The sequence below is a fragment of the Plesiocystis pacifica SIR-1 genome (assembly GCF_000170895.1).
Taxonomy (GTDB): domain Bacteria; phylum Myxococcota_A; class Polyangia; order Nannocystales; family Nannocystaceae; genus Plesiocystis; species Plesiocystis pacifica.
The window spans coordinates 1-57,671 of the sequence record NZ_ABCS01000056.1 but is presented as its reverse complement, the minus strand read 5'-3'; the positions used below and the strand labels follow the sequence as shown (position 1 = coordinate 57,671).

The following is a 57,671-nucleotide window of genomic DNA, read 5'->3' as shown; positions in this document are numbered from 1 at the left end:
GGTCGTCTTGCTCCACGACGCCCAGCGGCCCGAGTACCACGAGGCCCTGCGCGCGGTGGGCCGGCCGGTGTTCCTGGAGCCCTGGAAGCAGGGCCAGGTCTGCTTCGTGCGCAAGCCCGACGCGGCCTGACGCGCGAGTCGCGGGATTCATGGTTCTGTCAGGGGCCCCAGCGCCCCCGTCTGCGCGCCTGCGCCCGGGCAGCGCTTGGACGATCCGCCGAGTTTGTTAGCATCCCGCGCCGCGATGTCCGAGCCGCTTCGCTCTCTCTCCGCCGACCCGGCGGCCCGCCTGCAGCCCAGCGATGGTCCGCGCTGGGACATGGCCTTCGATGTCGCGAGCGCGGTGGTCGGCAGCGTGATGCTGATGCTGATCGCCCTGACCTTTCAGGACTACGGCATCACCTGGGACGAGACCTGGCACCTGTCCTACGGGCGCCACATCATCCACTGGTTCGCCTCGGGCTTCGTCGACGACAGCGCGCTCTACTACCGGGCCGACTACCTCTACGGCGGGGCCTTCGACGGCCTGGGCTACCTCGCCCGGCAAATCTCGCCCCTGGGGACCTACGAGACGATCCACCTGTTCGGCGCGCTCGTGGGCTGCGTGGGCTTGCTCGGGGCGTGGAAGCTCGGGCGCCTGCTCGGGGGCCCGGCCGCGGGCTTTTTGACCCTGGTCCTGCTGATCCTGACGCCCGTCTGGTACGGGCACATGTTCAACAACCCCAAGGACCTGCCCTTCGCCGTCGGCTACATCTGGGCGCTCTACTACCTGGTCCGGATCCTGATCGTGTTCCCCTCGGTGCCGACGCGGGAGTGGCTCAAGACCTCCGTCGCCCTGGGGATCGCGATGAGCGTGCGCATCGGCGGCATCTTGACGGTCTGCTACCTGATGATGCTGATCGGGCTGTGGATCCTGTGGCGGGTGCGCCAGACCCGGGACTGGAGCCTGCTGCCGCGCTACGTGGCCCAGTTCGCCACGCCCTACTTTGCGACGGTCGCGGGGGCCTGGCTGCTGATGCTGGTGCTGTGGCCGTGGGCCCAGCTCGCGCCCCTGCGCCGGCCCTTCATCGTGCTCGCGCGGATGTCGGCCTTCAACCTGCACGAGCGCAGCATGCCCTTTGGCTGGCGCCGGGTCTCCACCCTGACGCCGCCGCCGGACTACCTGCTGCGCTACTTCGTGTTCAAGCTCCCGGAGATCGTGCTGGTCCTGCTGGTCGGGGCGCTGGTGGCCTTCATCGTGCGCCTGGTTCGGCTGCGTCGGCGAGCCAAGGCGCTCGGGGCCGAGCCGGGCTCGAAGGCGGCCAGGAAGGCGCCGAAGGGCCCCGAGCTCCCGCCGCTGGCGCGCGAGCGCCGGATGTTGGCGGTGTGGGGGCTGATCGCCTTCGCCATCTTGTTCCCGCCGGTCTACGCGATCATCAAGCGCTCGCCGCTCTACGACGGCCTGCGCCACTTCCTGTTCCTGGTCCCGCCGATGACGGTGATCGCCGCGGTGACCTTCGCCCAGCTGACGCGGTGGCTGGCGGCGCGCTCGCGGGCGGGGGCCTGGGCGCTGCAGACCCTGGTTTTGGCCCACGCCGTGCGCGTGATCCTGGCGATGGTGCACCTGCACCCGCACCAGTACCTCTACTTCAACGCCTTCACCGGCGGCCTGCCCGGGGCCTACCTGCGCTACTCCACGGACTACTACGGCAACACCTACAAGGAGGCCTACGACGACCTCCACGAGTACCTGTGGGAGAACGACCGCGAGCGCTACCTGGCCGAGCCCTACATCATCTCGGCCTGCATGCCGCAGTTCGTGGCCAAGGAGTACTTCAACGCCAACTTCGAGTGGCGCCGCCGGGGCGGGACGCCGCCGGACTTTTGGCTCGGCTACACCCGCAACAACTGCTACCTGCAAAAGGAGCAGTACCCCGAGCTGCTCCGGGTCGAGCGCGAGGGGACCTTGCTGGTGCTCGTCCGGGACATGCGCCTGGGCAAGGAGGGCTGGGAGCCGCCGGACCCCAAGCGTCCCCACCACAACGTCACCAAGGGGCGCGACGAGGCCAAGGGGCCGCGCGTGCCCGGTGCCGAGGAGCCGCGCAAGCCGGGGTCCGAGGGGCCAGTGCCGATGAAGGGCATGCTCGAGCCTCCGCCCGAGCCTCCAGCAGAAGAGGGCGCCGACGAGATCGGCCCGCCGGAGGAGCTCGAGCGCGCCTTTGGTGACGACCCCACCGTGCCCCCCGCGGGCGAGGCGGGCGCGAAACGAGGAGCACCGTGATGGCCAAGCAAGCCGACGCATCCACCCGCGGGCAGGCGCTCGCGGACCGACCTGGCTGGACCGAGCTCCAGCGCGCGGCCGAGGAGCTGCACGCCGCCGAGATCCTCCTCCAGGACCCCGTCGCGCCCTTGCGCACCACGCTCCCGCACCTGCGCGCGTTCTGGGCCTCGGTGGCCTCGGCGGCCCAGGCCTTCGAGGCGAGCGGCTCGACCCAGCCCCGAACGCCCCAGGACTGGCTCGCCAGCGACGCGCCCATCGCCGGGGTCGACGCGAAGCTGCGCCAGGCCCTCGCCGGGCACCACGGCAGCCTCGGCGTCGGGGAGGACGAGCTCGAGGAGGAGGCCCTGCTCGTCCACGTCCGCGACGCGCGGCGCTTGCTCGCGGGCCTCGAGCCCGAACTCGGCGGCCGCCCCCTGCGTCGTCGCCGGCTCCGCCTCGCCATCGCCAGCGTGTCCGTCGCGCTGCTGCTCGGCCCGCTTTTGGCCTACACGGCGACGCGCACGGAGGTCCCCGGGACCGGGCCGTGGCGCTCCTCCTACTACCCAGATCGCATGCTCGAGAGCAAGCCGACGGTGGTCCGCGAGGACGACATCGACCACGACTGGGACGACCGCCCGCCCCTCGAGGACATCCCGCCCGACAAGTTCTCGGCCCAGTTCGACACCTGCCTGCTGATCACCGAGCCCGTCGAGGCGGTGTTCCAGGTCAACGCCAACGACGGCGCGCGCGTGCTCGTCGGCGGCGAGCTGATCATCGACGCCTGGGAGCGCGACGGCAAGACCCGCCGGCGGGGCTTTGGCAGCGGCTTCGTCACCCTCGAGCCGGGCGTGCACCACCTGCGCGTCGAGTACTTCGAGAGCCTCGGCAAGCAGTCGATTTACCTGGTCGCCAGCCTCGACGGCGGCGTGCCGCAGAGCCTCTCGCGCGACGTGCTGCGCTACCCGGGGGACCTCATGGACGAGGACGACCCCTGCGCCAGCGTCAGCCTGGACGACTGAGCGAGGCCTGGGTGAGCGAAGCCGACGACGCGACTGCTGCCAGCGAGGACGCCCAGCCGGGCTCGGCCGACGGCGCGGCCGATTCTTCGGTTCCTTGGGCGCGTCGGCTGTGGCGGCACGCGCTCGCCGTGCTCATCGTGTGCGTGTGCGCGCTGATCCAGTGGACCGGGGAGCCCTCGCGCAGCCTCACCGCCGACGAGCCCCTGCACCTCGTGCGCGGCCACGTCTACCTGTGGAAGCACACCGCGCGCCTGAGCTACGCCCACCCGCCCCTGGCCAACGTGATCACCAGCTTGCCCTCGGCGGGCAAGGCCGACGAGCCCTGGGGCGAGCCGCAGCTGGTCATCGGCGGCGAGGACGAGCAGCGCGTCTTGCTGACGCGGATGAAAAAGCGCGGGCTGATGCTGCCCGACGCCGACGAGACCCGAGCCGAGGCCGTGGAGAAGCTGTGGCGCTGGCCCGAGGCCAACCCCCTGCGCATCTCCCAGCACTACTTCACCCACGACTTCGCCCGCGCCCGCGCCGAGCTGAGCGAGGGCCGGCGGATGATGATCGGCGTCACCGCTTTGTTCGCGCTGGGCTTTTACGCGTGGATCTACCGGCGCTGGGGCTGGGTGACGGCGATCATCAGCCTCGCGCTGCTGTGCTTCAACCCGACCTTTTTGGCCCATGGCCGATTGGTGACCTCGGACATGCCGGCGATCGCGACCTTGTTCGCCAGCTTGGCCGCGACGGTCGCGTGGATCGAGCGCCCGGGCTGGGGGAAGGTCGCGCTGTTTTGCCTGGCGACGACGGCCATGGTGCTGACCAAGCACACCGGGCTGGTGTTCGTGGTCACCCTCAGCTGCATGCTGCTGTTCGCGGCGGGGCTGGGGCTGGGCGGCTTCGACCCCGGGAAGATCGGCGAGGGGGCGGAGGCCGAGGGCCGAGGCGGCAAGCGGGCGGGAGGCCTACTACCAGGGGCTCTGCGAGCCCGGCGCGGAGTGGCCTTCGACTCGTGGAAAAAGCGGGTGCTGTTCACCTTCGTGCAGCTGGCGCTCGTCGCCGCCCTGATGATCCTGGCGATCGACGCGGCCTACTTCTTCGACCGCGTCGGCCTGAGCATGGCCGAGATCATCGCCGAGCCCGAGCCCCAAAACTGGCTCAACCGGCGCTACAAGGGCCAGCTGGTCGAGCGCAGCTTCCTCGGGCGCCTGCCCGACCCGCTGCGCCTGCCCTTCCCCTACACCTGGCTGGTCGGCCTGGCGACGGTGTCCAAGCAAAACGCCTCGGGGCACGGGGGCTACTTCTTCGGGCTCAACGACTACTCGGCGCACCCGCTGTACTTCCCGGTCTTGCTGATCCTCAAGACGCCGCTGGGGTTGATCGCGCTGCTGGGCATCAGCCTGCGCCTGGCGGTCCAGCGCGTGCGCGCCGGGATCTGGCCGAGCGTGGCCACGGGGGTCCTGGTCCTGTTCGCCGCCGTGAACCTGAGCAGCCTGGTGCTCTCGCACATCAACATCGGCGTGCGCCACTCCCTGACCCTGCTGCCGATCATGGCCGTGCTCGCGGGGCGGGGCGGGGCGCTGTTGATCGAGCGCTGGGCCGAGGCCTGGGGGCGGTGGCGGCGAGGCGAGCCCGAGCCGAAGCCCGAGCCGGGCACAGCGGTCGTCGAGGGCGGACGCCTGGCTCGCCTGCGCGCGGCCCTGAGCCGCCCACGCGAGGCGCCGCGCTGGATCCCGCCGGGCCTGCGCCGGGCCTGGGCGCTGTCCGCCGCGCCCTTGTTCGTCGCCTGGGCGATCGGCTCGGGGGCGGTCGCCCTCGGCCTCTACGCGCCCCACTACCTCGGCTACTTCAACGGCCTCGTCGGCGGACCGGGAGGCGGCCGGTGGGTCTCCGTGGTCGGCGAGGACTGGGGCCAGGATCTGGGCGACGTCGCGACCTTGGCCCGGGAGCGGGGCTGGCAAAAGCTCGCCTACTACACCCAATTCCCCATGCGTCGCGAGGAGCTCGAGTCCCGAGGCCTCGAGACCGAGAAGGTGCGCTGCCACGTCGAGCCCAGCCCCGGGATTCCCCAGGTCATCCACGTCGCCGACTGGGTGCGCCGGGTGGACTGCTTTAGCTGGCTCGAGGGCCGGGAGCCGAGCGATTTCCTCAATTACAACGTCCTCGTGTTCTCGCCCGAGGACCTCGGCGCCGTGCTCGACGGGGAGCTCGAGGGTGAAGCGGCCGAGCAGGGCAGCGAGGGCGGGACCGACGAGTCGGGCGGTACCGAGGGCTGAGTCGTGGACGTGGGGCAGGGAGGGCGTGGCGTCGTCCACGACGGCTAAAATAGACAGAGGGTCGGCCAGAACTCGTTTTGGCCGACCCGCTGAGTCGTGGACGTGGGGCAGGGAGGGCGTGGCGTCGTCCACGACGGCTAAAATAGTCAGGGGCTGTGGATTCATTCACAGCCCCTGAGTCGTGGACGTGGGGCAGGGAGGGCGTGGCGTCGTCCACGACGGCTAGAATAGACAGAGGGTCGGCCAGAACTCGTTTTGGCCGACCCGCTGAGTCGTGGACGTGGGGCAGGGAGGGCGTGGCGTCGTCCACGACGGCTAAAACAGACAGGGACTGTGAAAATTTCACAGTCCCTGAGCCCGGCCCTCGGGCGATGCGTTCGCGGTGAGCCGGCCCACCCCATCGACGCGGGTCGGCGCCGGGGCCGGGCTTCACGGTATATTGGAGGCCATGGTTGGCGGGCGAGACTCCCAGAGCTCGAATACGAGGGTCGGCTCGAGACCCCTCCTGGCGCTCGCGTTGGTGTGCCTGGGGGCGGGCTGCCAGCAGAACAACCCCGCCTTCGATGCGCCGACCACCGACGAGCTCGGCGAGGACGGGGACAGCGAGGAGCAGACCGAGCGCCCGCCTTGCCCCCTCGAGGCCGGCGACGGGGACCCCCTCGAGATCCACTTCGACTACCCCTGCGGGCACAACATCCCCGGCGACCCGGAGTACTACGAGTACTGGATGACCGTCGGCGAGGTCTCGGACAGCGCGGTCTCGGGGCTGATCTGCTCGCTCCCGGGCTGCGACGACTGCGGCGGCCTCGAGCCGACCCTCGAGATCGATCCCATCCCCCTCGAGGGGCTGGTCGACGTCGGCGAGTGCATCCAGATCCGCGCGCGCCAAGAGCCCGGGAGCAGCGAGTGCGCCTACCAGACCGTGGCGATCTGGCGCGACGGCGAGGGGCCGCCGGTGCTCTACGCTCGCGCGGGCGGCCTGAGCCTGCCGATGATCCCTGGCAACGACGCGTGGGAGAACTTCAGCCCCGGGCGCGTCGAGTCCCAGCGCTGCGAGTGCGAGGACTTCGAGAGCCCGTGCTGCGACGCCGCCGTCGAGCCCGTGGTCTATGCCTATCAGCTCGGCGGCGGCGTGACGGTCGAGGTCGGGATGTCGGCGACGACCTCGATTCAGGGCAACGAGTACGAGTTCATGGCCCTCGATGCGTTCTCGGCGGGGGCGGGGGCCAGCTGCGAGGAGCGCCTGTCCTACAGCTGGGCCCTGGTCGAGTAGCCAGACTCCACCCCAGACTCAACCCAGGGGGTCTTCGCCGAAGTCGAGGACCAGGGGGTTCTTGCGGCCGGACTTGCTCGACGAGTCGGTCTTGGTCGTCGACTTCTTGGTGGTCGACTTCTTGGTCGTCGACTTCTTGGTCGACTTCTTGGTGGTCTTCTTCTCGGGCGCCGGCTCGGGGGCCTCGGGGGCCTCGGGCATGGGGGCGGCCGCGGGGACCAGCACGGTGCCGGCGAAGGGCGCCTCCATGTCGGCGTCGTCGACCTGGACGTGCATGGGCGTGTCGGCCGAGGCCTCGTCCTCGTGGGTCACCACGGCGAAGAGCAGGGCGACCATGGCCGCGGTCGCTAGCGGGGTGCACCACTCGAGCAGCTTGCGGCCCGGGGTCACGACCTCGGGGATGGACTCGAGCTCGACCAGGCGCCGGCGCTTGGCCTCGAGCTCGCGGGCGTGCTCGGTCATGCGGCGCTCGTGGGCGGCGACTTGCTCGGCGGCGGCGTGGGCGGCCGCCTCGCGCTCGACCGCCATCAGCTGCTCGTGTTGGCGATCTTGGCGGGCGCGTCGGCGGGCCCAGGCCTTGGGTCGCTCGCCCTCGAAGCGGGCGCGCAGCTCGGTCAGGCTTCGAGCCTGGCCCTTGCTGGCCTCGAGCAGCTCGCGCTTGCGATCAGAAAAGGCCCGGCGCGAATGCTCGAGTTGGTCGAGCTCCGCGAGGGCCAGCAGGACAGAGGACTCTCGGGTTTCAGCGCGCTTGGCCATCACTTGGAAAGACGCGTCGGGGGCTCGCGAAAGTCTGAGGAAAACGTATGGTTGTCGTTAAGTTGGAGGGAAAGCGGGGTCCCTTGGGCGCGCGCGCCCTCGTCGAATGGGGGAGCTCGCTGGCCACGATGGCAGCTGCCAGGGGGATCCCCGTGGTGGCGACACTCGTCGCCACCGCGCTGGGCTAAAATCGAGGCCGTGACCGTCGGCGATCCACTGTCCGCCTCCGCCTTCGAACTCGCCGCGGCGATCCGCGAGGGGGCGCTCTCGTCCCGGGCGATCGTCGAGGCGCACATCGAGCGGGCCAAGACGATCAACCCGACGATCAACGCCATCGTGGTCCCGCGCTACGAGCAGGCCCTGCGCGAGGCCGACGAGGCCGACGCCGCTCGAGCGGTCTGCGAGGACCTCGACGAGCTGCCCCCGCTCCACGGGGTCCCGTGCACGATCAAGGAGTCCTTCGCGTTCACGGGCCTCCCCAACACCTCGGGGCTCGTCTCGCGCCGGGGGGCCGTGGCCGAGGTCGACGCGACCACCGTCGCGCGGCTGCGCGCCGCGGGGGCGATCTGCATCGGGTTGACCAACGTCTCCGAGCTGTGCATGTGGATGGAGAGCAGCAACCACGTCTACGGCCGCTCGAACAACCCCTACGACCCGCGCTGCATCGTCGGCGGGAGCTCCGGCGGCGAGGGGGCGATCGTCGGGGCCGGGGCCTCGCCCTTTGGCCTGGGCGCGGACATCGGCGGCTCGATCCGCATGCCGGCTTTTTTCTGCGGCGCCTTCGGCCACAAGCCCACGGGCGGCGTGGTCCCGGCCACGGGCCAGTACCCCATCGCCGAGAACGCGGCCCTGGGCTACCTGTCGACGGGACCGATCGCGCGCCGAGCCGCGGACCTGCTGCCCTTGCTGCGCATCCTCGCGGGCCCCGACGGGGAGGACCCGAGCACGCGCCGCGTGGTCCTCGAAGACCGGCCCCCCGAGGACCTGCGCGGCCTCGACGTGGTGGTGGTCGAGAACGACGGCAAGGGCCCCGTCGACCACGAGCTGGTCGAGGCCCTCGAGCGCGCGGCCTCGGCCCTCGCCGATCGCGGCGCGCGGATCGAGCGGGCGCGCATCCCCGAGTTTGGCCGCGCCTTCGAGCTGTGGTCGGCGCTGATGGCCGAGGCGGCGCAGGTGTCCTTCCGCGAGCACTTGGGCCTCCCCGAGCGCGGCGCCCTCGGCCGCGAGCTGGTCCGCTGGACCGTCGGTCGCTCGCCCCACACCCTCCCGGCGCTGGTGCTCGCGGCCATGGAGGACGCCCGCCCCTTCGTGCCGAGCGCCGCGGGCCGGCAGCGAATGCTGCGCGAGGTCGAGGCCCTGCGCCGCCGGGTCGTGCAGCTCATCGGCCCGCGCGGGGTGATGCTCTACCCGCCCCACCCCCGGCCCGCGCCGCGCCACGGCTCGCCTTTGCTGCGGCCCTTCGACTTCGCCTACACGGCCGTGTTCAACATCCTCGAGCTGCCGGTGACCCAGGTGCCCATGGGCCTGAGCCGCCAGGGCCTGCCGCTGGGCGTGCAGGTCGTCGGCGTCCACGACAACGACGCGCTGACCATCGCCGTGGGCGAGGTCCTCGAGGACGCGATCGGCGGCTGGGTGCGCCCGGCTGCCTGAGCGTCCTGGGCCTCGCGCAGCAGCTCGGGCCCGGGATGGTTCACGACAATTTTAAATTTAGCCCTCGAGCAGCGCGCGGGCGGCGAGGGTGGTCGCGGGCAGGGGCCCGCCGCGGTTGGCGAGCAGCACGATCGCGCGCTCGCCCGGGACGAACATCAGCTCGGCGTGGAAGGTGGGCGAGTCGCCGGTGTGGCCGTAGGCCCGAGCGCCGTCGGGCAGCGTCCACGAGCGCAGGCCCAGGCCATAGCGGAGCTCGTCGAGGCCGCTGAACTCGGGCCGAGGGTCCTCGATGGGCACGCCGGGCTCGAGCATGGGGGCGGTGCCGGGGGCGTCCTCGGTGCCCAGCGCGAGGGCGAAGCGGGCGAGCTCCTCGGCCGACGCGAACGCGCCCCCGCTCGGCCACAGCCAGCTCGGATCGCCGGGGATGAACGCGAACTCTTCGGACACGGGGACGGGGTGGCGGTCGGGATCGTGGCCGAGGTGACCGCAGGCGGCTCCGGCCTCCTCGGCCGCCTTGGGGTCGGCCCGCACGGTGTGGAGCCCCAGGGGCCCGAGGCCGAGGCTCTGCACGAGCAGCCGGTCGTAGCTGCGGGCCGTCATGAACTCGAGCATGGCCCCGACGACGATGTAGTTGGTATTGGAGTAGCGAGACGGGCGCGGGTCCTTCGAGGGCGGCGGCTCCGTGATCGTCAGCGCCCGCCACCAGTCGCCCTCGTGCTCGACCACGCGGGCGGGGTCGAGCTCGCCGAGCCGGGTCTGGTGGCGCAGGAGCTCGAACAAGGTCGGGTCTTCGGCGCCCGGGGGCAGCCGGCGATTGCCCAGCTCGCTGACGCGCGTGTCGGGGCGCAGCGCGGGCTCGTCCGCGCCGGTGGCCGCGACGGCGAGGGAGGCCGTGAGCGTCTTGGTCACCGAGCCGAGGCGAAAGGGCGTGTCCTGGAGGACGGGCTCGTCCTCGCCAAAGCAGCGCACGCCGAGCTCGGCGTGGAGCACCAGCTCGTCGCCCTCGACCACGGCCAGGGCCACGCCGGGGACCGCCATGGCCGTCGACTCGGCGCACAGCGCCCGGAGCAGGGGCACGAAGCGTTCTTCGACCTCCGCATCGTCGACGAGGGCCTGGATGCACGCGCGCTTGGCCTGGTCGTCGGGGTCGAGCCCAGGCTCGGCCTCTCGCTCGACCTCGACCTTGGCCTCGGGCGTGGGCGTTCGCCCGCAAGCCGCGACAAAGAGCGCGACGAGGGACAGGGCGAGGGCGCGCGGGGGCACACCCCGAGCTTGACATGATTGAGGTCACTCGGGGATGACGCATGCTCCGGCCGCGCACGCAGGGTCAGCCTGGAAGTAGTCCGTGCAGACCGTGCCCTCGACCGCGCAGCCGTCCGCGCCCTGGAGGTCGCACAGCTGCGCGCAGCATGCCGAGCCTTCGCAGCTCGGGAGCTGCTCGCCAGACACGCAGGCGTTGCCCGGCGCGCAGTCGTTGAAGAAGCCGCAGGGATCGCCAGTGGGCACGTTGGTGGTGGTCTCTCGGCACACAAAGGCGAGGTTCGACCAGTAGCAGGCCGTGCCCTCGGGGCACGCGTCGGCCAGGGGGTCGCAGTGGGGCAGGCACAGGGCCATGTAGCCGTTGCCCATCACGGCGCAGCCGTAGCCCTCGCAGGCCTCCTCGTTCGAGCCCTCGGGGCAGGTCGGGTCGTCGGCGCTGCCCGAGCAAAAGTCGGTGCAGTAGCCGACGAGCTCGCCGTCGACCTCGCGCAGGTTCCAGCACATGCTCTGGGCGTCGCAGTCGTCGGTGCCCTCCGCGAAGCCGTGGTAGACGCAGGGCGCGTCGCGGTCGTTGTCGCCGACCACGGGCACGCAGCGGTTCGTATCCCACGCGCCCTCGGTGACGCTCGCGTAGATCGTGCACTTCTCGCCCTCGGGGCAGTCCTGCGCGAAGATGTCGCAGTTCGAGATCCCCGCGTCGGTGTCGGTCTGGGGCACGAAGTCGTCGGCCTCGTCGGTGCCCGCGCCTTCGCTCGACTCGGAGTCCTCGGCAGCCTCGTCGCCTCCGGCTTCCGATGCGCTCGGATCCGTGCACGCCAGGGCCATGGCAAAGCAGGCGAGCACGCCCAGGGATCTTGGCGCGGTGACAACGACAGCGCTGCGCAGCGTGGCAATCATGGAATCAGTCTAGGCCGGGCATGGGCTGTCGAGCCACACGGAACTCCGCCGCGCGGCGGAGTCTTCGTCGGGTAGAGTCCGGCCATGCGTCGCGCTTCGTTGTTCCTGTCGTCGATGATCCTGCTCGCGTCCGCCTGTACGGTCCAAGAAGTGGGCGAAGAAGCGGGCGGAGCGGAGCAGGGCTTCGAGGCCGACACGGCGAGCGACGAGAACTCGAGCTCCGGTTCGTCGGACAGCGCGGGCACGGGGGAGAGCACGGACTCGGCGGACGGCCCGGGTTCCAGCTCCGGGACGGGGGAGAGCTCGGACTCCGGCGGGCCCTCGGAGAGTTTTTGCGTGCACCAGTGCAGCACCGACGCGGACTGCACCGTGATGGGCATGGACTTCGACTACAGCTGCGTCGACTCGATGTGCACCGCGGAGGCGAGCGGCTGCGCGACGGACCAAGAGTGCGTCGAGTTCCTCAGCGGCTGGACCCAGGGCACGGCCTGCACCGCGGGCGGAGGCGAGTGCGAGGCGGCCATGCAGGTCTGCCTGCCCATCGAGGGCGCGGGCCACTGCGCCGTCGCGCCCAACGAGTTCATCGACTGCGAGGGCATCGGCCTCGACTCGATCCCGATGACGGACATCGAGGGCAACGCGGTGATCGTGTGTGGGCGGGAGAACGCCGCCTGCCACCCGGACGACTACTGCTTCTTGCCCTGCCAGGGCGACACCGACTGTCCGAGCGAGGCCTACCCGAGCTGCAACGTGGGCACGGGGCTGTGCGAGTGCAGCACCGACGCGGGCTGCCAGACCCTCGGCAGCCCCCAGTCCAGCGCGTGCAACGCGGGGATCTGCGGGTGCAGCAGCGACGGGGACTGCGTCGCGGGCGGGGCTGGCGACCTGTGCCAGCCCAGCGGCTCGTGCGGGTGCACGGGCGACGCGGCCTGCGTCGACGTGCAGAGCTCCTTCGACGGCGGCGTGGTCGAGTGCGTCCCCTTTTGAGCCGTAGGCCTGGGGAAGGCTTGCATCAGCAAAACACGCGCGGACTCGATTAAACACGATCGGTTCACATCGCCCGTGGCACTGGTCCTTGGCATGGACCGCGCGCCCCAGCCCCTGCTGGCTAGACTCGGCGACGAGCAGACCCTCGTCGCCGCGACCAAGCTCGTCCTCGCCGTATTTGCGATCGTTGCATTGCGCGCGGCGTGGATGAGCGACGACTCCTACGTGACGATGCGGACCGTGGACAACTTCGTCCAGGGCCACGGTCTGACCTGGAACCCCGGCGAGCGCGTCCAGGCCTACACCCACCCGCTGTGGATGTTCGTGCTCGCGGCGGTCTACGCCCTCACCGACGACGCCTTCGTCGCGCCGCTGGTGGTCTCGGTCGCGCTGTCGGTCGCCGCCGTGTGGGTCCTGGCCCGAAAGGTCGCGCCGACCCCGGCCCACGGACTGGCGATGGCCCTGGCCTGCCTGATGAGCCGCAGCTTCGTCGACTACTCGACCAGCGGCCTCGAGAACCCGCTGACCCACCTGCTCCTGGCGCTGTTCGCCTGGGAGTTCATGCGCCTGCGTCAATTTCGAGAGCAGGGCGAAGACCCGCGCGCGCCCGCGTCTCGACGCGCGCTGTGTCGCCTGGTGCTGTGGGGCTCGCTGGTCGGGACCAACCGCCTGGACCTGCTCGCCCTCGTCGGCCCCGGCGTGCTCGCGGCCGCGTGGCCCCTGCGCTGGGGCCCGGCCTTGCGCGCGGGCTTCATCGGGGCGACGCCGCTGATCGCGTGGGAGGGCTTTAGCCTGATCTACTACGGCAGCTTCGTGCCCAACACGGCCCTGGCCAAGCTCGGGCACGGGGTCGAGGGCGAGCAGATCACCCGCCAGGGCCTGGTCTACCTGTTCAACCAGCTGTCCTTCGACCCGCTGAGCGTCGCGGTGATCACCGCGCTCATCGTGCTCACGGTGGCGCGCGCGCGTCGGCGTCCGTCCGAGGCCTTCGCCGCCGCCGGGGTCGCGCTCTACCTGGTCTACGTCTACCGCGTCGGCGGCGACTTCATGGCCGGGCGCTTCTTCACGGCGCCGATGTTCCTGGCGCTGTGCCTGCTGCCCGGCCTGCACCTCGCCGGTCACGAGGCCGTGTCCGAAGGCTCCGAAGCCCGCAAGAACTCCGGCGCGGCGCAGCGCGAGCTCGCCGTGGCGATGACGGCGATCGTCGGCGTGGGCTTCATGGCCGACACGCCCACGGCGAGCCTGGGCACCCTCGACGCGAGCATGACCAAAAACGGGGTCGTCGACGAGCGCCAGTACTGGGGCTTCGACAACCACCTCATCGGCCTGCGCGCGAAGGAGCCGGGGCCCTACCACTCGCTCATCCGGGCCGGTCGCCGGGCGCGGCGGTCCCCCGACAAGATCAGCACGCGCGTGGCCGTGGGCATGTTTGGCTACGCCGCGGGGCCGGAGGTGTTCGTCATCGACCCCCTCGCCCTCGGCGACGCCTTCCTGGCTCACCTCCCGGCGAACCGCGGCGAGACCTGGCGCCCGGGCCACGCCAAGCGCCACGTGCCCCTGGGCTACCTCGAGACCATCGAGACCGGGGACAACCGGATCCTCGATCCTGGCCTGGCGCAGCTCTACGACGAGCTGCAGGTCATCCACACCGGCCCGCTGTTCACCGCCGAGCGCTGGCGGCTGATCTGGAAGGCCAACACCGGAGGCTTCGACGCGCTCATCGACGAGCGCTTCGCCGGCCGCCCCTACCACGAGGAGGTCCCCCTGCGCATGCTCCAGCGCGAGGTCGACGACGGCGTGGCCTGGAACGCCCCGGGGACCGTGCAGGTCAGCCCGAGCGCCGGCATCCGCGTGGCCCTCGACGCGGTGCACCGAGAGCGGGTCCTGCAGATCACGGCGGACCACAACGACCAGTACCTGCTGCGCTTTTTCGACGGCGAGGAGGAGCTCGGCTTCGTCAAGATCCCCAAGCGCGGCTCGGCGCCGGGCATGTCCAAGCGCAAGGTCCAGGTCCCCGCGGCGGCCTGGCGGCGGGGCTACGACGCCCTGGTGTTCGAGCGCGACGAGGGCGATCGGCGGCTGAGCCTGGGGGCGATCGAGTTCCTGGTCTCGAAGGCGAACCCGGAGGCAAGGTCGACGACGGGCAGCAAGGGATCGAGCTCGGCGAAGGCCAAGCCGAGCGAGGCCATCCCCCTGGTCAGCGATCACGCTGGCTAGGCAGAGAGGGCACCGAGGGTAGAAAAAAAGAACCGAGGGAGGTCGTTCGATCGCAGCATCCCTCCGCCAATCGAGAGGTGGAGATCCATGATGTCTACCGATAGGACTGGCCCCACTTTTTCGTCTCATTCACTCCTCTTGTCGCTGGCGATGCTCGCCGCGCTGAGCGCCTGCGACCCAGGCGAGCCGGCGGCGGAGCTCGACGCCGGGCTCGAGGGCTCGAGCCTGCGCTCCGAGCAGGACTACGCACGCAACCCGCCGTCCGTCGAAACGCTCGAGCTGCACTTTTTGTCGACCAAGGTCCACGCCAACGCGCGCCTCGAGGTCCGCTTTGGCGAGGGCGAGGTTCAAGAGCCCACGCTGCCGCTCGAGCTCGACGACGACCAAGCGGTCCTGCTCCGCGATGACGGCGAGGGCGGAGACGTCGAGGCCGGCGACGGGCTCTACTCGGCGATCATCGACTACGATCTCTTGGCCGAGGTCGAGCGCCGCATGGCCTACCTCGAGCGCGTCGAGCCGGGGGCTTCGGTCACGCGCTTCGAGGGCCGCAACGCCGTCGAGACCGTGCCCTTCGAGGCCCAGGCCCTGGACTTCGCCCTCGACGGCGGGTCGGTGCCGCCGGCCGAGGTCGAGGGGTTGTTCGCGGGGGTGACGGGCTCGACGCTGACCGTCATCGGGGCCCAGCCCGCGCCGCTGGCCGGGACCACCGATCCCGAGAAGACGCTGGCGGTCCGCGATCCCGCGGTCACCCGGGACGCCTCGCGCACGGGGGTGTGGAGCCTCAGCGGCGGCAAGTGCAGCTTCTCCGGGGACGCCTTCGGGGCCCACGGCTTCTCGCACCTCATGGAGGAGATGAGCGCCCCGACGGGCGTGCCCGTGGAGGACTGGATCGCCGACTGGCTGCGGACCTGGTCGACGCTCCAGCAGGTCAACGGCCAGGACCTTCCGGCCCAGGTCGGGGGTCTCGACGAGGTCTGGAACCGCTTCCCCTTCCTCTCGGATGACGGCCAGCCCCAGGTCTTCACCGACACCCTCGACGTGAGCCGGCCGCCCTTCCAGCTGGTCGCGATCGTCAACCGCGTCGACCTCCACGAGGCCGAGGTGTTCGGCGGGGGCGCGGGCGAGCTGCGCTACGTATTCCAGCTCGTCGACCCGGACACCTGCGAGCCCCTCGACATGACCGTGATCTTCGAATACGCGGTCCCGCGCTCGGGCTGCCGGCGGATCCGCGAATACGCGCAGGATTGGTACGCCCTCGACGCCCTGCCCCTGGGCTCGACGGCCTACCTCGACGAGCTCGAGCAGATCACCGCGACGGTCGTCGGCCCCGGGAACCTGGCCCAGCTGCGCACCAACTCGCGGCTCTTGCCCTGGCCGGACTACGCGAACCTGCAATGGCACATGCGCGAGTTCGTCGACGACGGGACGGGCCTGACGCCCGTGGCCTTGGCCAAGACCCCGGCCTACGCCTACGAGTACCCCGACCCGCTCACCTCGGAGCAGGGCATCGACGCCTTCATCACCAGCCAGGCCGGCAACATCCTGGCCAGCAACTACGACGTCGACCTCACCCACCCGGTCACCAACCAGCCCTTCCGCGCGGCCTTCGTGCCCTACGGCTACCTCAAGCATCTGCACTCGTCGCCTTACGCGATGGCGGACGTGGTCTACTTCGACCCCTTCGTGACCGACAGCTTCAGCCTCCCGGGCGGACCGAACCCCGCCATCCCGCCAGGCGCGAGCGGTGGCTGGGCCAACCTCTCGGGGATGCAGCGCGGGCGCTTTTGGGGCAGCCAGAGCGCGCCCGCCCAGGCGCGCCACGAGTTCTCCCTCAACACCTGCAACGGCTGCCACGACCGCGAGGTGTTCGACGACGCCGGGACCCTGTTCGCCAACTACCTGACCTACGGCCTCAGCCGCTCGGTCGCTGGCGCCACCCAAGAGCAGCCCTTCTTGCACATGCGCCTGCAGAGCCCCGTGGACGCCGGGCCGGCGATCTTCTCGCGCTTTTTGACGGGCACCGACGACGGCTGCACCACGGCCAACGGCCTGGTCCCGCCGCTGGGCACCGACACGTGCACGGCGAGCTGCTGCCCCGTCGGCGACCCGGTCCACGGCCCGGAGGTGCTCCAGTACCACTACGACGACCTCGCGCGTCGGAGCCAGGAGCTGGAGGCGATGGTCGCTCACAGCTGCTTGATCGCCTATCCGCACCAGACCGTGCAGCAGGCGCTGAGCTCGGCGCACTGAGCTAGAGCCGCTCGGGGAGCCTCCGCTGAGCGGGCTCTCCCGTCAGCGCGCCCGGCCGCCCGCGAGCACGCCCAACCCGCCGAGCCCCGCGTTGGCGATGCCGTAGGCCTGCAGGTAGTCGAGCAGCAGCTCGATGCTGCGCGAGCCCGTCGCGCCTCGGTGGTGCACGGCCTGGAGCTCGAGGGAGCCGCAGTCGTAGTCGGGCAGCACGGCCTCGAGCTCGCCGCTGGCGAGGCGGGGGCTCAGGTCGTACTCGGGCAAGCGCGCGAGGCCGTGGCCGCGGAGGGTGAAGTAGAGCCGGGACGCGGCGTTGTTGGTGCGCAGCGGGCCGGCGGGGGTGAGGGTGTGGGTCTGGCCGCGGGCGCTGAGGGTCAGGGTCCGCTTGCCGAGGGTGTAGACCACCCACGCGTGGCCGCCGAGCTCCTCGACCTTTTGCGGCCGCCCGCGGGCCTGGAGGTACTCGGGCGAGGCGCAGATCCGGTAGCGGCTTCGGCCCAGGCTCCGCGCCATGAGCTCGGAGTCGGCCAGCTTGCCGCCGCGGATCGCGATGTCGATCCCTTCGGCGACGATGTCGACGATGTCGTCGGTCATGGTCAGGTCGATCTCGACCTTGGGGTAGAGCTCGTGGAAGGCCGAGAGCGCGGGCACGACCGCCTGCAGGCCGAGGTTGACCGAGCAGGTCAAGCGGATGGTCGCGGCGGGCTCGGTGCGGATGTTGTCCATGCGCCGGTTGACCACGTCGAGCTCGGTGGCGATGGCCTCGCAGCTGGCGAGGAACACCTGCCCGGCGTCGGTCAGGCTCTGGCTGCGGGTGGTCCGGTTCAGCAGGCGCACGCCGAGCTCGTCCTCGAGCCGCTTGACCTGGTGGCTGACCGCGGCCCGGGTCAGGCCGAGGTGGCGGGCGGCCGCGGCGAAGTTGCCGAGCCTGGCGACCTCGGCGAACACCAGCATGGCGCGGACGTGGCGGGAGTCGAGGGCGCTTCGAGGGCTGGACGCCGTCATATTGTCAAATATTAGTACGCGCTCCGTCGCCAATGGAGGATCTTGTCAAGTTTGGTGAGCGGCCGTAGGCCTAGAGCGATGAAGATTCTCATGGTTCTCACTTCCCACGCGCAGCTGGGCGACAGCGGCAAGCCGACTGGTTTTTGGGCCGAGGAGATGGCCGCGCCCTACTACCTGTTCACCGCGGCCGGGGCCGAGCTGACCCTGGCTTCGCCCAAGGGCGGGCAGGCGCCGGTCGATCCGGGGAGCCTGGAGCCGGCCTTCCTGACGGCGGCGACGCGGCGCTACCAGGCAGACGCCGAGCTGCAGTCGCGCCTGGCCAACACGGTCCGCCTGGCCGAGGTCGACGGCGCGGACTTCGACGCGGTGTTCTACCCCGGCGGTCACGGGCCGATGTACGACCTGACCCACGACCGCGACTCCATCGCGTTGATCGAGTCCTTCGCTCGCGCCGGCAAGGTGGTCGCGGCGGTCTGCCACGCGCCGGCGGTGCTGCTCGAGGCCAAGACGGCGGACGGTCGGCCGCTCGTCGAGGGCCGGGAGGTCGCCGGCTTCACCAACAGCGAAGAGGCGGCCGTGGGGATGACCGAGCTCGTGCCCTTCCTCCTCGAAGACGCGCTCGTGGCTCGGGGCGGGGTCCACCGATCGGTCGAGGACTGGGCGCCGTTGGTGGTCACGGACGGGGCGCTGATCACCGGACAAAACCCGGCCTCGTCCGAGGCCGTCGCCGAGGCGCTGCTCCAGGCGCTGGCCTGATCGGGAAGGCGGGGGGGGCCGGCTGGCCGGCCTGACGGACTGCGAGCCGCGTAGAGATCGGCCCCCCGCTCGAGCCGGCGCTGTCCTCGACCCCCGTCGAGGGTAGGGAGCGTGCACCCATGGCGCGCATTGGCTGGCGTGGGGTGCCGATACCGTCCCGCCGGTCGAGCTGAGTGCAGAACTATGAATCGGTATAGTCACGAGTTTTGCCGTAACCATTAGGTCTGATGTCATTGACACTGCGCGAGCTGGCGAAGGGTGACAGTCAGTCGCGGCGCACTGAGAAAGAATGTGAGAATCGGGAAGCCAAATGTGACGCGACGCTGAGGTTACAGACCCTCTCTCGACGGGGTTTCGGCGTGAGTCGAGCAGGTATTTCGAGCAATTTGTTTTTTAGGCAATACCTGTAATTCGGGCTCCCACGGCCATGTGGATACGGTGGCCCGACTCGCGAACCAAACGCGAGATGGGCCACCGTCGGCGAAATGTTTGGAAGCGGTGAATGGATTTTCGTTCGGTCGGCACTCTCGACTTGCTACCGTCTGTTCGCCTCGCCGATACCAGCGAGGTTTCGCCGATGATGGCACCTCGCGCCCACGGCCTCGCCGTGGTCGGTTCGCGCATGTGCACGGTTCGCGCCGCGCGGGCGTGGAGGTCCATCGTCCTCCCACTCCGGCAGCGCTGACGCCATGAGCAACCGTCCGACCCTCCCGACCTACCGCGACCTTTTTGGTGCCCTCGACTTCCAGCCCGGCGAGCCCGGCCGCTCGGCCCTCTCGCCGGCGGCCTACCTGGCCGACTTGCTGCAGCTGATCGAGGACCGCTTCGAGACCACGGACCTGTTCGTCCGCCGCCCCGACATTCGGGCGCTGAACCTCGACGCCGACAACAGCTTCACGCTCTTGCCCTACCTGTGCATCGTCAACGAGGTGCTCGAGGCCCGGGTCGTGCGGCTCTCGGAGCAGCCCGACGCCCAGGCCGTGCTCGCGTCCGCCGAGCACCCCTTGCCGCTGCCCTTCGACCGTGACCACGCGCGCCTGCGTGAGCTCCTGGCCCTGCTGCGCGCGGCCCCGGGGGAGCTCTACCGCCTGCTGACGCCGACGCCCCAAGCCGACACCCTGGCCCGCGAGAGCCTGGGCCTGTCCGAGGCTCAGGTCGCTATTTTGGTCGAGGACCGCAGCGCCGATCCGGCCAAGCTGGCCCGGGCCTACGGCCTCGCCGACGCGGCCGGGCTCCAGGGCCTCGCGCAGCTCGACGCCTTCCAGGCGGCGACGGACATCGACGCGAGCGGCCTGCGCGAGCTCCTGCACCTGGGCCTGAGCGAGACGGCCCTCGACGCCCAGGGCAACACCGAGCGCAGCGCCGCGGGCGAGCTGTTCGTCAACGCGGGCGAGGCCAGCGGCTACGCCGAGCTCGACGCGGCCCAGACCCGGCTGCAGTGGGGCGGCGGCGTCGAGCCGGGGCCCTTGCCGGCGAGCTGGCTGGACCGCGCGCACCGCCTGCTGCGCCTGTCGATGTGGACGGGGCTGAGCCTGCGCGAGCTCGATCGCGTGCTCCGGACCGTGTGCGACAGCCGCCTCGACCGGGCCGCGCTGCGGCGTCTGGCCGTGGTCCGCGAGCTCGCGGGGCGCTGGCAGATCGATCTGGCCACGGTCTGCTCCCTGCTCGGAGAGCTCGACGATCTCGGCGACGACGCGCCCCTGGTCCTGGACGAGACCACGGTCGTGGCGACGGCGGACAGCCCCTTCGACCGGGTCTTCAACGGCGCGGCGGCGGAGCTGGCCGAGGCCTACTTCCTCGGCGCGCACCCCTACGTGCCCGAGCCCTACGCCGAGTTTGTCCCCGTCGAGGTCCAGGGCGACCTGCTGCTCGAGGGCAACAAGGCCGCCCGCGTGCGCATCCAGGGCGCCCTGGGTCTGTCGAGCACCGAGCTCGAGTCTTTGGTCGAGGCGCTGCGCGAGCGCGCGGCGACGCGTGGGCGCGCGTCCCGACTGTCCGGCGCCTTCGGGCCCCTGGCCCTGTCCCTGCTCCATCGCGCGGCCCGCATCGCCGAGCTCCTGGACCTCGGGGTGCTCGAGCTGCTCGAGCTCCTCGACGTGATCGCGGCCGATCCCAGCCTCCGGGGCCTGGGCGCGCTGGGCCTGGTCGAGGAGGACCACGCGGCCCTCGTCGACGATGACCTCTACCGCGTGCTCGAGAGCGGCAGCGTCGCCGAGCGCACCTACCTGCTGCGCACCGTGGTCGCGGTGTGGACCTGGGCTCAGGCCGCGGGCCTGGGCGTGTCCGACCTCGTCGACATCTGCCTGCCGCCGCCCGTCGCCGAAGATCTCGAGGCCCTCGAGGCCGACCGCAACCCGGACCCGCGGGTGGTCGCCGCGACCCAGGCGCGCCTGACCCTGTGCCAGGGCTTGCTCGAGGCCTACGCGCCCACGGCCCTGAACGCCGCGGCCTTCACCGGCGAGGAGCTCGGGGCCCGGGCGGCTCGCCGCGCCCACCGGGCCCTGCTCGAGGGCGACTACGACCTGCTCGCCGAGGCCGATCCGGGCCTCGTGTTGTTCGACGAGGACGCCGCCCGGGAGTGGGCCTTCGACAGCGTCGAGGGCCTCGATCAGGTCGAGGCCGCCGAGCTCGCCGAGCTCGATCTGGGCGAGGCCCTGGCCGAGCTCCTGCATGTCAGCTTGCTGCGCAACGGCACCCTCGACCTCGAGGGGGCGGTGCTGCCCGAGGCCTTCGAGGCGCTCGGGGCCTTCGTCGTCGAGGCGCCCCTGGACCGCCACGGGCCCGCGGTCTTCGACGCCCTCGCGCGCCTGGCCAAGGCCGCCGCCAAGCCCGGCGAGTCGCCCGAGGTCATCGAGATCGAGCTCTACCTCTCGGACCTGCTCGCGCTGAACATCCCCAAGGCCGAGGCCGAGGCCATCCTCGCCAACATGCGCCTGCGCGGGGAGATCGACGAGCAAGGCCGCGTCGCCCAGGCCAGCAAGTACCTCGACGAGAGCGGCCGCTACCGCTGCAAGCTCGCCCTGGGCCTCGGCGCCGAGACCGAGACCGAGACCGTGCGCGCCTTCTTCGAGGCCCGGCGCGAGCGCTTCCTGGCCGCGCCCGTGACCGTGTCGGCGGGGGACTTCCAGGCCCTGGGCATGGAGCCCGCCGAGCTCGACGGGCTGATCCGCAACCTGATCTTCAACGGCGTCCTCGACGGCCGCCGGCGCGTGGCCGACAAGCAGGCCGTGCTCGCCATGGCCCCTGGTGCGCTGCGCCTGGCCCTGCCCTACCACCGCCACCGGCGGGCGGTGCAGGCCGTGCTTCAGGCCCGCGTGGCCACGGCCCGCGCCCGCGAGCTGAAGGTCTCGGCCGAGGACCTGCGGCCCCTCGCCGCGGACATCCTGGCCCGGCGCGTCATCGCCACGCTCCAGGCGCGGGGCGAGCTCGACTCGGAGCGTCGGCCCAGCCCGGCCTTCCGCGAGCTGCTGCGCGCCAGCCGGACGCCGACCCTCGAGCTGGGCGCCGAGTACAGCGCCGCCGAGCGCCTGGCGATCGGCGCGCACCTCCACGGCCAGATCGTCGAGCGCGATCGCTTCGAGCTGACCGCCGCGATGGCGGCGGGCATCGAGCTCGACGCGGCCGGGGCCAAGGCCCTGCGCGAGCTCCTCGTCGACACCGGCGATCTGCTGCCCAGCGGCGGCCTCCCGCCCGAGCGCCTCGCGACCTTCCTCGACATCAACGGCGCCCTGAACTTCGAGCTCGAGGGCTCCGAGGACTACGCCCGCGACGTCTTCTTCCTGCTCCACGACCTGGCCCTGCGCCTCGACGCCCGGGTCCGCGCCCTGGTCACGAGCCTCGAGGGCGTGGCCAAGGCCCAGGGCCTCGCCGTGCTCCGGGCCCTCGCCTCGGGCATCGAGCTGTCCGAGCGCGAGACCCAGGCCCTGGTCGAGCACATGCTCGTCGGCGACGGCGAGCTGGCCGCGACCTTGCTCGTGCCCGTGCTCGACGCCCGCGAGGACGACGGCAGCCTGAGCGAGATCCCCGAGCACCGCCGGCTGCGGCGCTTCCTCGATCGCGCCGTGCAGTTCGCCGCGTTCGCGCGCAAGGTCCAGCTGGGTCACCGGGGCGTCGCCCTGGCCTTCGCCGAGCAGGGCCTGGTCGACAAGTTCCCCGAGTCCATCGAGCTGCCCGCGGGCGCGAGCACCATCGACGCTCTGCTCCCCGACCTCGACGGTGAGCTGATCGTGTTCCACGGCGCGCGCTTGTGGAGCTACGACGTCGACTCGCTCACGCCCCTGGCCGCGGCCGAGCCGCTGACCCTGATCTCGCCCCTGCTCGAGGGCGTGGAGGCCATCGACGCCGCCTACACCGACGCCGAGGGCGACCACTGGATCTACGCCGCCGGCCGGGTGTTCACCCGCGAGCACGACGACGCGCGCTGGGTCGAGGTCGAGCGCGAGCTCGGCAAGGTCGAGAGCAAGTTCGTGGCCCCGACCGAGGTCGACGCGGCCTTCGTCGACCACGAGGGCTTCCGCTACCTGTTCATCGACGACCAGTACCTGCGCAGCGCCGACGGCGTGCACGTGGACCCGGGCTACCCGCGGACCCTCGCCACGCACTGGTCCGAGGAGCTCGACTTCGCCATGCCCGCGGCCCTGCGCGAGTGCGGCGAGGGCGGGCTCGTCGACGCGGCCTTCACCGACGCTTCGCGCCGCACCTGGCTGTTCCGCGGCGGTCAGGTCTACCGCTCCGACGCCCCCAACCAGGCCATGGACCTGCGCGATCGCTGGGGCCGGGTCGAGGCCGACTTCGCCGAGCTGCGCCGCCTCGACGCCGTCGCCGAGGTCGACGGTCTGTGCGCGCTGATCCACGACGAGCACGTGCTCGTCCACGGCGACAGCCTCGAGACCGTCGACGCCCGCGCCCTCGAGGGCCACCCGACGACCCTCGAGCGCTGGCTGCCCGAGCTGCCCCAGGTCCTGCGCGAGGGCCTGGACGCTGGCTTCACCGACTGGACCGGCCAGGTCCACCTGTTCGGCGAGGACCACTACGGCACGCGCAACGACGGGGTCTGGAGCGTCGGCGAGCTCGCCTCGCGCTGGGGCCGGGTCCGCAACGAGCTCCAGGACACGGGCCGGGTCGACGCCGCGCTCATGGGCCTGGACGGCCGCCTCTACGTGTTCAGCGGGACCCAGTACCTGCGCTACTCCGAGCTCGAGTCCGGCTACGCCGACGAGGGCTACCCGCGGACCATCGCGACCGACTGGGGCGGGCTCGAGCGCGTCGACGCGGCCTTCGTGCTCGACGGGCGCACCTACTTGTTCGGCACCATGGTCGAGCAGGGCGCGGTCTACCTGCGCTTTGGCACCCGCGACTACGAGGTCGCCGACGAGGGCTACCCCCGGGCCACGGACGACAACTGGTGGAACCTGCCCTTCGCCCTGACCGAGGCCGGCTTCGCCACGCCCGACGGGATCATGAACGGCGGCGACGGGCGGGTGTACCTGTTCTCCGGGGACCAGCTGATCCACTTCGACCACAACCAGCGCGTGTGGTCCGACCCAGAGCCGATCCGCGAGCACTTCGCGGGCCTGCCCTTCGACTCGATCAGCGCCGGCGTGACCGACGGGGACGGCCACACCTGGCTGTTCTCGGCCGGGGAGACCACCCTCGACCACGACGGCGTGGGTGAGGTCATCGAGGCCTCCGGGCCCATGGTCGCGCGCTACTCCGACGCCGACTTCACCCGCCTCGACGACCGCTTCCCCAAGCCCACGCGCCACGGCTGGGGCCGGATCCGCAACGCCCTCCAGGACGGCGGCCACGTCGACGCGGCGGTCCGGCTGATCACGCCGGTCATCGAGGAGCACGACGAGGACGAGGACGAGCTGCGCAGCAAGCTGCTCACGGCGGCGGTCGAGCCGGTGCTCGCCGAGGTCGTCTACCTGTTCAGCGGCGAGCAGTTCTACCGCTACAGCAGCGCGGACCTCGAGTGGGTCGACGAGGGCTACCCCAAGCGGCTCGACGCCCTGCGCGACGAGCCGCGCTTCGCCAAGCTCGACGACGCCGCGCTCGCGGCCATGGCCACCAGCCTCGACGGCGTGTGGGCTGACGGCGGCGAGGTGTTCGTGTTCACCGGGGCCCACGTGCACGTGGCCTCGACGGACTGGTACCGGGAGATCGACGGCCTAGTCGGCGGGGGTCTGCGCGCCGCCGCCCACGACGAGGGTCGGCTGATCGCCTACGCCAGCGAGGGCTGGCGTCACCTGCGGATGCCCGAGGGCCCCGCGGCGACGCGCCCGGCCGCCCTGCCTCGCTTTCTGCGCGGCGCCCCCGAGGCCTTCCGCCAGCCCGAGGCCGTGCTCCTCGGCCAGGACGACAACGCCTACCTGTTCGCCAACGGCCGCTGCTGGGACCGCGCCCTCGAGCGCGACTACCCCATCGCCCAGGCCTGGGGTCGCACGGGCAACGCCATCGCCGAGGACGAGCGGGTCGACGCCGGCCTTCGCTCGCCCGAGGGGCGGCTGTTCGTGTTCCGCGGCGGCGAGTACCTCCAGTTCAGCCCCGACGCCCTCAAGCCGGGCGCCGGCACGAGCTGGACGCTGCCGAGCGTGGCCGACGGCCCCGCCGGATCCATCGCCGAGCGCTTCGGCGGCCTGCGCGACGTCCACCTCGCCTACACCCACGGCGAGCACACCTACCTGCTCGAGGCGCCCAACGCCGAGGGCGAGTTCCGCTACCAGCGCTACTGCGACGAGGCCCTCGAGGAGCCCGAGTTCGACGAGCCCATGGCCGCCGATCTCAGCTTCTGGAAGCTGCCCAGCATCCACGTCGAGCAGGGCTTTGACCGCGTCGACGCCGTGCTCGTCGAGGGCGAGGACCTGTTCCTGATCCGCGGCCGCGAGTTCCTGCACTTCGAGGCGAGCACCCAGACCTGGACCTACCCCCGCGAGCTCGAGCTGTTCTGGCCGGGGCTGCCCGAGCGGCACCCCGACTTCGAGGCCGTGAGCGCGGCCTTCGAGGACGGCGAGGGCACGACCTGGTTCTTCGCCGAGGGCACCTGCTTCGCCTACCGGCGCGACGCCAGCGATCCCAAGCTGCCCGGCAGCTTCCACGACATCGAGGCGCGCTGGGGTCAGATCGACAACCGCCTGCGTCAGCGCGAGGGCGTCGACGCCACCTTGGTGGTCGGCGCGTACACCTACCTGTTCAGCGGCGACCAGTACGTCCGCTACACCGGCTCGAACTACGAGCGCGTCGACGCGGGCTACCCCAAGCGCCTCGTCGCCAACCTGCGCGAGGAGCCGGGCTTCGCCCACCTTCCCGAGGAGCTCGAGCGCCACTTCGAGGCCGTCGAAGAGGCCATCGCGGCCGGTAGCGAGGGCCAGCCGCGCAGCGTCGACGCGGCCTGGGCGACGCGCGGGGTCATCACCCTGATCGCCGGCGGCCGGGCCTACGCCTGCGTCGACGCCCTGACCCGGACGCTGACCCTCGGCCAGCTCGGGGTGATCCGCAACGAGCTCCAGCGCCGCGGCCGGGTCGACGCCAGCTTCGTCGACCAAGGCGGCGCGCTGTGGCTGTTCAGCGGCGACCAGGCCTACCGCTACACCGAGCACGACGCCGAGACCGTCGACGCCGGCTTCCCGCGCTCGATCCCCGAGCAGCTCGTGCCGACGCTGATCGGCACGCCCCGGGCCCTGCCCGAGGCCTTCCACGCCGAGCTCGACGGCGCCATGCTCGAGGCCGACGGGGCGGTGCTGCTCCTGGCCGAGGGCGAGTTCCTGCGCATGTGGCCGATGCAGCCCGAGCGCCCGACCCAGCGCGGGAGCCTGGCGCAGCTGTGGCAGACCCCGGCGAACCCCTTCGCGGCCACGGAGCAGGACCCGAACCCGCGCATCGACGCGGCCCTGCTCGGGCCCGAGGGCGAGCTCTACGTGTTCAAGGGCGAGCACTACGTGCGCTACACCGAGCCCTCGGCCGAGGCCGTCGACGAGGGCTACCCGCGGGCGATCCGCGACGACTGGGGCGACCTGCCCGTGGACTTCGAGGCGGGCATCGACGGGGCGTTCAGCTTCGAGGGCCGGCGCTACGTGAGCCGGGGCGAGGCCTACGTGCGCTACTCGGGCGAGCAGCTCCGGCGCATCGACGCCATCGGGGCCCAGCCCTTCGCCCGTCGCTGGCGCCACGCCAACGACTTCCTGATCCGCGACCTGCACCTGATCTGGCGGGCCGTGGACATCGAGCGCCGCGAAGGCGTCGCCGAGGCCCTGAGCCCGGAGGAGGGCCCCGGCGGGTCCATCGAGGGCAGCTTCCTCGATCTCCTGATCGAGCCCCAGCCCGACGTGACCTACCCCTACGCCCTGCTCGCGGCGCTGTTCGAGTGGCCCATCGATGATCTTCAGTGGCTCGTGCGCCGCGGGGCCTTCCTGCACCGGCCGGGACGTACGGAGGCCCTCGAGGCCGAGTTCGACCTCGAGCTGCTGCTGCGCGTCGTCGACATCATGGAGCTGTGCCAGCGCCTGGGCAGCTACCCCAGCGAGCTGCACGGGCAGGTCTGGCGGCCCCTCTACGGGCCCCTGGACAGCCGCGCGCCCGCGGCCGCGGCGGACACCCTCCGGCGCCTGCTCGGGACCCTCTACCCGGGCGCGGACTGGCTGACCATCGGCCGCCAGCTCCTCGACGCGGACAACCGCGCGCGCCGGGACGCCCTGGTCGCGTGGATCCTCGCCCGCGAGCCCGCCCTCGCCGAGCCCCGCGACCTCTACGAGGAGCTGCTCGTCGACATCCAGGTCGACCCCTCCCTCGACACCTCGCGGATCAAGGAGGCGATCGCGGCCACGCAGCTGTACATGCACCGCTACCTGGTCAACCTCGAGGCCCCGACCCCGCGCGCGGGCGCCGAGCAGAGCCCCGTCGCGGCGGCGGCCGAGGCCAAGGCCCAGCTCAAGCGGCAGTGGGAGTGGATGCAGAACTTCCGGGTCTGGGAGGCCAACCGCAAGGTCTTCCTGCACCCCGAGAACTACATCCGCCCCGAGCTCCGCGACACGCGGACGCCGAGCTTCATGACCCTGCAGGACGACCTGCTCCAGGGGGAGATCAACGACCAGCGCTCGACCGAGGTGTTCAAGAAGTACCTCGACGAGTACACCGAGGTCTCGAGCCTGACGATCGCGGGCGGCTACATCCGCGAGGGCCGGGACGACGCCTCGGACCGCGAGCTGGTGCTCTTTGGCCAGACCGGCACGGACCCCAAGCGCTACTACTACCGGACCGCGACCTTCCTGCGCGGGCGCACCCAGGACGCGACCTGGGCGGCGTGGCAGCCCCTCGACGTCGAGATCGACTCGCCGCGGGTCTACCCCGTTGACGCCTTCGGCCGGCTGTTCGTGTTCTGGGCGCAGATCGAGCTGGAGACCGGTGAGGGCAGCTCGACCTCGATCCGGGCGAACGATGTCAGCGGAGGATCCCAGGCCTCGGCGACGGTCAACACCCGCCGACGCCTGCAGGTCTACTTCTCCTACTACGACCTCAACCTGCGCTGGATCCCGGCCCAGAAGCTCGGCCTGTCCGTGGTCGAGGGCCGGTCCATCGACGGCGTGCAGCTCGTGGTCGAGCGCTCGCTGCACCTGGGCGCCGAGGAGCAAGAGAACATCATCGTCGGGCTCAGCTACAGCGCCGGCGGTCAGGTCGTGCGCCGCAACGCCTCGCTGACCTCCGCGCTCGAGACCCGCCCGGCCACGCGCCCGCCCAGCGACTCCGCAGGCATCGAGCTGTTCTCGAGCCTGTTCGCCGCGAGCGAGCGCCCCGATCAGGTCGTGCGCCTGAACTCGGCCGCGGACTCGTCCGAGGGCCCCTGGTACAGCTTCCACCTCAAGGGCGGCAGCTTCCTGTGCAAGCCCGCCGTGGCCTCCCTCGACGATAGGGCCATGGCCCTCCAGCCCCTCGCCGGCAACCTCCACGGCCTGCCGCAGTGGGACGGCGTGGACGCGGGGCTCGAGTCGACCGACGGCTCGACCTACCTGTTCCACAACGCCGCGGGCGCCTACGCCAAGATCGGCGCCGACGGCTCGATGACCGAAGAGCCGGTGTACCGGCGCTGGGGTCACATCGACAACTCCATCGCCCGCGGCGGCCAGTTCGACGCGAGCTGGTGGCAGGACGGGAAGATGTACATGTCCCTCGGCGGCGAGTACCTGCGCTACTCGAAGGGCACCCTGCTCGCCGACGAGGTCGGCGTGTTGACCCTCGCCGGCAACGCCGACGGGCTGCCCGAGTGGTCCAAGATCGAGTCGGCGTTCACCGACGCCCAGGGCCGGGTCTGGTACTTCGGCCAGGGCCTCAGCGCGCGCAGCGACGACCTGACCACCACGACGCCGATCGGCGAGCGCTGGGGCCGGGGCGCCAACGACTTCACCACGGCGAGCGGGCGGGCCAACGCGGTCCGGACCGGCTTCACCGTCGGCGACAAGACCTTCGTTGTCGGGCCCAAGGTCTACCTGCGCTACACGGGCTCGAGCTACGCGGCCAGCGACGCGGGCTACCCCAAGGCGCAGAGCCTGTTCGCGATCCTCGCGGAGCTGGGCTGCACCAACAACGACGAGGCCTACGAGGACATGAAGATCGACGTGGTCCTGACCGAGGCCAAGCGCACGGTCATCCACACCGACAACGGGCGCAACTTCCAGCTCGAGGGCACCGAGGTCATCGAGTTCGCGGCGTCGAGCGGTCGCGGCCGGGGTCGGGGTCGGGGTCGCGGGCAGGACGAAGCGGCCGCGGCCGCGGAGCTCACCCACGCCCGCTCCGTGGTCGTTCACGGCGAGCGCGAGTTCGTGTTTGGGCGCAAGGACTCCCGCTCGCTGCAGCAGGGCGACTCGCTCATCAGCCTCGGCCGCGTGCTGTCGGCGGCCATGCTCGGCCTCGACGGCGAGCTCTACCTGTTCGCGGGCTCGGAGTTCATCACCGTGCCCAGCCAGGGCCTGAGCCTGGACATCATCGACAAGGCCGTCGACGCCTGGCGCGACACGGCCCGCAACATCGGCGCCTTCTGGGGCACGCAGGCCTCGGCGATCGTCCGCAACCAGCGGGTCGACGCGGCCCTGCGCCGGGGCGAGCACACCTTCTTGGTCTGCGACGGGGAGTACGTGCGCTACTCCGGCGAGGCCTACGAGCTGTGCGACGAGGGCTACCCCAAGCCGCTCGCGGGCAACCCCGACGGCCTGCCCGAGTGGACCGGGCTCTCGGCCGCGCTCGACAACGCCGACGGCAAGGGCAACGCCTGCTACTTCGACGGGCAAGAGCACGCCTTCGCCACGGACCTGACCAAGCGCGAGAGCAACGCCTTTCGCTGGGGCCTGATCCACAACCAGATGCTCGCCCGGGGCGTGGACGCGGCCTGGGTCGAGGGCCAGGCGCACATGTTCGTGTGCAGCCAGCAGCTGATCCGCTACACCGCGGACGAGGCGGGGCAGCTCGGCCGGTTCATGGACGTGGGCTACCCCAAGCAGCTCGAGCTGGCGCGCTTCGGCGTGGTCCGGGCGGCCTTCGTCATCGGCGAGGACTTCTACGTCGTCGGCGACGGCGTGTTCGTGTGCTGCCCGGTCAGCGAGCCCGAGCGCATCTTGCCGGGCTACCCCAAGAAGGGCCACCTCGGCGCCCTGGCCCACGACGTCAACATGCGCCACGGCACCGGCCGGGCCCTGCGGCCCACGGGCTTCGAGCACCTCGGCGTGCGCGGGGCGACGGTCTCGGGCAACACCATCGTGTTCGACATCGACGAGGGCAACAACTACCGCGGCGTGACCCTCAAGGCGCGCTTGAACCTCGGCCACGGCGAGCTCCACGTCGAGTGGATCCACCACCCGTGGCACCGCATCTGGGGCTGGAGCTGGGGCGGCTGGCACTTCGACCCGGCGCTCCCCGACGTCCAGGAGGAGAACACCGAGGTCGACGTCACCGTGGGCGGGCACCGCTACGTGTTCCGCGACAACCAGTTCATGCGCCTGACCGCCGGTGAGGGCATGACCAGCTGGCAGCCCGACGCGCGCAGCGTCGACCAGGTCTGGGGCGCGGCGGCGATCGACGCGGCCGTGCGCCTGCGCGGCAAGCTCTACCTGTTCATCGGGGACCACTACCTGCAGGCCCCGGGCGGCGACGCGATCGGGGATCTCTCGCTGGTCCGGGCCATCGACGGCGCGTGGGGCAACCTACCCGCCAGCCTCCACGACGGGGTCGACGCGGCGCTCTACGCCGGCGGCGTGCTGACCTTGTTCCGCGGGGACCACTACCTGCGCTTCACCGACGCGGACACCGAGCCCTACGAGGTCTCGACGGTGCGCTACGACGTGGTCCGCCTGACCACGGCGACGGCCTCGACCCTCAACCAGCGCCTGTTCGCGGGGGGCCTCGACGGCCTGCTCGCCCTGCGCTCGCAAGAGGTCGACGAGCTCCCGCGCTTCGCCCCGGATCACTCCTCCTCGGAGACGATCCGCTTCAACCCGGCGCGCATCGGCTCCCACCCCATCGGGACCCACCTCGACTTCAGCAGCGCCAACGGCATCTACTACTGGGAGATCTTCTTCCACGCGCCCTTCCTGGTCGCGCAGTCGCTCAACACCAGCCAGCGCTTCGACGAGGCCCGGCGCTGGTACGAGTACATCTTCGACCCGACCGAGGCGCCGGACACCTGGAAGTTCCTGCCCTTCCTCGCCGCCGACGTCGAGGCCATCGCCGAGCGCATCGAGGGCCGGCTCAGCGACCTGGCGGGCGCCTCGGTCGACACCACCAGCGTCGCGGCTCGGCTGCGCGCCATCGCGGCCACGCTCTTGCCCATGGACATGGCCTTCCAGGGCGAGCGCGCCCTGAGCCCGGAGGAGGAGGCGAGCCTGCTCGCCCTCGCCAAGCTCGACGACCTGCGTCGGGACGTGCTCGCCCTCGACGCCCGGCGGCCCGAGGCCGTCGAGGCCCGGCGCGAGCTCGAGGAGACCGTCGGCGTCATCGAGCAGCTCGCGATGACCTGGACCGCGATGCAAAACGCGGCCGGCCAGCTGCGCGTGTTCCTCGACGATCCCTTCGATCCCCACGCCCTCGCCAGCTTGCGGCGCATCGCCTACCGCAAGGCCCTGTTGATGCGCTACATCGACAACCTGCTCGACTGGGGCGACATGCTGTTCTCCCAGTACACCCGCGAGAGCATCAACGAGGCGCGCATGCTCTACGTGCTCGCCTGGGACCTGCTGGGTCGGCGCCCGGCGCCCCTGGGGCGGCGCGTGCTGACCGAGGATCGCCCCTACGCCGCCCTGCGCGACGCCAGCGAGGGCTACGACTTCCTGCTCTACCTCCAAAGCGGGTTGGATCCGGCGACCACGGACCTGAGCTTCGCCGGCAAGGCGCCCCAGTCCATCGCCTGGCCCAGCTACTTCTACCTGCCGGAGAACCAGGAGCTGATCGGCTACTGGGGCCGGGTCGAGGATCGCCTGCACAAGATCCGCCACGGGCTCAACCTGATGGGCGTCAAGCAGCCCCTGCCGCTGTTCCAGCCGCCCATCGACCCCATGGCCATCGTGTCCGCCGTCGCCGGCGGGGCGAGCGTGGCGGGGGCCGTCGCCAGCGTCGGTCCGGTCAGCGTGCCGCACTACCGCTTCCGCTTCCTGATGGATCGGGCCCAGGGCCTGGTGTCCAAGCTCCAGCAGTTCGGCGGTGAGCTGCTGGCGACCCTCGAAAAGCGCGACGCCGAGAAGCTCAGCCGGCTCCAGGTCCGCCAAGAGAGCGAGCTGCACACCATGACCGTCGAGGTCCGGCGCCTGCAGATCGCGGAGGCCGAGGCCAACAAGCGCGGGCTCCAGCAGGGCCTGCTCAACGCCCAGCGCCGCGGCGAGGTCTACCAGGACTGGCTCGACAAGGGCCTCAACCCCCTCGAGATCGCCCAGCTCAGCCTGATGGCGGGGTCCGTGGCGGCCCACGCCGTGTCGGCCATCTTCCGGATCATCGCGGCCTTCGGCGGCGCGGCTCCGGACGGCTACGCCGGTCCCTTCAACCTCGGCGTCAAGGGCGGCGGCGACCAGATCGGTCGCTCGCAAAACGCCCTCGCCGAGATCCTCCAGGGCGTCGCCGAGGGCCTGAGCATCGGCGGCGAGATCCTCGGGATCGTCGGCCAGCACGAGCGCATGAAGGACGAGTGGCGCCTGCAAAAAGATCTGGCGGCCTACGACGCCAACCAGATCAGCGAGCAGCTCGTCGGCGCCGACGCGGCGATCGCCTCGGCGAGCCAGGAGCTGGCCATCGTCGAGCGCCAGATCGCCCACAACCGGGCCGTGGACGAGTTCTACCGCGGCAAGTTCAGCAAGCAAGAGCTCTACCAGTGGATGGCCGACCGCCTGTCGACCCTCTACTACCAGACCTACAAGCTCGCCCTCGACTACGCCCGGGCGGCCGAGCGCGCCTACCAGTTCGAGACCGGCGCGCCCGTGCAGGACGTGCAGTTCGTCCGCGGGCACCACTGGGACAGCCAGCGCAAGGGCCTGACGGCGGGCGACGCCCTGGGCCTCGACCTGGACCGCATGGAGGCGGCCTACACCCACGGCGACGCGCGCCGGCTCGAGATCGGCAAGCAGGTCTCGCTGCTCGAGCTCGACCCGCTGGCCTTCCTGAAGCTCCAGGCCGAGGGCGCCTGCGAGTTCGAGCTCAGCGAGGCGCTGTTCGACTACGACTTCCCCGGGCACTACCGGCGGCAGATCAAGACCATCGCCCTGGTCCTCGACGCGGGCGAGGGCGTGACCGTGAACGCGACGCTGACCCAGCTGACCAACCGCACGGTCCTCCACCCCGACGCCAAGGCGGTCAACTTCCTGCTCAACGCCCGCGGCGAGGCCCCGGTGTCGCTGCGCAGCAACTGGAAGTCGCAGCAGCAGATCGCGCTCTCGCACCACGACAAGTTCGACAAGAACAACGGCTTGTTCGAGCTGCGCTTCGACAGCGAGCGCTACCTGCCCTTCGAGGGCACCGGCGCGGTGTCGCGCTGGCGCCTGGAGCTGGGCGGCAAGGTCGGCAGCTACGACCGCTCCGCCATCAAGGACGTGACCATCGACCTGCGCTACTCCGCCCTGCAAGGCGGGGAGGCCTTCGCGGCCCAGGTCCGCGGGCAGCTCAAGCCCTACGACGCCCTGCGTCACTTCGACGTCGCGGCGGCGTTCCCCGAGGCCTGGCAGCGCTTCCGCAACGGCTTGGCCGACACCCTGGTCCTGCCCCTGAGCCCGGCCCACTTCCCGAACATGGCCAGCAGCCGGATCCGCTCCGTGCTCGCCCACTACGCCCTCGACGCCAGCGGCACGGGCGGCGTCACGGCCAGCCTCGAGCTGGGTGAGTCCATCGCCCTGCCCGAGTCGCGCATGGTCGACACCGCCGGCCTGCGCGTCGGCCAAAGCGGCGCCGCCGTGACCCTGCGGGTCCGCGGGGATCGGGGCCGCCTGTCCAACCTCGTGCTCGTCATGAGCTACCGCGCCGCCGTGCGCTGACCCGAACCGAACCTCAGAGACTTCACCTCCGAACACCGACTAGGAAGCTCATCATGCCGCGCGACAACAACCAACTCGGCAACCGCCGCCAGCAGCAACAACAGCGCCAGCGTCAGCAGGCGGCGGCTCGCCGCCGGGCAGCGCTCCACGCCGACCGCTTGCCACCAGCGGTCCAGACCATCCTCGGCGACGGCGTCGCCCGGGACGCGACCGGCGTCGACTACGGCCAGAGCACGACCGTGCGCTGGACCCTGGTCAACGACACGGTGGCCAACCGCCGCCACGCCCTGTGGAGCTCGCTGGGCAACAACGACGCGAACATCGACGCGATGCTCGCGGACCTGCGCCAGGAGCGGGGCGGGGCCGCGCCCACGACCCTGCGCCTGACCATCCAGCCCGGGGCCAACGACAGCTTCGCCGCCATCGCCCGGGTGGTCGCGGGGATCGAACAGCACAACCAGGCCGCCGCCGACAACCAGAAGATCGAGATCGCGTCGGACGACGCCATCGTCCGGGCCCTGCGCGACGGCTGGATCACCGCGGACAACCTCGACAACCTGGCCAACGCCCTGGGGGTCGGGCCGACCCGGGACGCCATCGCCGACGCCCTCGACACGGTCCACCCCTCGCGGATCCAGACCATGGTCGAGAACCTCGCCGGCGGGAACCCCCAGCCCCTCGGCGGCGGCACGGTCATGGTCATGGGCGACGCGGCGCGGGCCTGGGGGCGCATCCAGCTCGCGGCCGACACCCTGCTGACCCCAGAGAACGACCAGGACACGAGCCTGGATCCGCCGGGCGGCGCCTTCGCCATCGCCCGCGACGCGGCGTGGCTGCGCGACCAGGTCCACACCCTGCTGCGCAACCTCAACCCGGCCAACGCGACGACCCTCAACGGGATCCTCGAGGACGTCGCCCAGTACGCCCGCGGGCTCCGGGGGCCGCTGCTGCGCCGGCTCGGCTCGAACTACACGGACTCCGTCGGCGTGCGCACCGTGCTCGAGCGCCTGCCCCTCGATCGCACGGGCCTGCCCAGCCGCATGGACCTGCTGCGCGGCGCGGACGTGCTCGGCCAGCTGCGCGGGGTCGACACCTCGATCTCCCTGCAGACCCTGGCGCGCCAGGGCTCGGAGCTCGTCGGTCAGACCATCGCCATCCCCGACCGGACCACGGCCGACTACCAGCGGATCCTCGCCGCGATCCGTCAGGCCCACACCGCGGCCCAGGGCAGCCTCGACGAGGGCAGCTTGTTCGAGCTCGCGGACATCCTGGACACGGCCCGCCGCGACGGCCAAAACGCGCGCATCGTGACCCTCGACTGGGACACCATGCGGATGCTCGAGGGCATCAACCCGCAGACCGACCCCATCGACACCAACGCCGCGCCGACCACGGTCGACCTCAACTTCGCGGGCGTGGGCGTCGAGCTGCGCAAGATCCCCACGCCGGTCAACGACTTCCCCCCGAGCACCCAGGTCGGCGACCTGGCCCGCTCCCTGGGGCGCGACCGGAACCTGGGCTTTGGTCAGGCCGTGCGCATCGCCAAGCCCGACGGCTCGCTCGTCGACGGCTACCTCTACGGCTACACCGCCGAGGGCCTGGGCCGCGTGCTGCTGCGCGACCAGGGCGGGGGGGCGCCGGACACCCTCTACACCCTGGACGCCAACGAGACCCTGGCGGTGACCAACGACTTCGCCAGCTTGACCGAGGCGGACGTCCGCCCGCTCGCGGCGCAGGACTGGCAGTCGCGCACGGTCGCCTTCGCCGACCTCGACAACGGCCCGCGCCCGGCCGACCCCGTGCTGCGGATGATCTACGACACCCGCGCGGCGATGCGGGCGCTCAAGACCCGCCCCGTGGCCGACAGCACCCTGACCGCCGATCAGTTCACGGACGTGATCAAGGGCGCCAACTTCAAGAGCTGGATCGTCGGCGGCGCGACCCGGGACATCCTCCGCGGCCTCAACCCGGCGGACATCGACTTCGCGTCGACCATGCCGGCCATCGACAGCTTCAACGCCATCGTGGAGCAGGGCCTGGCGCGCAAGAACGCCGACCCCAACGACCCCAACGACCTGGCGATCCGCCGCAACGTGCCCTTCGGCTCGGTCCAGGTCGAGGCCGACATCGAGACGGGCCTCGACATCATCAGCACCCACGACGGCCACGACGCCTCGCTGCGCCTGGACCTCGACGCCCTCGCCCGCGACTTCACGATCAACGCCGTCTACTACGACATCGACGGCGACGCCCTGGTCGACCCCACGGGCACGGGCCTGGCCGACCTGGCCAGCTCGACCCTGCGCTTCGTCGCCGGCACGCCCGACGAGGTGCTCGGGGCCGAGCCGGTGATGGTCGCCCGCTGGATGCGGATGATCGGCAAGGGCTTCAACCCCGCGGACGCGGCCGACGTGGGCGTGGCCCTCAAGTGGCTCGTGGAGCACTCGCAGACCGCCGACCCCCGGGTGCTCAAGCGCTTCGTCGATCGGATGAAGACCTCGAAGGTCGACGCCATCAAGCTGGCCGAGCAGATCTTCGGCAACCTGCCGCCGACGGACGCGATCCCGAACCCGCGCCAGGCCGCGCGGGATGCCATCGAGCGCATCTTCGGCTGAGCGGCGAAGGGCCGAGAAGCTCGAGAGCCTCTCCCGCGCAGGTCGTGGGAGAGGCTCTTCGCCGTTCGGGCTCAGTGCGAGCGCGCGGTCGGGGTCCCGGCGATGGTCGTCGGGGACTGGGCCGCCTTCGCGTCCGCCTCGGCCTGCATGAGCTCGGCGAGGGGGATGGGCTCGTCGGGGCTCAGCGGCACGGCCTCTTCCGCGTCGACGTCGATGAAGCCCGGCTCGTCGCAGCAGGGGCCGCCGCTGAGGTAGGTGTCCATGACCGCCTTGCGGTGCGGCAGGAAGTCGTCCTCGAGGGCGGGCGAGATGCTAAAGCAGCTGGTCCCGTCGCCGCAGTCCTGGGTGTTGGTCTCCGAGGTGTGCACGAAGAAGCCCGAGACCGGGGCCTGGACGCCGTTGCCCAGGTCGATGCCGTTGGTCTGCTGGTGACAGCCGATGCAGCCGCCGGCGAAGGCCGCCCGGTTGGCGATGTCCGCGGGCGTCAGGGTGCTGGTCGGGTCGATCTGGTGGATGCGCGCGTCGATCGCCTTGGCGAGGGCGTCGTGGCCCGCGAGCTGCTGGGCGTAGCGCTGGACGTTGGTCGCGGGGCTCTCGGCGGCCAGGCACTCCGTCGGCACGGACACGCCCATGAGGTTGACGTCGTCGACCATCAGGTGCTCGACGGTGTCGAGCAGGGCCATGACGCAGGCCTTGTGGTTGGGCAGGCCGGGGACGTCGTCGTCCCAGTACTCGCCGAAGGGGTTGGCGGCGACGGGCACGGGGACCATGCGGGCCACGGCCTGGACCGGCGGCTTGGTGCCGAACTCCGCCGACAGGGAGGGCTTGCCCACGGGCACGACCTTGAACTCGCGCAGGGTCCAGATGAAGTCGTTGTCGTCGAAGTTGTTGGTCCGGACCTGGCCGGTGCCGAAGGTCAGGTTCTGCTGGCTCATGAACGGCCCGAAGCCCTCGGCCTCGAGGCTGGGCGCGCCGTCGATGAAGGCCAGGCGCAGCATCTCGGCGCGCTTTTTGGGGTTGTCTTGCTCGGACAGCTCGGCCCAGAACTCTTGCACGGGGGCGCAGGCGTCGATGCCACAGCCGGGGTTGGGGTTGGGGATCTGGGCCTCGAAGATGGTGAACATCCGCCGCTCGGAGTTGTTCGCCATGACCAGCCGGGCCTCGCCGCAGTGCGAGCCGTCGGAGGGCGCGAGGTCGAAGCGGTTGACGGCGGCGATGGGGAACCAGCCCTCGATGTCACCGATGTGGTTGCCCTCGGCGCGGGGGCAGATGTGCGGGAAGCCGTTGAGGCCCGGGGTGCCGTCGAAGGCCAGGGCGTCGTCGCAGTTGGCACCCAAGCCCAGGCCGGGGGCCTCGTTGTAGGTGTCGATGAACTGGTCGTGGGTCACCGAGGGCTGGGACACGAGGCCGCTGTTGACGGCGATGGCGTCGAGGACAGCGGTCATCGTGAACCCGGACAGGGCGTCGGGGTTGGTCTCGAACAGCGAGCGCCGGGGGTTGACGTCGGTCACGGGGCCGGGCTCACCCTCGCAGACCGAGCCGTCGTCGCCGCCGTCGAGGGTCGTATTGGTGGTGTAGCCAGAGCGGAAGCTGGCGTCGTCCTCTTCGGCCCCGCAGGCAGCGACGAGGAGGACGAGCGCCGGGAGAACAGAGGTGAAACGTGGAGTGGTCATACCCGGAGGTCGCCGAACTGGGCGGAGTGTCCACATAAAAATATTCCGACCACTGTCGTATTGAAATCGGCCCTCCGGCCGCTCGAATCAGGACACCCCGAGTCGGTTGGCATTAGGGCGCTCTAGCCTCGGCGTGCATCGAGTGTCTACCAGACCGGTCGTCTGGTTGGCACTCGGGCGACGCCGCTGCGCCGCTATGCGAGCGTGGCCTCGGCGAGGGCCTCGAAGGCCGCCGCCACGGCGACCGCCCCGGGGTCGGCGACGCCTTCGAGGCTCGCCGCGCTGAGGTAGGCCGCTCGTCCTGCGCGGGCGCGGGTCATCGCGGCGGTCTGGTCGGCGCCGGCACGGGCCGCGCTCGCGGCTGCAGGCAAGTCCGCGCCGCTACGCAGGGCGTCGAGAGCAGGCGCGAGGGCGTCGACGAAGGTCCGGTCTCCCGGGCGCGCGCCGCCGTACTCCATGACCCGCTCGAGGCCCGCGCTCAGGCCCTCGACCCAGCTCGCGCCTCGACCCATGGCCTCGCCGGCGGCCGTGCACAGGATCGACGCGAGCACGCCAGAGCTTCCGCCCATGACCGTCGACAGGCGCCGGCCGAGGGCGGCGAGCAAGGCTGGTGGTTCGGCGAAGGGCAGGCTCTCGAAGTCGGCGCGGATGGCCGCGGCGGCCTTGGCCAGGGTCGAGCCCGTGTCGCCGTCGCCGATCTTGGCGTCGAGGCTGTCGAGCTCGCCGCGCAGCCCTTCGAGGCAGGTGAGGATCGTCGCGAGGGTCGCCTCGGTCTGGGGGTCGGAGGAGGGCTGCTCCTTCGACTGTGCGCCGAGCCCCGCCGGCATGGCGACGACCCGACCTTCGCGGACGACCTCGCGGATCGGGCTCCACCCGGGGGCGTCGCTGGGGCTGCGCAGGGCCTCGAGGCGCTCGGGGTCGAGGGGCAGCAGCGAGATGGACAGGCCGTTCATGTCCAGCGAGGTCATGAGCGGGGCCGGGCCCACGACCCAGGTCACGCGCTGGCCCAGGGGCGAGACGAGCAGCTCCCGGGTCAGCAGGCTCATCTCGATGGGGGGCACGGCGCCGAGGTTGTTGACGAGGGCGGCGAGGGGCCGATCGTCCGCGGGCAAGGTCGGCTCGAGGCGCGCGAGCATCTGGGCGACGAGCTCCCGCGCGCTGCGGTGGGCGATGACCTCGAGGCCGGGCTCGCCGTGGATGCCCAGGCCCAGCTCGGCCTCGGTGGGACCCAGGCGCGCGCGCTTGGGCTGCCCCGGGAGCGTGCAGGTCTCGAGGCTCAGGCCGATCGAGCGCAGCTCTCCGGCGACGGCCCGGGCCTGCTCCGCGACCTGCTCGAGGCTCGCGCCGCGCTCGGCGAGGTGGCCGGCGATCTTGTGCACGAGCACGGTCCCGGCCACGCCCCGGGCCGAGACGGCGTCGGGCAGGGCGACGTCGTCGGCGACGATCACCGCCTCGACGCGCAGCCCCGCCGCGCGGGCGCGCTCGGCCGCGAGCCCGAAGTTGAGCCGGTCGCCGGTGTAGTTCTTGATGATCAGCAGGCAGCCGGCGGGTCCGGTGCTGGCGAGGATGCCCGCGTGCACGGCCTCGACGCTGGGCGAGGCGAAGATCTCGCCCGAGACCGCGGCGCTGAGCATGCCCGCGCCGACCAGCCCCGCGTGGGCGGGCTCGTGCCCCGCGCCGCCGCCGGAGACCAGCGCGACCTTGGCCGGGTCGAGGCTCGCGCGGCGCACCACCTTGACGTGGGGGAAGCCGTCGAGGCGGACGCGATCGTGGCCCAGGCACACGAGGCCGTCGAGGGCCTCGGTCACGATGCTGTCGGCCCCGTTGATGAAGCGCTTGACCGCCTCGCTCATGCGCCCGCCGCCGCGTCCAGGCCGAACACGCGCTCGGCGTTGCCGTGGAGGAACAGGGCCTTGGCCTCGTCGTCGAGCCCGAGCTCGTCGAGGGCGGCGAGGCAGTCCTTGGGGGCGATCATCGGCCAGTTCGAGCCGAACAGCACCTTCTTGCGGCCGTGCCGGCGCATGTAGTGGACCAGCTGCGGGGGCAGGCGTGAGAGCTTGTAGGCGCTGGTGTCGATGTAGACGCGCTCGTACTTGGTGGCCAGGGCGATCATCTCCTCGGTCCACGGGTAGCCGACGTGGCCGCCGACGATGGTCAGCTCGGGGAAGTCGAGGGCGACGTTGTCGAGGTAGGGGATGGGCCGGCCGTACTCGGAGCCGCGCAGCGGGCCGGTGTGGCCGACCTGCAGGCAAAAGGGCACGCCCTGTTCGACGCACGCGGCGTAGATCGGGTAGTAGCGCCGGTGGTCCGGGGGCAGCTCCCACAGCCAGGGCAGCACGCGGATGCCGACGAAGCCGAGCTCGCGGACGCAGCGGCGGATCTCGGCGACGGCGGCCATGGGGTGGCGCAGGTCCACGGAGCCGACGCCGATGAAGCGCTCGGGGTGAGCCTGGGTCAGGGCCGCGACGTCGTCGTTGGAGATCATCGCGCCGTGGGGCCCGTGCCAGGCGCAGATCAGGCCCTTTTGGATCCCGGCGGCGTCGAGGGCCGCGAGGGTGAACTCGACGGGGAGCTGCCTGGGCGGGGTCTTCACGCCCATCCAGCGCCACAGCGAGGCGAAGATGGGATCGGCGAGGAAGGCGGGCGTGGGGTGTTGGAGCCAGGCGTCGATGATGGTCATGGCGGGGTCGCGGCGTCGGGGGGCGCGTCGGGGTGCTCGGCGAGCCAGGCCTCGAGGCTCGCGCGGGCGGGGGCGTCCGGAGCGAGGTCGTCGAGGGCCGCGCGCACGTGCTCGCGGGCTTCGGCGTGGCGCTCGAGCTGGGTGAGGGCGCCGGCGTGGGCGAGGGCGATCTCGGCTACGAGGGCGGGGTCGTCGTCGGCGAAGCTGGCCGCGAGGGCGTACCAGGGCAGGGCCTGCTCGAGCTCGAGGCCGCGGGCGAGGCTGAGCGTCGCCTCGGCGCTGCGCAGGTCTTCGTCGGCGCGGACGCTGGCGGTGAGGGTCTCGAGCTCCGGGGGCAGGGCGGCCCCAGGATTCGAGGGGCTCGCGGGGTTGGTCGAGGCGGCGGAGGGGGCGAGCAGGGCCGCGACGGCGGCCAGCACCGTCGCGCCCACGGCGAGGCCGGCGGCCATCAGCCGGGGCCGGGTCAGGCCGGCGTCGAGGGCCTCGACGAAGGCGTCGAGGCTGGGCCAGCGCGCCTCGACCTCGTGCTGCAAGCCGCGAAGCAAGACCGCGCGCAGCCACGCGGGGACCTTGCCCGCGGGTCCGCGCCGGGGGTCGCGGACCCGGCCTTCTTCGATGGCGAGCATGCGCGCCTTGATGGTCCGCCCGGCGAAGGGGCGCTCGCCGTAGAGGAGCTCGTAGGCCGTGACGCAGGCCGAGAACTGATCGGCGCCGGGGTCGAGGGGGACGCCCGCGTACTGCTCCGGGGCGAGGTAGGCGGGCACGCCGACGCGCTCGCCGTCGCGGACCAGGGGCTGGCTGAGGGAGTCGGCGCTGGCGTCCTGGGCGGCCACGCGGCGCACCCGGATGGACGCCGCGGCCTGGTTGTGGCCCGCGCGAGCGATGCGGCTCAGGCCCAGGCCGACGAGCACGGGCTGGCCCTCCGCGGTGACGAGCACGGTCTCGGGGCGCACGTCGAGGTGCAGCACGCCCGCCTCGTGGCCCGCGTGCAGCCCCGCCGCGAGGCCGCGGATACAGGCGATGCGCGCGGCCAGGGAGGGGGCCTCGTCGGCGTCGAGCCACGCGCGCAGGGTCTGGCCGGGGATGAACTCGGTGATCACGTAGACGACCCCGAGGATCGTCCCGTGGTCGAGGACGGCGGCGACGTTGGGGTGGCGGATGGTCCTCAGCGCCTCGACCTGCTTGGCGACCCGAGCCGCCGCGGCCTCGCTCTCTTCGTGGGCCGCGACCACGGGGTGGATGAGGCGCAGGGCGACCTTGCGATCGGCCCGGGGGTCGTAGGCCGAGTAGACCGCGGCCTCGTCGACGCGCCCGCTGATCCGCTCGATCACCAGGTAGCCGCCGACGCGCTTGCCCAGGGTCAGCCCGCCATAGTCCGCCGAGCTCCCGGCGATGGAGTCGGTCGAGACCAGGGTCTCGTCGGTGTTTGGACGGGCCATGGGGGAGGGAGCGGGGGATCCCGCGCGGGGCCATGGTCTCACGCCAGAGCGGGAGGTGAAGTTTCCCGTTCGTGCGGCTACTGCCGTGGGCGATCGGTCAGGTCACGTCAGCGAGTGCAGGGCTCAGAGACGTCCACGTCTCAGCGCGGCGACGCGGCGATGTTGCCCCCGTCGACGGTCAGCACGCAGCCCGTGGTGCTCTGGGCGAGGGCCAGGTGCAGGAAGGCCTCGCCGACTTCCCGGCCGCTGACCTCGCGACGCAGGAGGTTGGATCGGTAATAGGCATCAACCTCCAGACCGCGCGCGGCGGCGCGCTTTTCGACGTCGGCGGCGTCGAGCAGGCCCGTGCGGATGCGGTCGGCGTTGACCGCGTTGGCGCGGATGCCCAGGGGCCCGCCCTCGAGGGCGTACTGCTTGGTCAAGGCGACCAGGGCCGCCTTGGGCAGGGCGTAGGGGCCAAAGTTCGCGCCGGGGTTGAAGGCGGCCTTGGACGCGTTGAACAGCAGGAAGCCGCCGCCGCCCTGGCGCTCGAAGATCTGGAAGGCCCGCGCGGCGAGGGCCTGGTGGGCGAAGAAGTTGACGGCGAAGCTGCGCTGGAGGAGCTCGGTGGAGCAGGTCGCGATGGGCGACTGGGGGGCGACGCCGGCGTTGGAGATCAGCCCGTCGAGGCCGCCAAAGCGAGCCACGCACGCGCGCACGCTGTCGTCGACGGCGGCCTCGTCGGTGACGTCGAGGGCCTCCCAGGCCGCGCCGAGCTCGGCGGCCAGGGCCTCGAGCTCGTCAGCCTCGCGGTCGACGAGGTAGAGGGTCGCGCCGGCCTCGGCGAACACCCGGGCCGTGGCCGCGCCGATGCCCCGGGCCGCGCCGGTGAGGTAGACGATGCGGCCGTCGAGGGGGCGGGGCTTCTTCTTGCCGAGCTTGGCTTGCTCGAGGGACCAGTACTCCATGTCGAAGAGATCGCGCTCGGGCAGGGCGGTGTAGGTGCCCACGGACTCGGCGGCGTCGATGACATCGACGGTGTGCTCGTAGAGATCGGCGGCGACGCGGGCGGCCTTGGGCGAGGTCCCGACGCCGACCAGGCCCACGCCGGGGAGCAGCATCACGCGCGGATCGGGGTCGAGGGCGACGAGGCTCCGCTCGGGTCGCAGCGCCTGCTGACGCTCGAAGTAGGCCCGGTAGTTGGCGCGGAAGGCCTCGACGCGGGCGTCGAGCTGGGCCAGATCGCTCGGGTCATCGACGATCAGCGGCGTCGCCTTGGTGCGGATGACGTGATCGGGCGTGACCGGCCCGCGCTGCGAGACCTGGCCCAGGTCTTCTCGGCCGCAAAAGCGATGGATCGCCGGGCTGGTCCGAAAGTGGAGGAAGGTGCGCTTGCCCGAGGCCTGGCCCAGGCGCCCGCGCAGCTCCGGGGCGTGGGCGACGAAGCGAGCCGCGGCCGCGTCGGCGTCGACGCTCGACAGCGCCGGGGCGCCGCGTCCATGTCGAGTGGTGGCGATGTGACGCTCGGCCCGATCGACGGCCCACACGTGGCGCTCGTAGGACTCCCTGGCCGTCTCGCCCCAGGTGAACAGGCCGTGCTGGAGCAGCAACAGCCCCTCGGCCTCGGGGTTGGCCGCGGCGACCTCGGCCGCGAGCTTGGCCAGGGCGAAGCCGGGCATGACGTAGGGCACCAGGGCCAGGCGCGCGCCGAACAGCTCGGCCAGCAACGCTTCGCGCGGCCCCTCGGGCTGATCGACCAGGGCCAAAATCGCGTCGGCGTGGGAGTGGTCGATGAACTTGGCCGGCAAGAAGGCGTGCAGCAGGGTCTCGACCGAGGGGTTGGGCGCGCTCGCGTCGAGCAGCCGGGTGCGCTGGGCGTTGACCATGTCCTCGTCGCTCAGCGCGTCGAGCTCGCGCAGGGCCGCGAGGGTGTCCAGGCGCACCGCGGGCAGCCCGGCGGGCTCGATGAACTTCAGGTCCCAGCCGCTGCCCTTGACGCACAGCACGTCGACCTCGGCGCCGGTGTCGTCGACGAGCCGGGTCTTGACCGAAGTGTTGCCCCCGCCGTGGAGGACCAGCGAGGCCTCGCCGCCGATCAAGCGCGAGCTGTAGACGCGCAGCGCCACGTCCTCGTTGCTGCGGTCCGCGCTCGCGTAGCGGGCGATGAAATCTCGGGCCTCCTCGTCGGACCAGCGGCTGTCCATGGCCCGGGTTGTACCGGAGCTGTCCGACCACCGCCTACCTGAACAGTGAGCCAGGCGCGCAGGGGTACAAATGGGTCGGATTTTTGCGGCTCCAATCGTCGATCCGTACGGTGCGAGTCACCGCGATGACCTGGCTCAACCGCATCCTGCTGGCCTTGTTCATCACCGCGGCGATCGCCTTCCTGCCGAGCTACGAACACCTCGGGGCCGAAGATTTGGCCCGTGTTCGAGCGGAGCGAGACGCGCTCGTCGAGGGGAACGAGGATCTGCGCGCCGAAATCCGCCTGCTCGAGGCGGAGGTCGACGCGTTGCATCGCAACCCCGAGGACCCGAGCTCGAGCGGCCGCGTCGACCGCGAGCTGGCGCGCATTGCCCGCGAGGACCTCAACATGATCTTGCCCGGGGAGCTGGTGTTCGAAGTCCACCGCCCCGCCGACGCCGACCCGACTTCGAAGCCTTCGCCCAAGCCCTTCCACGCAGGGAGCACCGAGCACTGATGACCGCCATCGCGCGCAAGCTCTACCTGGCTCGCAAGCAAGCCACGGATTGGTGGGGACTCATCGTCGTCGCCGCCTTCGCCTTCCTCCTGGCCATGGGCCAGTTCTCGGCCAAAAAGCTGTGGGCCGGAGACCTCATGGCCCTGACCGGGCTGATGGTCTACGCGGCCACGCTGACCCGGGCGCTGATGCGCGAGCTGAGCCCGACGACGAGCGAGCCGCGGCGCCGTCGGTTGGCGCCGAGCAGCGCCGTCGAGGCCGGGCAGGAGCTCGAGCTGGGGCTGCTGCTGGTCACCGGCGTCTACATCTTGATCGTCGCCTCCGGCGGCCTGACCAGCTTTCTCTATCCCTTGGTCTATGCGCTGGTCAGCTTCCTGCTGATCATCAACAAGCGCCGCTGGGTCGCGGGGGTGTGGCTGGCGGCCACGGGCCTGCTGGAGATCACCGTCGGCATGGGCGAAGGCGGCAGCTGGGCCACCGTCGCCATGCACCTGACCTACCTGGGCTTCTTCGCCGCCGGCAACTTGCTGGTGCTCAGCAACCTCGCCAAGCGCCTGCGCGGCCAGCACGAGGTCTCGATCTCCACGGAGCTCGACCGCATCCGCGAGGAGGCCCGGGACTTTCGGCTGATCGCCTCGCAGCTGCCCCTGGCCAGCCGGGCCGCCCGCTCGCGCGAAGACGAGGAGCTGCGCATGGCCCAGGGCGCGGTCCACCACGTCCACGAGCAGCTGTTCTTCACCATCGATCTCTTGTGCGTGTCGCTCGAGCTCAACACGGCGGCGCTGCTGTGGATCGAGCCCGACCCGGACGAGGGCAAGCGAGGCCAGCGCAAGGACTCGCGCAAGACCCCGCCGCTGATCATCAAGGAGATGGCCACGGCCTCGGAGATGGTCCGCGACAACCCGGTGATCGAGAACCCCGGGGTGCTCGCCGCGGCCCTGCGCGACCCCAAGCCCCTGCGCCTCAAGGCCCTCGGCGGCCGCCGGGTCCCGCCCTACTACCAGGGTCCCGAGCCCGTCACCGACCTGTGCGTCGTGCCGCTGACCGACGGCAAGGTCGTGCGCGGCTTCTTGTGCGCCGACCGGGTCGAGGACCAGCCCTTCACCGACCTCGAGCAGGACGCGCTGATCAAGGCCGGGGCCCAGTGCATGCGGATCATCGAGCAAGAGCGGGCCTTCGCGGCGGTCGAGCGCGGCAAGTACGAGCAAGAGCAGTTCTACCGGGCGAGCGAGCTGCTCAACCAGGCCCTGACCCTCGACGACGTCTACGCCAAGACCTTCGCCGCGCTCTCGGCCATGGCCCCCTACGACCTGGCCGTGCTCACGCGCCACGACGCCAGCGCGGGCCGCCACGAGGTCCTCGCCGTGCGCCACGCCCACGAGGCCACCGACGAAGAGGCGCGCTCCAAGGAGGAGGCGCTGTGGGCCGAGCACGCCGCGAGCCTGGCCGACAAGAGCTTCACCGACGGGGTCTGCCTGGTGTCCATGGCGGTCAAGAACCGCCACCACATGCCGGCGACGGGGGAGTACCCCGACAGCTCCGTGGCCATCTTCGACAAGCAGACCCGCTTCGACCAGGCGCGCAGCGTGCTGGTCCTGCCCCTGGTCCGCGGTGAGCAGGTGCTCGGCGCGATCACGCTGATCAGCTCGCGGGTCAAGGCCTACCCGCCCGCGGCCCGGGAGATGCTCCGGGTCATCAGCCACCAAGTCGGCGTGTCGATGCAAAACGCCCGCATGTACCAGTCGATGGAGGAGCGGGCGACGACCGACGGCCTGACCGGGCTGACCAACCACCGCGCCTTCCAAGAGCGCCTCGAGCAGCTGCACGCGCTGTCCGAGCGCACCGGCCAGAAGTTCTCGATCATCTTGACGGACATCGACCACTTCAAGAGCGTCAACGACACCTACGGCCACCCCGTGGGCGACGCAGTGCTCAAGCGGGTCGCCGCGATCTTCACCCGGCGCGCGCGCAAGGTCGACATCGTCGCGCGCTACGGCGGCGAGGAGTTCGTGCTCGTGCTGCCCGACACCGACGCCGAGGGGGCGGCCGTGTTCGCCAACCGCCTGCGCGAGGAGATCGCGGCCCAGACCATCACCTCGGACAACGGCAGCTTCTCGGTGACCCTGTCCCTGGGTGTGGCCGAGTTCCCCCGCGACAGCACCAAGCGGCACGAGCTCATCGAGCTCGCCGACCAGGCGCTCTACTACTGCAAGGAGCACGGCCGCAACCGGGTCACGAAGGTCTGCGACCTGCCCTGAGCGCTGCTTTGCCCCCGCAGTCGCCTCGGGACCGGATCGCTGCGGAGCGCGGGTGCGCCGGGGATCAACCTCGTCGCCTCGGTGGTGACCTTGCTGGTCGTCGGGATCGCCGGCCTGCGCGGGGGCGTGCTGGCGAGCGGGAGCCCGCGCGCGCGGGCCTGCGAAGTGCGCATGAGCGCGAGCACCCTGACCTGTCGGCTGGCCCTGGTCACGCAGCAGCCCAGCGGGACTCACTGCGCCGCGAGGCGGGCGACTACGCCGTCGACATGGGCCACGTGCGCGAGCCGATCCCCCAGGGCCTCGCGCCGGCGCTGCGCCGGGCCTGCGACGAGCGGGTGCTTCGCGCGGGCCTCGTGGAGGGGCCCCTCGAGCTCGAGTTCGCCGTCGGCCTGCCGAGCCTGGCCGCGCGCGCCCCGAGGCCGCCGTGGCCCTCCTGCGCCACGCGAGCGCGCGGGCGGTGAGCCTCGAAGCCCGCCGCTTCGTCGTTTGAGCGCCACCTGAACTTCTGAGAGGTCCCTCGCTCGGCGCGCGGCGTCGATTCGGGTAGACTGCGAGCGCGTGACGCCGGAGATTCTGATCGTCGGCGAACCGGCCCAGCGCCGGGAGCTCGCCGACTCGGTCGCGGGGCTCGGCTATGCCGTCGCCCTGTGTCCGCCGCGGCAGCTCAACCGCCGCGTGCGGACGAGCTCGCCCCCGGCGGTGATCGTCGCGTGCATGGCCGAGGTCGACCCGGACGTGCTGCTCGCCGGGCTGCGTCGGACCCGAGCCGGGGCCTCGATCCCCGTGGTCCTCTACGGCCAGCTCGGCGGCAACCTGCGCGACCTCGCCGACGTCCTCGACATCGGCGCCGACGCCTTCCTCGAGGAGCCGGCGGACCCCGAGGAGCTCGCCGACACCCTCACCCAGTACGCCGGCCCGCCCGTGCGCGAGGCGACCCAGGATCTCAGCCAGGATCGAGAGTCGCCGCGTTCGCGCAGCCGCCCGCGTCGGGAGCGGAGCGAGGAGGCCGGGCGGAGCAGCTTGGGCAACCTGCACCGGACCCTCGATCGCCTCGACGCGCGCTTGCGCGACACGCCCACGGAGTCCGAGCACGACCTCGAAGACTTTGGCCTCGACGGGATCCCAGACGTCGACCCCGTCGACGATCCGGAGCCCCTGGTCACGGAGATCGGCGAGCACCTGCGCGGCCGCTCGCCCAGCTTGCGCGAGGATCGGCCCTCGCCGCGCTCTCGCCGGGAGCGCGGGGGCGGCTGGGGCGGTCGGGCGAGCCGGCCCTCGCGACCTCAACGGCCCGAGCGAGGCGAGCGCTCCGAACGATCGGAGTGGGGCGAGCGGCGCGAAGGCTCGCCGCGGGGTGAGGACGAGGGCACCGGCAAGGTCGAGCGGCGCAGCCGAGATCGCTACGGCTACGGCCGCAGCTCCGAGGGCACGAGCCGCTTCCCGCGGCCGGGCCGACCGCCGCGGGACAGCCGAGATCGAGAGCGAGAGCGCGACCGAGAGCGCGACGAGGGCAGCGGCAGCTACGGCCGCTACCGCAGCCGCCGGGACCGTCGAGAGCCCGAGCCCACCAGCGAGCCCATGCGCACGCGAGCCTGGGAGCGCCCGCGGAGCGAGGGGCCCCTGCGCTCGCACGAGCGCAACTTGCCCGAGGGCGGGCGCGACCGGCCCAGCCCGGCGCGTCCCCGTCGGCCCCGCGATGGCTACGACCCCCACACCCGCGACGAGCCGTGGCCCGAGGAGGACGAGGTCGGGCGCAGCGCGAGGGGACGCTTCAGCCGCGAGAGCGCGCGCGAGGCCACCCGCGATCTGTCCAGGGATTCGGCCCGGGATTCGGCCCGGGAGTCTCGAAGCGCGCGCGATCACGACGACTACAGCTGGGGCGGCCGGGACCGCGACGAGCGGCCGAGCTCGCGCCGTCCGTCGCGACCTTCGAGGCCGTCTCGCCCCGCCCGACCGGAGCGCCCGGGCCGGCCCAGCGCCTTCGAGCGCGAGCCCGAGTCGCCCTTCCTCGACGAGGAGGAGGCGGGCTCCGAGTCCGAGTTCGAGACCGAGCACGCCCTGGCTCCCGACGAGGACGAGGGCGACGCGGAGCTCGAGGCTGACGAGCGGGACGAGCGGGACGAGCCCGAAGCGGACGACGCGTTCGAGGACGGTGAGGACGACGACGACCCGAGGGGGCGCGACGAGCTCGACGACGCCTTGGCGGACACCTTCGGCCAGGCCTGGGAGGACGACGAGCCCAAGCCCGAAGCTGAGCCCGAGCCCGAGCCCGAGCGCCCGAGCCCGACTCGAAGCCCGCGCCGGCCTGCTCGGCGTAGCGCGCCGCCGCCTTCGCTGGTCCCGCGCATCGACCCGAGCGTGCGCGAGACCGGCAAGCTCGGCGAGGGCGTCGAGGTCCCGGGGCTGTTGTGGCAGCTGCACGAGCAGCGCTTCACCGGCAAGCTCCGGGTCGCGCGGCAGCGGGTCGAGAAGCAGGTCTGGCTGCGCGACGGCGACCCCGTGTTCGTGCGCAGCAACGCCAACAGCGATCGCCTGGTCGACGGCCTGCTGCGCCGCGGCGTGCTCACCCGCCCGCAGTACGAGACCGCCCGGCGCCTCGCCGCGAAGGAGCCCCGGCGCGTGGGCCAGCTGCTCGTGGACTCGGGCTTCCTCAAGGCCCGGGAGCTCGACGTGCTGCTCCGCGATCACCTCGCGCGCATGCTCGACTCCACCTTCAGCTGGACCGAGGGCAGCTGGACCACCGAGCCCGGGGAGCGCACCGACGAGCCCGTGCAGCTCGACGCGCCCCTGCCCAGCTTGCTCCTCGACGGCCTGCGCTACCGCTTGGAGGCCGAAGAGCTCGAGGCCCGGATCACCCGCCGCGTGGGCCGGGGCGCCCTCGTGCCCAAGCTCGTCGCCCGCCTCGACGCCGACGGCCTCGCCGAGCTCGGCGAGCGCTTTGGCATGCTGCCGGAAGAAGAGGCGTGGGTGCGCCGCTTTGACGGCCGCCAGGGCGTGGCCGCGCTGATCGCCGAGGGGGCCGACGAGCAGGCCCTGTTCGCCCTGCTGCACGCCATGGACCTGGCCGGCCTCGTGCTCTTGCGCGAGGAGCCGGAGCACGCCGTCGACGACGGCCGCGAGCCCAGCGGCGTCGACGGCGAGCGCATCCTCGAGCGCCTGCGCCTGGCCCGGGAGGCCGACTACTTCGAGCTCCTCGGGCTGGGTCGGGACGCGGCGCGCAGCGAGATCCGCCAGGCCCACAGCTCGCTGCGCACGACCTTCAGCGACGGCGCCCTCGAGGACGAGAGCCGCCGTCGCCACGCCCGCGAGCTGCTCGAGCTGCGCGCGGCCCTCGACGAGGCGCGGGACATCCTGGTTGACGACGCGATGCGCTCGGCCTATCTCGCCCACCTCGGAGACGGCCCCAGCGCATGACCAACACCGACGAGTCCTCCCCCAAGCGAAAGCTCCGCGCCGTGTTCATGGGCTCGCCGGACTTCGCCGTGCCCTCGCTGCACGCCGTGCACCAACACTGCGACCTGCGCCTGGTGGTCAGCCAGCCCGATCGCCCCGCCGGTCGCGGTCGCAAGCTCAAGCCGCCGGCGGTCAAGGTCGCGGCCGAGGCCCTGGGCGTGCCCGTCGTCCAGCCCACCAAGGTCCGCAAGGGTCGGCTCGCGGCGCTGCTCCAGGACGCCGACCCCGAGATCATCGTGGTCACGGCCTACGGGCGCATCCTCGGCCGGGACGTGCTCGAGCTGCCCAAGTACGGCTGCGTCAACGTGCACGCGTCCTTGCTGCCGCGCTGGCGGGGGGCCGCGCCGATTCAGCGCGCGGTGCTCTCGGGCGACGCCGAGACCGGCGTGGCGATCATGAAGATGGACATCGGCTGCGACACCGGCCCGGTCTACCGCCTCGCGTCGACGCCGATCGGGGCCGAGGAGACCTCCGGCGCCCTGTTCGAGCGCCTGGCCAGCTTTGGCGGCGACGTGCTCGGCGAGTTCCTGGCCGCCTTCCCCGACGTCCCGCCGCCCCAGGACCAGGCCGAGCTCGACGGCGAGCCCGTGCACGCGGCCAAGCTCGACAAGGCCGAGGGCGAGGTCGACTGGTCGACGAGCCAGCGCCGGGTCATCGACCACATCCGCGGCATGGACCCGTGGCCGTGCGCGTGGACCAAGCGCAGCCCCGACGAGGGCAAGGCCGAGGGCAAGGCGGTGATCCTCAAGCTCACCGGCGGTGGCGCGAGCGACTGGAGCCGGCCCGAGGGCGCGTCGCCGGGGCAGGTCCTGGGCGTCGACGACCAGGGCATGCACGTGTGCGCGGGCGACGGGGTCGTGCGCGTGGCGACGGTCCAGGCCCCCGGCAAGCGCCGCATGGCGCCGCGGGACTACGCCGCTGGACAGCCCTTCGCCGAGGGCGAGCGTCTGGGGCTCGCGGACGCGTGAACGCCAGGGCGCTGGCGCTGGTCGGCTTGCTGGGAGCGCTCGGGTGCTCCCGCGACGCTCCGGCGCCCGCCGAGGGCGAGTCGCCCCGAGCCCGGCCCAGCTTTGACGCCCAGCAGCTGCGCGCGCCGACCACCGAGGGCATCGAAGCGGCGCTGACCGAGGCCGGCCCGCGCCGGAGCTTCGAGCGCGCCGTCGAGGGCCTCGCGGCCGAGGTCCCCGTGGTCGAGGCGAGCGAGCGGGCGCTGGCGCGGATCGGCTCCGACCCCGAGGTCGCGGCGGCGAGCGACCGCTTCTTCGCCGAGGTCCAGGACACGCCCTCGGTGCGCGCCGCCTTGGTCGCCCACGCCAAGGCCCACCCCGAGCTCGAGCTCGCCGAGCTCAGCGCGAGCTTCGTGACCGTCCTCGACGCCCGCCTGACCCGGCCCGAGCTCGCGGCGGCGGTGTCGGAGGTCCTCGGCGCCAAGCTCAGCGCCGCGGGCCCGCCGGTGGGCCGCACCTTGCTGGTCGAGGCCGGCGCGGCCGAGGCCCTGGCGGAGGTCCTCGTCGCGCGCCTCGACGACCCCGGCTTTCGCCGGGAGCTCGACGCCCGCGTGGGCGCGAGCGTGGCGGGGGACCCCGAGGCCCTCGCCGAGCACCTGCGCGCGCGGGTGTCCGACCCGCGGCGCATGGCGGACCTGGTCATCGACTTCGTCGACGTGCTCGCCGACGCGCCCGCAGGTCACGAGCTCATCGCGGGCATCCTCGACCACGAGCGCTGTGCTGTGCTGGCGGCCGACAGCCTGCGCCGGTTGGCGGCCGAGCCCGCGGTCCGCGAGGCCAGCCGGGCGCTGCTCGAGGACGCGCTGGCCGAGGCCGAGGGGTCGGGGGAAGACCCGCTGCTTCGCTTCGAGGCGGGCCTGCGGGCGTTGCTGGGGTCGCCGGTCGTCGTCGAGGAGCTCGCGACCTTTGTCGAGCTCCTCGCCCGCGAGCCCGAGCTGCGCGCGGCCGTGGCCGACTACACCCGGCGCTACGGCGAGCGCGAGAGCCTCGACGGGATCTTGCTCGAGCTCCTCGACTGAGGATCACTGACCTCGAGGGTTCAGAGACTGTGAATGAATCCACAGTCCCTGTCTACTTTAGCCGTCGTGGACGACGCCACGCCCTCCCTGCCCCACGTCCACGACTCAGAGGGTCGGCCAAAACGAGTTTTGCCCGACCCTCTGCCTATTTTAGCCGTCGTGGACGACGCCACGCCCTCCCTGCCCCACGTCCACGACTCAGGGACTGTGAAGTTTTCACAGTCCCTGTCTACTTTAGCCGTCGTGGACGACGCCACGCCCTCCCTGCCCCACGTCCACGACTCAGTACTCGGTCGGCGGGACCGAGCTGAAGTCGTGGACCTCCCAGCTGAAGTCGATGACGTTGCCGTTGGGCGGGTAGAGCATCGCGTTCTCGACGCGCTCGACGGCCTCGGGCGTCATCCGAGCGGCCCACACGTGGCCGACTTCACACTCCTCCTCGGGGCTGCCGATGAACACGCCCACGAGCTTGCGCACGCCCCCGTACCACACGTAGAGCGGGCCGCCGCTCATGCCCCCGACGCCGTCGTTGCTCACGCGCAGGATCCCGCTCTCGCCTCCGTTGATCCACTTGTCGTCCTGGCTGGCCGAGAACACGCCGTGGTCGTACCAGACCGTGCCCTCGGCCTTGTCGTAGGGGTAGCCCACGGCGATCGAGGTTCGGCCCGAGAGGGTCCCCCAGCTGAGGTAGTCGACGTCCATGGTCCGCGGGGCGTTGGGCGAGTGGGCGAGCTCGACGACGGCGTAGTCGAAGGCCTTGACCTCGGGCGACTGGCCCGCGCCGAAGGCGGTCGGGATGAACACGCGCTTGGCGTAGATCTTTCCGTAGGGCTCGGAGCCCCAGCTCTGCGACAGGGAGAAGCCCGTGGGCTCGTCGTTGAAGTTCGCCTGGTTGTTGACGAAGCAGTGCGCCGCGCCGAGCACGAACTTGTCGCCGATCAGCGTGCCGGTGCAGTCGCCCCCGCCGTCTTGGTGCTCGAACTGGCCGATCATGTCGTAGGGGCCGGCCGTCGCCGACTGCTGGACGTTGCCCTGCTCTCGGTTGTCGCAGCCGATGATCATCTCGGAGCTCGTGCACTGGGACAGGCAGGCGACGAAGTTCTCGGTGCTGTCCTCGGGGAGGTCGACGGGGCCCAGGAGCTCGCCCGAGCCCTCGCCGAGCGTCGCGCGGGGCTCCTCCTCGCTCTCGAGCAGGTTCGCCTCGAAGCTCAGCTCGAGCTCGCTACCAAGCTCGGCGGCGTCGAAGCTCGCGTCGAACTCGGCGTCGAGCTGGGCCCCGAGCTCGCCCTCGATCGGCCCGAGGTCCTCGCCTTCGTCGACGCAGCCCGTGCTCGAGCCCAGCGCCAGCACGAGGGCCGCGGAGAAGGTAGCGAGAGTGGTGGATGAAAACCGGTAGCGCGTCAGCATCTTCACTTGGGCAATACCGACGCGCCCACGAGTGGATTAAGCGAAGCTCAAAAAAGTCGGGCGGCGCGACACCCTCCGCTGACTACCGAGCGGTCAGTCTCTCACCAGTCATCACCGAAGGGAGGCTTCGGCCTACCAAGGATGAAACGGCGCCCCGGATGATCCGAGACTGCCAACGAACCCACGCCCCGCGACCGGGGCGACCACGAGCCTTCTCGAAGGCACGAACTCCATTGCCCACCAAGCCAAAGCGGAGGAGCGGAGCGAAGCGCCCCCGGTCCCAGGCGGCTGTGGGGGCAAAACAGAGCTCAGCCGCAGATGGCCTTGTAGGGCTGGCCGCTGGTCCACTCTTTCCACTCGCTCTCGCTGGGCCCGCGGCCGGTGGCGGCGCAGGCCAGGCGCAGCATGCTGGGCGCCTGCATGGGCCAGATCCGGGCGGTGCCGTCGTAGCTGCCGGTGAGCAGGAAGCGGCCGTCGACGGGCATGGTCGCGGCGGCGACCTTCTTGCCGTGGCCGACGAGCACCTGGTGGTTGTCGCGGCCCTCGAGCGGGCGGGGGAACCACACGTGCACGGAGCCGTCGTCGTTGCCGTTGTACAGGCGCTTGCTGTCGGGGGAGAACATCACCCACTCGACGGCGCTGCCGGCCATCTCGAACACCTCGGCCTTCTCGTCGGGGTGCTCCTCCTCGAGGGGCCACAGCCGCAAGGTGCCGTCGCGGCTGCCGGTCACGGCCCACTTGCCGTCGGCGGAGAAGGTCGCGGCCTTGACGGTGTCGGTGTGGCCGCGCAGGGCGGTGACCTTCTTGTCGAGGCCGTCGGCGGTCACGGACCACAGCTTGGCCACGCGGTCGTCGCTGCCCGAGAGCATGTGCTTGCCGTCGGGGCTGATCGCCAGGGCCCAGATCGCCGAGCCCTTGTGGGCGTCGAGGGCCTGCTTGGGCTGGCCCAGGGGCGGCGACTTCAGGTCCCACACGCGCAGCTGGCCCTTGAGGTCGGTGGTCACCAGGAAGCGGTCGTTTGGGGTCAGCGCCATGGCGATGACCTCGTCGACGTGGCCGGCGAGCTCCGTGCTCTTCCAGCCCTCGCTGGCCTTCCACGCGCGCACGGTCTTGTCGGTGCTGGCCGAGAACAGCCACTCGCCGTCGGAGCTGAACGCGAGCTCGAGGACCTCGCCCTGGTGCCCGTCGAGGACCTTGACGAACTCGTTGGGGTCGTCCTTGGTCACGTCCCACAGGCGCACGGCCTGGTCCTGGCCGGCGGTCGCGGCCCAGTGCCCGTCGGGGCTGAGCACGGCGGCGTTGACCGGGCCCTGGTGGCCGACGAGGTGGGCCTTGGGCTCGGGCCGCCCGCTGGGCTCGAAGCGCCACAGCCACGCGCTGTGGTCCCCGCTGCCGGTCACGAACAGCTTGCCGTCGCGCACGGCCGAGACCGCGTTGACCGGGCCGGTGTGCGCCCGCGCCACGGCCGAGCCGGCGTTGGCCTGCTCGCCGCCTTGGAAGTCCCACACGAAGGCGGTGCCGTCGGCGGAGCCCGAGACCAGCCAGCGCCCGTCGCCGCTGAGGTTGATGGCCCCGACGGTGCGGGTGTGCCCGGGGAACTCGACGCGCTCGACGACCTTGGCTCGGTCGGCGAGGTTCCAGGCCATGACCTTGCGATCCTTGCCGGCGGTCACGGCCCAGCGGCTGCTGACGTCGATGCGCAGGTCGTTGATGACGTCCTCGTGGCCCGTGAAGGTCACGCCGGTGACCGCCGGATCCTTGGCCTCGAGCTCCCAGATCTTGAGGCTCTTGTCGGTGCTGGCCGTGACCGCGAGGCTCGAGTCGGGGCTGATCGCTACGTGGGTCACGGGGCCCTTGTGGCCGGTGAGGATCACGGGGTTGCGGTGCGGCGCGCCCGAGTCGAGCTTCCACAGCCGGGCCGTGCGGTCCTGGCTGCCGGTGATCAGCCACTTGCCGTTGGGGCTGACGGCGACGTCCATGACCGGCGACTCGTGGCCCGAGAGGGTCCGGCGACCCTTGGGCTTGCCGTCGACCAGGCCCCAGATCCGCGCGGTCATGTCGTCGCTGGCCGTGTACGCGGCGCTGCCGTCCGCGGCGATGTCGACCGCCGTGATCGCGCCCTCGTGGCCGCCGTCGAGGACGCCCGTCGGGGTGGTCGGGTTGTCCTGGTGCAGGTCCCAGATCCGCGGGCGGTTGTCCTCGCCGCAGCTGATCATCCACCGCCCGTCGGCCGAGAAGTCGATGTCGGTGACCATGCCCTCGTGGGCGCGGAGGGTCTTGGTGTCCGTGCTCGGGTCGATGGCCTGGAGGTTCCACAGCCGGATGGTGCGGTCCTCGGCGGCGGTCACCAGCCACTTGCCGTCGGGGCTGGCCTCGGCGAGCTTGATGGGGCTCAGGTGGCCGCGCAGGTGGATGGGCGTGGTCTTGCCCTCGCGCAGATCCCAGAGCTTGGCGTCGGCACCAGCGGCGGCGATGACCTTGGAGCCGTCGACGGACAGGGCCACGGCCTCGACGGGCTTGCCATCGCCAGCGGTCCCGCCCTCGCCGATCAGCGCCTGGCCGCGGGCGGCCGCGAGGGCCTGGCGCAGGGCGTTGTCGGGCTGCGAGCCCGGGAAGGCCTCGGTGCCGGCGACGAGCTGGACCGCGGACGCGGCCATGACCGTGGCCAGGCGGGGGTCGCCCTCGATGTGCGAGACGGCGTCGGCGGCCACGCGGTTGGCGATGTCGTAGATGGGCTCCTCGCCGACGAGGGCGCCGACGGTGTCCTTGCCCTCCTCGGGCTCTTCCTTGTCCTTCTTGGGGGTGCCGAGGGCGAGCTTGGCGACGATGCCACCGAGGGCGATGGCGCCCAGGGCCGCGCCGACCCACCCGGCGATGCGGATGAGCTTCTTGCGCTTGAGGCCCTGGCTGGCCTTGATGAACTCGCGCTGCAAGGAGGTGGGCTTGGGGTCCCGCGAGCGCGCGCGCTCGAGCCAGACCTGGGCCTCTTGCATGGACTTGCCGGTGAGCAGCATGTTGTCGCTGCGTCCGCTGTCGTCCCAGGCGATCGCGAGCTCGTCCCAGCGCTGGTAGTCCTCGTCGGGCTCGCCGGGGCGGCGCCGCTCGTTGCGTCCGGGGATCTTGGGTCGATCGGCCGCGCCCGCGAAAGCAGCACCACCGCCGGGGGCTCCACCGGCCGCGCCGGCGAAGGCCGCACCGCCGCCCGCGAGGCTGGGCATGCCGCCCGCCGACGCGCCACCGACCGCGCCGCCCGCGAGGCTGGGCATGCCGCCCGCCGCCGCGCCACCGGCCGCGCCGCCCGCGAGGTTGGGCATGCCGCCCGCCGCCGCGCCGCCGCCAAAGGCAGCACCGCCAGCGAGCTGAGGCGCGCCGCCGGCCGCGA

The 57,671-nt window shown here is 71.7% G+C and carries 29 protein-coding genes (1 of these 29 running past the window's edge); 18 read left to right on the top strand and 11 right to left on the bottom strand.

Going from position 1 to position 57,671, the window contains the following annotated elements; translation table 11 throughout:
* The 5 genes from PPSIR1_RS25085 to PPSIR1_RS25065 all read left to right on the top strand — a co-directional run.
* Positions 1-130, top strand: partial view of an O-methyltransferase gene (locus PPSIR1_RS25085; RefSeq protein ID WP_006973981.1) — the end only. Its footprint begins 521 nt before the window's first position; 130 of the gene's 651 nt are visible here — the last part of the coding sequence; its start codon lies beyond the left edge, outside the window; it ends in the stop codon at positions 128-130.
* 114 nt (positions 131-244) lie between these two features.
* On the top strand, positions 245-2,260 hold the full coding sequence (locus PPSIR1_RS25080; protein ID WP_006973980.1) for a glycosyltransferase family 39 protein: 2,016 nt from the start codon (positions 245-247) through the stop codon (positions 2,258-2,260).
* Positions 2,260-3,258 carry a PA14 domain-containing protein gene (locus PPSIR1_RS25075; protein ID WP_006973979.1) on the top strand — a complete coding sequence of 333 codons (999 nt, stop codon included), beginning with the start codon at positions 2,260-2,262 and terminating at the stop codon, positions 3,256-3,258. Before PPSIR1_RS25080 ends, PPSIR1_RS25075 begins: the two co-directional genes overlap by 1 nt.
* Before the next feature lie 11 nt (positions 3,259-3,269).
* Positions 3,270-5,519, top strand: a complete 2,250-nt coding sequence (locus PPSIR1_RS25070; protein ID WP_006973978.1) for an ArnT family glycosyltransferase — start codon at positions 3,270-3,272, stop codon at positions 5,517-5,519.
* 448 nt (positions 5,520-5,967) lie between these two features.
* Complete coding sequence (locus PPSIR1_RS25065) at positions 5,968-6,792, top strand: hypothetical protein (protein ID WP_157595955.1); 825 nt, start codon at positions 5,968-5,970, stop codon at positions 6,790-6,792.
* 18 nt (positions 6,793-6,810) lie between these two features.
* Here the strand turns inward: PPSIR1_RS25065 and PPSIR1_RS25060 are convergent, their stop codons facing one another.
* Positions 6,811-7,548 (bottom strand): hypothetical protein, encoded by a 738-nt coding sequence (locus PPSIR1_RS25060; RefSeq protein WP_006973976.1) that lies wholly within the window; start codon positions 7,546-7,548, stop codon positions 6,811-6,813.
* A 198-nt stretch (positions 7,549-7,746) separates the two neighbouring features.
* Between PPSIR1_RS25060 and PPSIR1_RS25055 the strand changes: the two genes are divergently transcribed.
* Positions 7,747-9,198, top strand: coding sequence for an amidase (locus PPSIR1_RS25055; protein WP_006973974.1), 1,452 nt, complete (start codon positions 7,747-7,749; stop codon positions 9,196-9,198).
* A 57-nt stretch (positions 9,199-9,255) separates the two neighbouring features.
* Here the strand turns inward: PPSIR1_RS25055 and PPSIR1_RS25050 are convergent, their stop codons facing one another.
* Both PPSIR1_RS25050 and PPSIR1_RS25045 read right to left on the bottom strand, forming a co-directional pair.
* Complete coding sequence (locus PPSIR1_RS25050; RefSeq protein ID WP_006973973.1) at positions 9,256-10,461, bottom strand: serine hydrolase domain-containing protein; 1,206 nt, start codon at positions 10,459-10,461, stop codon at positions 9,256-9,258.
* 24 nt (positions 10,462-10,485) lie between these two features.
* Positions 10,486-11,355, bottom strand: coding sequence for a hypothetical protein (locus tag PPSIR1_RS25045; protein ID WP_232296546.1), 870 nt, complete (start codon positions 11,353-11,355; stop codon positions 10,486-10,488).
* A gap of 84 nt (positions 11,356-11,439) precedes the next feature.
* On the opposite strand from PPSIR1_RS25045, the gene PPSIR1_RS25040 reads away from it, so the two are divergent.
* The 3 genes from PPSIR1_RS25040 (at position 11,440) to PPSIR1_RS25030 (ending at position 16,809) form a co-directional block, all read left to right on the top strand.
* Complete coding sequence (locus tag PPSIR1_RS25040) at positions 11,440-12,342, top strand: hypothetical protein (protein ID WP_157595953.1); 903 nt, start codon at positions 11,440-11,442, stop codon at positions 12,340-12,342.
* 75 nt (positions 12,343-12,417) lie between these two features.
* Positions 12,418-14,559 (top strand): hypothetical protein, encoded by a 2,142-nt coding sequence (locus tag PPSIR1_RS25035; protein ID WP_157595952.1) that lies wholly within the window; start codon positions 12,418-12,420, stop codon positions 14,557-14,559.
* Between the two features lie 138 nt (positions 14,560-14,697).
* Entirely contained in the window at positions 14,698-16,809 is a 2,112-nt protein-coding gene (locus PPSIR1_RS25030) for a choice-of-anchor X domain-containing protein (RefSeq protein WP_006973969.1), read from the top strand.
* 42 nt (positions 16,810-16,851) lie between these two features.
* On the opposite strand, the gene PPSIR1_RS25025 is transcribed toward PPSIR1_RS25030, so the two are convergent.
* Positions 16,852-17,811 carry a LysR family transcriptional regulator gene (locus PPSIR1_RS25025; protein ID WP_045116707.1) on the bottom strand — a complete coding sequence of 320 codons (960 nt, stop codon included), beginning with the start codon at positions 17,809-17,811 and terminating at the stop codon, positions 16,852-16,854.
* A 78-nt stretch (positions 17,812-17,889) separates the two neighbouring features.
* On the opposite strand from PPSIR1_RS25025, the gene PPSIR1_RS25020 reads away from it, so the two are divergent.
* The 3 genes from PPSIR1_RS25020 to PPSIR1_RS25010 all read left to right on the top strand — a co-directional run bounded on the left by PPSIR1_RS25020 (position 17,890) and on the right by PPSIR1_RS25010 (position 36,673).
* On the top strand, positions 17,890-18,567 hold the full coding sequence (locus PPSIR1_RS25020; RefSeq protein ID WP_006973967.1) for a type 1 glutamine amidotransferase domain-containing protein: 678 nt from the start codon (positions 17,890-17,892) through the stop codon (positions 18,565-18,567).
* Positions 18,568-19,256: 689 nt separating this feature from the next.
* The gene (locus PPSIR1_RS25015; protein WP_006973966.1) at positions 19,257-34,058 is read left to right on the top strand and encodes a Tc toxin subunit A-related protein; all 14,802 of its coding nucleotides are present in this window, start codon (positions 19,257-19,259) and stop codon (positions 34,056-34,058) included.
* 53 nt (positions 34,059-34,111) lie between these two features.
* Positions 34,112-36,673, top strand: a complete 2,562-nt coding sequence (locus PPSIR1_RS25010; protein ID WP_006973965.1) for a nucleotidyltransferase family protein — start codon at positions 34,112-34,114, stop codon at positions 36,671-36,673.
* A gap of 71 nt (positions 36,674-36,744) precedes the next feature.
* Here PPSIR1_RS25010 and PPSIR1_RS25005 read toward each other — a convergent pair whose 3' ends face one another.
* The 5 genes from PPSIR1_RS25005 to PPSIR1_RS24985 form a co-directional block, all read right to left on the bottom strand.
* Entirely contained in the window at positions 36,745-38,346 is a 1,602-nt protein-coding gene (locus PPSIR1_RS25005; RefSeq protein ID WP_006973964.1) for a hypothetical protein, read from the bottom strand.
* A gap of 194 nt (positions 38,347-38,540) precedes the next feature.
* Entirely contained in the window at positions 38,541-40,199 is a 1,659-nt protein-coding gene (locus PPSIR1_RS25000) for a dihydroxyacetone kinase subunit DhaK (RefSeq protein WP_006973963.1), read from the bottom strand.
* Entirely contained in the window at positions 40,196-41,026 is an 831-nt protein-coding gene (locus tag PPSIR1_RS24995; protein ID WP_006973962.1) for an amidohydrolase family protein, read from the bottom strand. Before PPSIR1_RS24995 ends, PPSIR1_RS25000 begins: the two co-directional genes overlap by 4 nt.
* A complete protein-coding gene (locus PPSIR1_RS24990) occupies positions 41,023-42,465 on the bottom strand; it encodes a serine/threonine protein kinase (protein WP_006973961.1) in 1,443 nt (480 codons plus the stop codon). The genes PPSIR1_RS24995 and PPSIR1_RS24990 overlap by 4 nt, the downstream gene beginning before the upstream one ends.
* 140 nt (positions 42,466-42,605) lie before the next feature.
* Entirely contained in the window at positions 42,606-44,648 is a 2,043-nt protein-coding gene (locus PPSIR1_RS24985) for a bifunctional aldolase/short-chain dehydrogenase (protein WP_006973960.1), read from the bottom strand.
* Between the two features lie 125 nt (positions 44,649-44,773).
* Between PPSIR1_RS24985 and PPSIR1_RS24980 the strand changes: the two genes are divergently transcribed.
* The 6 genes from PPSIR1_RS24980 to PPSIR1_RS24955 all read left to right on the top strand — a co-directional run bounded on the left by PPSIR1_RS24980 (position 44,774) and on the right by PPSIR1_RS24955 (position 52,882).
* Positions 44,774-45,145 carry an FtsB family cell division protein gene (locus PPSIR1_RS24980; protein ID WP_006973959.1) on the top strand — a complete coding sequence of 124 codons (372 nt, stop codon included), beginning with the start codon at positions 44,774-44,776 and terminating at the stop codon, positions 45,143-45,145.
* Positions 45,145-47,403, top strand: coding sequence for a sensor domain-containing diguanylate cyclase (locus PPSIR1_RS24975; protein WP_006973958.1), 2,259 nt, complete (start codon positions 45,145-45,147; stop codon positions 47,401-47,403). The genes PPSIR1_RS24980 and PPSIR1_RS24975 overlap by 1 nt, the downstream gene beginning before the upstream one ends.
* A gap of 266 nt (positions 47,404-47,669) precedes the next feature.
* Complete coding sequence (locus PPSIR1_RS24970) at positions 47,670-47,864, top strand: hypothetical protein (protein WP_006973957.1); 195 nt, start codon at positions 47,670-47,672, stop codon at positions 47,862-47,864.
* Positions 47,865-47,961: 97 nt separating this feature from the next.
* Positions 47,962-50,817 carry a DUF4388 domain-containing protein gene (locus PPSIR1_RS24965; RefSeq protein WP_006973956.1) on the top strand — a complete coding sequence of 952 codons (2,856 nt, stop codon included), beginning with the start codon at positions 47,962-47,964 and terminating at the stop codon, positions 50,815-50,817.
* Entirely contained in the window at positions 50,814-51,824 is a 1,011-nt protein-coding gene (gene fmt, locus PPSIR1_RS24960) for a methionyl-tRNA formyltransferase (RefSeq protein ID WP_006973955.1), read from the top strand. The genes PPSIR1_RS24965 and fmt overlap by 4 nt, the downstream gene beginning before the upstream one ends.
* Complete coding sequence (locus tag PPSIR1_RS24955) at positions 51,821-52,882, top strand: hypothetical protein (protein WP_006973954.1); 1,062 nt, start codon at positions 51,821-51,823, stop codon at positions 52,880-52,882. Before fmt ends, PPSIR1_RS24955 begins: the two co-directional genes overlap by 4 nt.
* A gap of 282 nt (positions 52,883-53,164) precedes the next feature.
* Here PPSIR1_RS24955 and PPSIR1_RS24950 read toward each other — a convergent pair whose 3' ends face one another.
* Positions 53,165-54,289, bottom strand: a complete 1,125-nt coding sequence (locus PPSIR1_RS24950; RefSeq protein WP_232296547.1) for a trypsin-like serine peptidase — start codon at positions 54,287-54,289, stop codon at positions 53,165-53,167.
* A 308-nt stretch (positions 54,290-54,597) separates the two neighbouring features.
* Positions 54,598-57,671: WD40 repeat domain-containing protein (locus PPSIR1_RS24945; protein WP_006973952.1), on the bottom strand; the 3,074-nt coding region annotated here is incomplete at its 5' end.

Bases quoted from the DNA above. Each gene is read 5' to 3' on its own strand.
- PPSIR1_RS24985 (WP_006973960.1), bottom strand. From the start codon at position 44,648: ATGGACAGCCGCTGGTCCGACGAGGAGGCCCGAGATTTCATCGCCCGC.
- PPSIR1_RS24995 (WP_006973962.1), bottom strand. From the start codon at position 41,026: ATGACCATCATCGACGCCTGGCTCCAACACCCCACGCCCGCCTTCCTC.
- PPSIR1_RS25065 (WP_157595955.1), top strand. From the start codon at position 5,968: ATGGTTGGCGGGCGAGACTCCCAGAGCTCGAATACGAGGGTCGGCTCG.
- PPSIR1_RS25005 (WP_006973964.1), bottom strand. From the start codon at position 38,346: ATGACCACTCCACGTTTCACCTCTGTTCTCCCGGCGCTCGTCCTCCTC.
- PPSIR1_RS25000 (WP_006973963.1), bottom strand. From the start codon at position 40,199: ATGAGCGAGGCGGTCAAGCGCTTCATCAACGGGGCCGACAGCATCGTG.
- PPSIR1_RS25015 (WP_006973966.1), top strand. From the start codon at position 19,257: ATGAGCAACCGTCCGACCCTCCCGACCTACCGCGACCTTTTTGGTGCC.
- PPSIR1_RS25045 (WP_232296546.1), bottom strand. From the start codon at position 11,355: ATGATTGCCACGCTGCGCAGCGCTGTCGTTGTCACCGCGCCAAGATCC.
- PPSIR1_RS25080 (WP_006973980.1), top strand. From the start codon at position 245: ATGTCCGAGCCGCTTCGCTCTCTCTCCGCCGACCCGGCGGCCCGCCTG.
- PPSIR1_RS25060 (WP_006973976.1), bottom strand. From the start codon at position 7,548: ATGGCCAAGCGCGCTGAAACCCGAGAGTCCTCTGTCCTGCTGGCCCTC.
- PPSIR1_RS25010 (WP_006973965.1), top strand. From the start codon at position 34,112: ATGCCGCGCGACAACAACCAACTCGGCAACCGCCGCCAGCAGCAACAA.
- PPSIR1_RS25040 (WP_157595953.1), top strand. From the start codon at position 11,440: ATGCGTCGCGCTTCGTTGTTCCTGTCGTCGATGATCCTGCTCGCGTCC.
- PPSIR1_RS24975 (WP_006973958.1), top strand. From the start codon at position 45,145: ATGACCGCCATCGCGCGCAAGCTCTACCTGGCTCGCAAGCAAGCCACG.
- PPSIR1_RS24970 (WP_006973957.1), top strand. From the start codon at position 47,670: ATGGGCCACGTGCGCGAGCCGATCCCCCAGGGCCTCGCGCCGGCGCTG.
- PPSIR1_RS25025 (WP_045116707.1), bottom strand. From the start codon at position 17,811: ATGACGGCGTCCAGCCCTCGAAGCGCCCTCGACTCCCGCCACGTCCGC.
- PPSIR1_RS25020 (WP_006973967.1), top strand. From the start codon at position 17,890: ATGAAGATTCTCATGGTTCTCACTTCCCACGCGCAGCTGGGCGACAGC.
- PPSIR1_RS24980 (WP_006973959.1), top strand. From the start codon at position 44,774: ATGACCTGGCTCAACCGCATCCTGCTGGCCTTGTTCATCACCGCGGCG.
- fmt (WP_006973955.1), top strand. From the start codon at position 50,814: ATGACCAACACCGACGAGTCCTCCCCCAAGCGAAAGCTCCGCGCCGTG.
- PPSIR1_RS24990 (WP_006973961.1), bottom strand. From the start codon at position 42,465: ATGGCCCGTCCAAACACCGACGAGACCCTGGTCTCGACCGACTCCATC.
- PPSIR1_RS25075 (WP_006973979.1), top strand. From the start codon at position 2,260: ATGGCCAAGCAAGCCGACGCATCCACCCGCGGGCAGGCGCTCGCGGAC.
- PPSIR1_RS24950 (WP_232296547.1), bottom strand. From the start codon at position 54,289: ATGCTGACGCGCTACCGGTTTTCATCCACCACTCTCGCTACCTTCTCC.